This is a genomic window from Aureimonas jatrophae (genome assembly GCF_900104035.1).
In the GTDB taxonomy this organism is placed as follows: domain Bacteria; phylum Pseudomonadota; class Alphaproteobacteria; order Rhizobiales; family Rhizobiaceae; genus Aureimonas; species Aureimonas jatrophae.
In genome coordinates, this window is the sequence record NZ_FNIT01000001.1 from 166,075 (window position 1) to 221,575 (window position 55,501).

The 55,501-nt window shown below is 68.9% G+C and carries 56 protein-coding genes (2 of these 56 running past the window's edge); 29 read left to right on the forward strand and 27 right to left on the reverse strand.

The features are described 5' to 3' along the window. The 3 genes in view from BLQ76_RS00775 to BLQ76_RS00785 are tightly spaced (at most 19 nt apart) and all read left to right on the forward strand, a layout consistent with a single transcriptional unit that may run on beyond the window. Nucleotides 1–117, forward strand: the 3' portion of a protein-coding gene (locus tag BLQ76_RS00775; RefSeq protein ID WP_090667477.1) for a PAS domain-containing protein. Its footprint begins 444 nt before the window's first position; the window shows 117 of its 561 coding nt (coding positions 445–561); its start codon lies off the left edge, out of view; it ends in the stop codon at nt 115–117. Nucleotides 118–136: 19 nt separating this feature from the next. Beyond that, nucleotides 137–3,571 carry a CheR family methyltransferase gene (locus tag BLQ76_RS00780; RefSeq protein WP_244519427.1) on the forward strand — a complete coding sequence of 1,145 codons (3,435 nt, stop codon included), beginning with the start codon at nt 137–139 and terminating at the stop codon, nt 3,569–3,571. Then, nucleotides 3,564–3,923: a response regulator gene (locus BLQ76_RS00785; RefSeq protein ID WP_090667480.1), complete on the forward strand. Its 360-nt coding sequence runs from the start codon at nt 3,564–3,566 to the stop codon at nt 3,921–3,923. The genes BLQ76_RS00780 and BLQ76_RS00785 overlap by 8 nt, the downstream gene beginning before the upstream one ends. On the opposite strand, the gene phnN is transcribed toward BLQ76_RS00785, so the two are convergent. From phnN to phnG, 13 genes are all read right to left on the reverse strand, one after another. After that, entirely contained in the window at nt 3,920–4,531 is a 612-nt protein-coding gene (gene phnN, locus BLQ76_RS00790) for a phosphonate metabolism protein/1,5-bisphosphokinase (PRPP-forming) PhnN (protein WP_090667482.1), read from the reverse strand. The genes BLQ76_RS00785 and phnN overlap by 4 nt on opposite strands. Further along, nucleotides 4,521–5,657 (reverse strand): alpha-D-ribose 1-methylphosphonate 5-triphosphate diphosphatase, encoded by a 1,137-nt coding sequence (locus tag BLQ76_RS00795; RefSeq protein WP_090667485.1) that lies wholly within the window; start codon nt 5,655–5,657, stop codon nt 4,521–4,523. Before BLQ76_RS00795 ends, phnN begins: the two co-directional genes overlap by 11 nt. 11 nt (nt 5,658–5,668) lie before the next feature. Further along, the gene (locus BLQ76_RS00800; RefSeq protein ID WP_090667488.1) at nt 5,669–6,355 is read right to left on the reverse strand and encodes a DUF1045 domain-containing protein; all 687 of its coding nucleotides are present in this window, start codon (nt 6,353–6,355) and stop codon (nt 5,669–5,671) included. Beyond that, nucleotides 6,355–7,161: a phosphonate ABC transporter, permease protein PhnE gene (phnE, locus tag BLQ76_RS00805; protein WP_090667491.1), complete on the reverse strand. Its 807-nt coding sequence runs from the start codon at nt 7,159–7,161 to the stop codon at nt 6,355–6,357. The genes BLQ76_RS00800 and phnE overlap by 1 nt, the downstream gene beginning before the upstream one ends. A gap of 76 nt (nt 7,162–7,237) precedes the next feature. Further along, nucleotides 7,238–8,230 (reverse strand): phosphonate ABC transporter substrate-binding protein, encoded by a 993-nt coding sequence (gene phnD, locus BLQ76_RS00810; protein WP_090667494.1) that lies wholly within the window; start codon nt 8,228–8,230, stop codon nt 7,238–7,240. 24 nt (nt 8,231–8,254) lie between these two features. Next, a complete protein-coding gene (gene phnC, locus BLQ76_RS00815; protein WP_090667496.1) occupies nt 8,255–9,103 on the reverse strand; it encodes a phosphonate ABC transporter ATP-binding protein in 849 nt (282 codons plus the stop codon). Between the two features lie 31 nt (nt 9,104–9,134). Further along, nucleotides 9,135–9,800 (reverse strand): DapH/DapD/GlmU-related protein, encoded by a 666-nt coding sequence (locus BLQ76_RS00820; RefSeq protein WP_090667499.1) that lies wholly within the window; start codon nt 9,798–9,800, stop codon nt 9,135–9,137. Continuing rightward, nucleotides 9,797–10,531 carry a phosphonate C-P lyase system protein PhnL gene (phnL, locus tag BLQ76_RS00825; RefSeq protein ID WP_090667502.1) on the reverse strand — a complete coding sequence of 245 codons (735 nt, stop codon included), beginning with the start codon at nt 10,529–10,531 and terminating at the stop codon, nt 9,797–9,799. The genes BLQ76_RS00820 and phnL overlap by 4 nt, the downstream gene beginning before the upstream one ends. Nucleotides 10,532–10,533: 2 nt before the next feature. Then, the gene (phnK, locus tag BLQ76_RS00830; RefSeq protein ID WP_090667505.1) at nt 10,534–11,313 is read right to left on the reverse strand and encodes a phosphonate C-P lyase system protein PhnK; all 780 of its coding nucleotides are present in this window, start codon (nt 11,311–11,313) and stop codon (nt 10,534–10,536) included. Continuing rightward, nucleotides 11,310–12,176 carry an alpha-D-ribose 1-methylphosphonate 5-phosphate C-P-lyase PhnJ gene (locus BLQ76_RS00835; protein ID WP_090667508.1) on the reverse strand — a complete coding sequence of 289 codons (867 nt, stop codon included), beginning with the start codon at nt 12,174–12,176 and terminating at the stop codon, nt 11,310–11,312. The genes phnK and BLQ76_RS00835 overlap by 4 nt, the downstream gene beginning before the upstream one ends. Then, nucleotides 12,173–13,276, reverse strand: coding sequence for a carbon-phosphorus lyase complex subunit (locus tag BLQ76_RS00840; RefSeq protein ID WP_090667511.1), 1,104 nt, complete (start codon nt 13,274–13,276; stop codon nt 12,173–12,175). The genes BLQ76_RS00835 and BLQ76_RS00840 overlap by 4 nt, the downstream gene beginning before the upstream one ends. 3 nt (nt 13,277–13,279) lie before the next feature. Further along, nucleotides 13,280–13,885: a phosphonate C-P lyase system protein PhnH gene (gene phnH / locus BLQ76_RS00845; protein WP_090667526.1), complete on the reverse strand. Its 606-nt coding sequence runs from the start codon at nt 13,883–13,885 to the stop codon at nt 13,280–13,282. 2 nt (nt 13,886–13,887) lie between these two features. Beyond that, entirely contained in the window at nt 13,888–14,352 is a 465-nt protein-coding gene (gene phnG, locus BLQ76_RS00850; RefSeq protein ID WP_090669408.1) for a phosphonate C-P lyase system protein PhnG, read from the reverse strand. Nucleotides 14,353–14,467: 115 nt separating this feature from the next. Here phnG and phnF point away from each other — a divergent pair, with 115 nt between their 5' ends. Next, nucleotides 14,468–15,187, forward strand: coding sequence for a phosphonate metabolism transcriptional regulator PhnF (gene phnF, locus BLQ76_RS00855; RefSeq protein ID WP_090667528.1), 720 nt, complete (start codon nt 14,468–14,470; stop codon nt 15,185–15,187). A gap of 7 nt (nt 15,188–15,194) precedes the next feature. Here phnF and BLQ76_RS00860 read toward each other — a convergent pair whose 3' ends face one another. From BLQ76_RS00860 to efeU, 6 genes are all read right to left on the reverse strand, one after another. Then, nucleotides 15,195–15,533, reverse strand: a complete 339-nt coding sequence (locus tag BLQ76_RS00860; RefSeq protein ID WP_090667531.1) for a DUF779 domain-containing protein — start codon at nt 15,531–15,533, stop codon at nt 15,195–15,197. A gap of 62 nt (nt 15,534–15,595) precedes the next feature. Continuing rightward, nucleotides 15,596–17,116, reverse strand: coding sequence for an aldehyde dehydrogenase (adh, locus tag BLQ76_RS00865; protein ID WP_090667534.1), 1,521 nt, complete (start codon nt 17,114–17,116; stop codon nt 15,596–15,598). Nucleotides 17,117–17,284: 168 nt separating this feature from the next. Further along, nucleotides 17,285–18,100 (reverse strand): iron uptake system protein EfeO, encoded by an 816-nt coding sequence (efeO, locus tag BLQ76_RS00870; protein ID WP_090667537.1) that lies wholly within the window; start codon nt 18,098–18,100, stop codon nt 17,285–17,287. Between the two features lie 17 nt (nt 18,101–18,117). Next, nucleotides 18,118–19,413, reverse strand: a complete 1,296-nt coding sequence (gene efeB, locus BLQ76_RS00875; protein ID WP_090667540.1) for an iron uptake transporter deferrochelatase/peroxidase subunit — start codon at nt 19,411–19,413, stop codon at nt 18,118–18,120. Continuing rightward, nucleotides 19,410–20,603: an iron uptake system protein EfeO gene (gene efeO / locus BLQ76_RS00880; RefSeq protein WP_210184127.1), complete on the reverse strand. Its 1,194-nt coding sequence runs from the start codon at nt 20,601–20,603 to the stop codon at nt 19,410–19,412. The genes efeB and efeO (BLQ76_RS00880) overlap by 4 nt, the downstream gene beginning before the upstream one ends. Further along, nucleotides 20,600–21,442 carry an iron uptake transporter permease EfeU gene (gene efeU, locus BLQ76_RS00885; RefSeq protein ID WP_090667542.1) on the reverse strand — a complete coding sequence of 281 codons (843 nt, stop codon included), beginning with the start codon at nt 21,440–21,442 and terminating at the stop codon, nt 20,600–20,602. Before efeU ends, efeO (BLQ76_RS00880) begins: the two co-directional genes overlap by 4 nt. A 247-nt stretch (nt 21,443–21,689) precedes the next feature. On the opposite strand from efeU, the gene BLQ76_RS00890 reads away from it, so the two are divergent. Further along, a complete protein-coding gene (locus BLQ76_RS00890; RefSeq protein WP_090667545.1) occupies nt 21,690–23,012 on the forward strand; it encodes an ABC1 kinase family protein in 1,323 nt (440 codons plus the stop codon). Here the strand turns inward: BLQ76_RS00890 and BLQ76_RS00895 are convergent. Beyond that, nucleotides 23,003–28,237 (reverse strand): DUF4011 domain-containing protein, encoded by a 5,235-nt coding sequence (locus BLQ76_RS00895; protein WP_090669414.1) that lies wholly within the window; start codon nt 28,235–28,237, stop codon nt 23,003–23,005. The genes BLQ76_RS00890 and BLQ76_RS00895 overlap by 10 nt on opposite strands. Before the next feature lie 72 nt (nt 28,238–28,309). Next, on the reverse strand, nt 28,310–28,714 hold the full coding sequence (locus BLQ76_RS00900) for a (R)-mandelonitrile lyase (protein ID WP_090667547.1): 405 nt from the start codon (nt 28,712–28,714) through the stop codon (nt 28,310–28,312). 268 nt (nt 28,715–28,982) lie between these two features. Between BLQ76_RS00900 and BLQ76_RS00905 the strand changes: the two genes are divergently transcribed. The 5 genes from BLQ76_RS00905 to BLQ76_RS00925 all read left to right on the forward strand — a co-directional run bounded on the left by BLQ76_RS00905 (nt 28,983) and on the right by BLQ76_RS00925 (nt 34,356). Beyond that, nucleotides 28,983–30,143 (forward strand): Gfo/Idh/MocA family protein, encoded by a 1,161-nt coding sequence (locus BLQ76_RS00905; protein WP_090667550.1) that lies wholly within the window; start codon nt 28,983–28,985, stop codon nt 30,141–30,143. Between the two features lie 15 nt (nt 30,144–30,158). Further along, nucleotides 30,159–31,043 (forward strand): carbohydrate ABC transporter permease, encoded by an 885-nt coding sequence (locus BLQ76_RS00910; RefSeq protein WP_090667554.1) that lies wholly within the window; start codon nt 30,159–30,161, stop codon nt 31,041–31,043. Beyond that, on the forward strand, nt 31,040–31,900 hold the full coding sequence (locus BLQ76_RS00915; RefSeq protein WP_090667557.1) for a carbohydrate ABC transporter permease: 861 nt from the start codon (nt 31,040–31,042) through the stop codon (nt 31,898–31,900). The genes BLQ76_RS00910 and BLQ76_RS00915 overlap by 4 nt, the downstream gene beginning before the upstream one ends. Nucleotides 31,901–31,926: 26 nt before the next feature. Next, entirely contained in the window at nt 31,927–33,153 is a 1,227-nt protein-coding gene (locus tag BLQ76_RS00920) for an ABC transporter substrate-binding protein (protein WP_090667559.1), read from the forward strand. Between the two features lie 75 nt (nt 33,154–33,228). Continuing rightward, nucleotides 33,229–34,356 (forward strand): ABC transporter ATP-binding protein, encoded by a 1,128-nt coding sequence (locus BLQ76_RS00925; protein WP_090667562.1) that lies wholly within the window; start codon nt 33,229–33,231, stop codon nt 34,354–34,356. A 4-nt stretch (nt 34,357–34,360) separates the two neighbouring features. Here the strand turns inward: BLQ76_RS00925 and BLQ76_RS00930 are convergent, their stop codons facing one another. The 3 genes from BLQ76_RS00930 to BLQ76_RS00940 are packed head-to-tail and all read right to left on the reverse strand — an operon-like array spanning nt 34,361 to nt 37,455. Then, on the reverse strand, nt 34,361–35,464 hold the full coding sequence (locus tag BLQ76_RS00930; protein WP_090667565.1) for a D-TA family PLP-dependent enzyme: 1,104 nt from the start codon (nt 35,462–35,464) through the stop codon (nt 34,361–34,363). After that, a complete protein-coding gene (locus BLQ76_RS00935) occupies nt 35,461–36,939 on the reverse strand; it encodes a M81 family metallopeptidase (protein ID WP_090667568.1) in 1,479 nt (492 codons plus the stop codon). Before BLQ76_RS00935 ends, BLQ76_RS00930 begins: the two co-directional genes overlap by 4 nt. Nucleotides 36,940–36,963: 24 nt before the next feature. After that, complete coding sequence (locus tag BLQ76_RS00940) at nt 36,964–37,455, reverse strand: hypothetical protein (protein WP_090667571.1); 492 nt, start codon at nt 37,453–37,455, stop codon at nt 36,964–36,966. 109 nt (nt 37,456–37,564) lie between these two features. On the opposite strand from BLQ76_RS00940, the gene BLQ76_RS00945 reads away from it, so the two are divergent. Genes BLQ76_RS00945 through BLQ76_RS00965 form a run of 5 tightly spaced genes read left to right on the forward strand, consistent with a single transcriptional unit; the run spans nt 37,565 to nt 43,491 of the window. Then, nucleotides 37,565–37,948 carry a RidA family protein gene (locus tag BLQ76_RS00945; RefSeq protein WP_090667575.1) on the forward strand — a complete coding sequence of 128 codons (384 nt, stop codon included), beginning with the start codon at nt 37,565–37,567 and terminating at the stop codon, nt 37,946–37,948. Between the two features lie 10 nt (nt 37,949–37,958). After that, a complete protein-coding gene (locus BLQ76_RS00950; RefSeq protein WP_090667577.1) occupies nt 37,959–38,822 on the forward strand; it encodes a MurR/RpiR family transcriptional regulator in 864 nt (287 codons plus the stop codon). Nucleotides 38,823–38,856: 34 nt separating this feature from the next. Further along, nucleotides 38,857–40,770: a beta-N-acetylhexosaminidase gene (locus BLQ76_RS00955; RefSeq protein WP_090667580.1), complete on the forward strand. Its 1,914-nt coding sequence runs from the start codon at nt 38,857–38,859 to the stop codon at nt 40,768–40,770. Between the two features lie 5 nt (nt 40,771–40,775). Next, the gene (locus BLQ76_RS00960) at nt 40,776–42,215 is read left to right on the forward strand and encodes a M81 family metallopeptidase (RefSeq protein ID WP_090669418.1); all 1,440 of its coding nucleotides are present in this window, start codon (nt 40,776–40,778) and stop codon (nt 42,213–42,215) included. 13 nt (nt 42,216–42,228) lie between these two features. After that, complete coding sequence (locus BLQ76_RS00965) at nt 42,229–43,491, forward strand: MFS transporter (protein WP_090667583.1); 1,263 nt, start codon at nt 42,229–42,231, stop codon at nt 43,489–43,491. On the opposite strand, the gene BLQ76_RS00970 is transcribed toward BLQ76_RS00965, so the two are convergent. After that, nucleotides 43,488–43,835 (reverse strand): DUF427 domain-containing protein, encoded by a 348-nt coding sequence (locus BLQ76_RS00970; RefSeq protein WP_090667587.1) that lies wholly within the window; start codon nt 43,833–43,835, stop codon nt 43,488–43,490. The two genes, BLQ76_RS00965 and BLQ76_RS00970, sit on opposite strands and share 4 nt — an antisense overlap. A 169-nt stretch (nt 43,836–44,004) precedes the next feature. Between BLQ76_RS00970 and BLQ76_RS00975 the strand changes: the two genes are divergently transcribed. The 8 genes from BLQ76_RS00975 to yacG all read left to right on the forward strand — a co-directional run bounded on the left by BLQ76_RS00975 (nt 44,005) and on the right by yacG (nt 48,896). Next, on the forward strand, nt 44,005–44,565 hold the full coding sequence (locus BLQ76_RS00975) for a sigma-70 family RNA polymerase sigma factor (protein WP_090667590.1): 561 nt from the start codon (nt 44,005–44,007) through the stop codon (nt 44,563–44,565). Next, on the forward strand, nt 44,562–45,281 hold the full coding sequence (locus tag BLQ76_RS00980) for an anti-sigma factor (protein WP_170842415.1): 720 nt from the start codon (nt 44,562–44,564) through the stop codon (nt 45,279–45,281). Before BLQ76_RS00975 ends, BLQ76_RS00980 begins: the two co-directional genes overlap by 4 nt. A gap of 121 nt (nt 45,282–45,402) precedes the next feature. Then, nucleotides 45,403–45,963, forward strand: a complete 561-nt coding sequence (locus BLQ76_RS00985; RefSeq protein WP_090667596.1) for a fasciclin domain-containing protein — start codon at nt 45,403–45,405, stop codon at nt 45,961–45,963. 125 nt (nt 45,964–46,088) lie between these two features. Beyond that, nucleotides 46,089–46,247 (forward strand): hypothetical protein, encoded by a 159-nt coding sequence (locus tag BLQ76_RS21890; protein ID WP_090667599.1) that lies wholly within the window; start codon nt 46,089–46,091, stop codon nt 46,245–46,247. 108 nt (nt 46,248–46,355) lie between these two features. Further along, complete coding sequence (murA, locus tag BLQ76_RS00995; protein WP_090667602.1) at nt 46,356–47,648, forward strand: UDP-N-acetylglucosamine 1-carboxyvinyltransferase; 1,293 nt, start codon at nt 46,356–46,358, stop codon at nt 47,646–47,648. Nucleotides 47,649–47,816: 168 nt separating this feature from the next. Beyond that, nucleotides 47,817–48,035, forward strand: coding sequence for a translation initiation factor IF-1 (gene infA / locus BLQ76_RS01000; RefSeq protein WP_062011982.1), 219 nt, complete (start codon nt 47,817–47,819; stop codon nt 48,033–48,035). Between the two features lie 16 nt (nt 48,036–48,051). Further along, a complete protein-coding gene (locus tag BLQ76_RS01005; protein WP_090667606.1) occupies nt 48,052–48,693 on the forward strand; it encodes a Maf-like protein in 642 nt (213 codons plus the stop codon). Beyond that, nucleotides 48,690–48,896: a DNA gyrase inhibitor YacG gene (gene yacG, locus BLQ76_RS01010; RefSeq protein WP_090667609.1), complete on the forward strand. Its 207-nt coding sequence runs from the start codon at nt 48,690–48,692 to the stop codon at nt 48,894–48,896. The genes BLQ76_RS01005 and yacG overlap by 4 nt, the downstream gene beginning before the upstream one ends. Before the next feature lie 5 nt (nt 48,897–48,901). On the opposite strand, the gene BLQ76_RS01015 is transcribed toward yacG, so the two are convergent. Further along, entirely contained in the window at nt 48,902–49,507 is a 606-nt protein-coding gene (locus BLQ76_RS01015; RefSeq protein WP_090667613.1) for a transglutaminase-like cysteine peptidase, read from the reverse strand. Between the two features lie 234 nt (nt 49,508–49,741). Then, nucleotides 49,742–50,533, reverse strand: a complete 792-nt coding sequence (locus BLQ76_RS01020; protein ID WP_090667616.1) for an alpha/beta hydrolase — start codon at nt 50,531–50,533, stop codon at nt 49,742–49,744. Between the two features lie 223 nt (nt 50,534–50,756). Between BLQ76_RS01020 and infC the strand changes: the two genes are divergently transcribed. The 6 genes from infC to pheT all read left to right on the forward strand — a co-directional run. Next, the gene (gene infC, locus BLQ76_RS01025; RefSeq protein WP_090669422.1) at nt 50,757–51,296 is read left to right on the forward strand and encodes a translation initiation factor IF-3; all 540 of its coding nucleotides are present in this window, start codon (nt 50,757–50,759) and stop codon (nt 51,294–51,296) included. A 278-nt stretch (nt 51,297–51,574) separates the two neighbouring features. Beyond that, nucleotides 51,575–51,775, forward strand: a complete 201-nt coding sequence (rpmI, locus tag BLQ76_RS01030) for a 50S ribosomal protein L35 (RefSeq protein ID WP_090667618.1) — start codon at nt 51,575–51,577, stop codon at nt 51,773–51,775. Nucleotides 51,776–51,814: 39 nt separating this feature from the next. Beyond that, nucleotides 51,815–52,231: a 50S ribosomal protein L20 gene (gene rplT / locus BLQ76_RS01035; RefSeq protein WP_062011994.1), complete on the forward strand. Its 417-nt coding sequence runs from the start codon at nt 51,815–51,817 to the stop codon at nt 52,229–52,231. Nucleotides 52,232–52,429: 198 nt separating this feature from the next. Further along, entirely contained in the window at nt 52,430–53,515 is a 1,086-nt protein-coding gene (pheS, locus tag BLQ76_RS01040) for a phenylalanine--tRNA ligase subunit alpha (protein WP_244519429.1), read from the forward strand. 77 nt (nt 53,516–53,592) lie between these two features. Continuing rightward, nucleotides 53,593–53,997: a hypothetical protein gene (locus tag BLQ76_RS01045; RefSeq protein WP_090667623.1), complete on the forward strand. Its 405-nt coding sequence runs from the start codon at nt 53,593–53,595 to the stop codon at nt 53,995–53,997. A gap of 39 nt (nt 53,998–54,036) precedes the next feature. Then, nucleotides 54,037–55,501 carry the 5' portion of a phenylalanine--tRNA ligase subunit beta gene (pheT, locus tag BLQ76_RS01050; protein WP_090667626.1) on the forward strand. The gene runs 959 nt beyond the window's last position, so only the first 1,465 of its 2,424 coding nucleotides appear in the window; its start codon is at nt 54,037–54,039; the stop codon falls past the right edge of the window.

Here is a 55,501-nt window from a genome sequence, read left to right on the forward strand (position 1 = left end):
CTGTCCGAGAACGGCATCGTGATCGAGGGTACGCTGATGGCCATCGCCAACGCCGCGTCCCTGATCGCTCAGGCGAAGGTCACCCTGTCGGACCTCGACGGTCCGGACCTCTCCTAGAACCCCGAAAGACCGCCGAGTGGACACGTCGAACGCCATGCCCGACCCCGCCAAGGCGCCGGTCCACGATTTCGGACCCGTGGTGGGGATCGGTGCGTCGGCCGGCGGCCTTGAGGCGTTGCGGGAGATGCTGTCGGGCGCGCGGCTGCCGACGGGCCTCAGCTTCGTCGTCGTTCAGCACCTCGACCCGAACCACGAGAGCATGCTCGCCCAGCTCCTGGACCGGCACACGGACCTCGAGGTCCTGCAGTGCGAGGGCGGCGAGCGCATCGAGGCCGATAAGGTCTACATCATTCCGCCCGGGCGGGGCCTGGCCATCCGCGAGGGCGTCCTGGAGCTGCGGGACTTCGCCCAGCCTCGCGGCCTGCGCCGGCCGATCGACGACTTCTTCCAGTCGCTCGCCGTCGACCAGCAGGCCAACGCCGCCTGCGTGATCCTGTCGGGCACCGGCGCCGACGGCACGACGGGCCTGCGGGCGGTCAAGGAGCATGGCGGCGTCTGCGTGGTGCAGCAGCCCGAGAGCGCGCGCTACGACGGCATGCCGCTGTCGGCCGTCGGAACGGGGCTGGTCGACTTCGTGAAGGCGCCGGGCGAGATCGTCGCTTGTCTCGACGACTTCTTTCGCCGGCGCGGCACGGACCCGAGCGAGGCCGAAGCCGAGATCGTCGCCGATCACATGGACGAGCTGTGCCGCGTGGTGCGGCAGGCCGTCGGGCACGACTTCTCGGGCTACAAGCGCACGACGCTGGTGCGGCGCGTGGAGCGCCGCATGCATGTTCTGGGCATCGAGACAGGCCGGGGCTATCTCGCGCGCGTCCGGACCGATGCGGGCGAGTGCAGCGCCCTGTTCCGCGATCTTCTGATCAACGTGACGCGCTTCTTCCGCGACCCCGAACTCTTCGAGGTGCTGCGCCAGCGCGTGATCGAGCCGCTGGTGCGCGAGCGCGAGGTCGGCGAGGACGTGCGCGTCTGGATACCGGGCTGTTCGAGCGGCGAGGAAGCCTACTCGATCGCCATGCTCTTCGCCGAGGCCTGCCGCACCGTAGGCGTGACGCAGGGCATCCAGATCTTCGCCACCGACATCGACGAGCAGATGCTGCAGATCGCCCGCGAGGCGAGCTATCCGGCCAACGCCCTGGCCGACATCCCGCCCGCCTTCCGCGAGCGCTACGTCATTCCCCATGCCGAGCGGTTCTCGATCTCGCCCGAGATCCGCGACATGATCCGCTTCTCGAACCACAGCCTCGTCAAGGATCCGCCGTTCTCGCGCGTGGATCTCGTGTCCTGCCGCAACCTCCTGATCTACTTCGACGACCGGCTTCAGCAGTCGGTGCTGCCGCTGCTCCACTACGCGATCCGACCCGGCGGCTACCTGTTCCTCGGTCCCTCCGAGAGCATCGGGCGCTTTGAGCAGCTCTTCCATGTTCTCGACCATCAGGCGCGGTTGTTCGAGCGCCCGCCCGGCTCGCCGCGCTACCCGATCGACCTGCCGAGCGGATTGCAGCGCGGCCAGACGCGGCGTGCCGACGGCGATGGCCGCTCGGCCCGTCAGGCGGCCACCGACGAGGCGACCTCGCTTCGCCGCGTCGTGGAGCGCTACGCGCCGCCCTCGATGGTGCTCGACCAGGACGGGGCCATCATCGCCGCCTATGGCCGCCTCAGCCGCTACTTCGACTTCCCCGTGACGCGCACCGGCGGATCCAGCGCGATCAACCTCGCGCGGCCGGGGCTGCGCGACGTCATCGGTCCGCTCCTGCGGCAAAGCCGCGACGGCAAGAAGCGCCTCGTGGCGCGCGACGTCGAGGTGGCGTCCGAATACGGGGTCCAGCCGATCGACGTCGTCTGCGATCCGCTGCCGGACGGCACCACGCTCCTGGTGCTGCGCGATACCGATGCCTTCCGCGCCGCCAGCGATCCCGATCTCGTGGAGATGGATACCGAGGGCGATCACGTCGAACTTCTCGAGGAGGAACTGCGCCACACCCGCCACCGCCTGCGCTCGGCCGTGGAGGAGCTGGAAACGGCGAACGAGGAGCTGAAGAGCTCCAACGAAGAAATGATGTCGATGAACGAGGAGCTCCAATCGACCAACGAGGAGCTGTCCACCGTCAACGACGAGCTGAAGACCAAGGTCGATCAGCTGACGGTCGCCAATTCCGACCTGCGCAACTTCTTCGACTCCACCGACCTGGCGGTCGTGGTGCTGGATCGCGACCTGCGCATCCGCAGCTACACGGCGGCCGCGACCTCGATCTTTCCCCTCCAGCCGGCGGACCGGGGGCGGCCGCTCGCCGACGTGTCGAGCCGCTTGCCAGGGCACGAGCACATCGAGGACGCCGCCGCGGTCGCGGCGGGCGGCTCCGTCATTCAACGGCGCGTGGCCATGCGCGACGGGTCGCGCACCTTCTCGCTGCGCGTCCTGCCCTACCGCACGCAAAGCGACAGCACCGACGGCGCGACGCTGGTCTTCACCGACATCACCGACGCGCTGTCGCTGGAGCGTGAGCTCGCCGCCGAGCGCGACCGCCTGGACCTCGCCATCAAGGCCGGCGGCATCGGCATCTGGGAGCTCAAGCCCGACGAGGGCAGCGTGACCCTGGATGCGGTCGCCGCCTCGCTGATGGGCATGGGCCAGACCGAGAGCGGTCCGCTGGCGAACCTCCTGTCGCGCATCGCGGAAGGAGACCGGGGCGAGGTCGAGCTGGCGCTGCGCATGACCGCCGAGGGCAGCGAGGACTTCGATACGCGCTTTCGCGTCGAGGCCGGCGAGACGCGGTGGATTCGTTCCTTCGGCCGCATGGTGGCGGGCAGCCGACCGCGCCGGCTGGTCTGCGTGTCGATCGACGTGACGCGCGAATACGCGCTGGCCGAAACGCGCGAGCTGATGCTGCGCGAGATGAACCACCGCGTGAAGAACCTCTTCGCGATCATCGGCGGCATGATCTCGGCGGCCGCGCGCACCCATCGCGACGTGGACGTCCTGTCGGCCGATCTTCGCGACCGCATCGCGTCGCTCGGCCGCGCCCATTCGCTGGCCTCGCCGCTGGACGGGCAGGACTCGACCAATCTGCGCAACCTCGTCGAGACGACGCTCCAACCCTATCGCGAAAGTGCCTCCATCGCCGTCGAGGGCGAGACGCGTCTGGTGCGGTGGCGTTCGGTCTCGCCGCTCGCCCTGATCCTGCACGAGTGGGCGACGAACTCGGTGAAGTACGGTGCGCTGGGTTCGGGCGGCCGGCTGGCCGTGCGTTGGGACCCGCGCGGAGACGGATGCGAGTTGCAATGGGACGAGGAATTCCCGCATCGGGACCATTCTCCCGACGGTGGTGGCTTTGGAACCCTTCTCGTAGCCACCTCCGCGCGCCAGATAGGGGCCACGATCGAACGCATGGGGGAGCCCACGCGCTATCGCCTTGCCCTTCGTCTCCCCGGGACCGTGTTCGCAGATGACTAAAACCGTTCTGATCGTCGAGGACGAGCTCTTCGTCGCGCTCGACATCCAGGACATCGTGGAGGCCATCGGCTGCGACGTCGACGGTCCCTACCAGACCGTGACCGAGGCGCTCGGCGCCGTGGACCGGCATCAGCCCGACTGCGCCGTGCTCGATGTCCGCCTGCTCGACGGCGAGGTGTTTCCGGCCGCCGACCGCCTGCGCGACGACGGCGTGCCGCTCGTCTTCCACTCGGGCCACGTCGACGAGCGCGACCTCAAGGGGCGCTATCCCGACGCGCTGCTGTGCCCCAAACCCTCCGCGCCCGTCGAACTGCGTCGCGTCATCGAGCGGGCGCTCGCCGCGCGCCGCTAGACCCCGGCGGCCGGCTGTGTCTCCGGGAGCAGGTCCAGAAGCTCGCGCATGTGGCTGGCCAGACGCTCGGCTCCCGCCTGCGCGGAACCTGAATTATCGATCCGCACCGACCGGACCGTGCCGGGCGGCAGGACGAGCGGCGCCTGCCGCGACAGGCGACGGGCGATCTCCTCCGCGGTCTCGCGGCCGCGTTGCCGGATGCGTTCGACGAGCACGTGGTCGGGAGCGGTGATCTCGGCGACCGCCAGGCGGCCGAACCGCTCCGCCGCTTCGCGCAGCGAGCGGCGCGACAGGTTGGCGACCACCAGCGATCCCGCCTCCAGGTCACGTTCGATCTCGCACGGCAGACCGTAGGCGAGACCATGTGCGCGCCAGGTCAAACAGAACGCGCCCGTGCGCTCGCCCTGCTCGAATGCCGTTATGCTGCAGCTTGCATGGTCCTCGGTCGCCCCGTCGGGCGGTCGCGTGATGACGCGCTGCGCGAGACGAAGGCGCGGCTCCCGGCCGATCGTATCCAGCGCCATGCGCAGGAGCGTGTCCTTGCCCGCCCCGCTCGGGCCGACGACCGCAAGAAGGATGCCGGGCGAGGGGACCCGTTCAGGCGACACGGCGGCCCTCGCGCCACACGCCGCGCACCACCGGCGGCTCGCCGGTGCGCGCGGGAGCCCGCGCGTGGACGAGATCGGCGCGCAGGCCCAGCTCGATCGCGCCGCGATCCGTGAGGTTCGCGGCCCGGGCGGGCGTCTGCGTCACGGTGCGCGCCGCGCGCGGCAGGCCGATCCGGTCCGAGAGGAGGAAGATCGCCTGCATCAGGCTGAAGGGCACGTAGTCCGACGACAGGATGTCGAGGACGCCGTCCTCCACCAGCGTCGCCGCCGAGACGTTGCCGGAATGCGAGCCGCCGCGCACCACGTTGGGCGCGCCCATCAGGACGCTGAGGCCGGCCCCGTGCGCCGCGCGTGCGGCCTCGAGGCTCGTCGGGAACTCCGACACCGCGACGCCCTCGCTCACCGCCTCCTCGACATGGGCGAGCGTCGCGTCGTCGTGGCTGGCCAGCGTGATGCCGCGTGCGCGGCAGTGCTCGACGATCGCCTGCCGGTGGCGGGCGGAGTAGGTCGCGGACTGCTGAAGGCGCCGATCGATGAAGGCCTGGAAGGCGGCGTCCGACAGGCCGCGCTTCGTCTTGTAGTAGAGCGTGTACTGCTCCATCGACTGGAACTGCCGCTGACCAGGCGCGTGGTCCATCAGCGAGGCGAGCGACACGTTCGGGTCGTCGCGGAACTGGTCGAGCGCGTCGAGGACGTCGGGCGCGGAGACCTCGCAGCGCAGGTGGAGGCGATGCTCGGCCCGCAGGCGTCCGTCGCGATTGGCGTGCTCGATCGCATCCGCCAGCCGCCGCATCTCGGTCGGGTCGAAGCCGCCGTCCTCGTCGGATCCCATGCGCAGGCAGTCGAAGACGGTGGTGATGCCCGATGTCGCGATCTGCCCGTCATGCGCCTGCACGGCGCCGAGCATGTTCCAGTGGACGCCGGGGCGGGGCGAGTAGTGGCCTTCCAGGTGGTCGGTGTGCAGTTCGACGAGCCCGGGCAGGAGGATGTCGCCCTCGCAGTCGTGCCCGGTCGCGGTCGATCCCGCCGAGATGTCGGCGATGCGCCCGTCGCGCACCAGAAGGCTGCCGTGGACGATCTCGTCGGGAAGCACGATCGCGGCGTTGGTGAAGACCTGTTCGGACACGTTCTGGACTTTCAGGATGCGGAGGCGTTCGGAGGGCGGAAGGCGTGGCGCGAATGGACCGTGAAGGGCCCGCCGGCCTCGCGCTCGACGAAGAGGGCGAGAGCGTCGACGGTGAGCGGCCGGTCGATCGCCTTGTCGAAGCGCGCCGCGAGCATCGGTGCCAGCTCGGCCGCCTCGGCGTCGTCGGTGCGCCCGGTCAGGGTCATGTGGAAGCGGAATTCCTCGAAGACATGGGGATAGCCCCATTCGGCGAGATAGGCCCGCTGGCGCTCGGTGAGACGGTCGGGCCGGCGCCGCTCGAACTCGGCGGGCGTCAGCGGCGCGCGGAACGGCTCGAAATGGCGCACGGCCTCGGCGACCATGGCGTCGAGCGCGGGTTCGGGGTCGCCCGGCACGAGCGCGAAGAAGCCATCGCTGCGGCTGAGGGTGAGGCGTGCGATCACCGGCGCCTCGCGCGTCGCCGCAAAGCGCGCGAGTTCGGCATCCAGCGCGTCGAGACCGACGCCCTCCGCCAAGCGGAACGGCGCCTTGACGGTCGCGTGGAAGCCGTAGCGCGCGGGATCGGCGACGAGCGGGTCGAGGCCCTCGTCGGGCGCGCGCGTGGCCTCGCCGGTGAAGGCGTCGCGCCCGAGCCACTCGGCGGCCAGGCGCGTGAGCGGCGCGTCCTGCGCCGGTGCGTAGTAGAGGGCGGCGCGCATCAGATGACGCGCCGGCGCAGGGTCTGAGAGATCACGTCCATCACGCTCACCGATAGCACAACGACGATCAGGATTGCGGAGGCCTGCGGATAATAGAAGCCGCGGATCGTCTCGAACAGGACCTGCCCGATGCCGCCGGCACCGATGACGCCGAGAACCGTGGCGGCGCGCACGTTGGACTCCAGGCGATAGAGCGAGAAGGAGATCCAGAGCGGCAGGACCTGCGGGATCACGCCGAAGACGACCTGCTGCAGGCGCGAGGCGCCGGTCGTGCGGATCGCCTCCACGGGGCGCGGGTCGATCGCCTCGACCGCCTCCGAGAAGAGCTTGGCGAGAATGCCGGTCGTGTGAATGAAGAGCGCCATGACGCCCGCGAACGGCCCGAGGCCCACGGCCACGACGAAGAGCACGGCGAAGACGACCTCGTGGATCGCGCGGAAGAGGTCCATCAGGCGGCGCGCGGGCTGGTGGATCCACCAAGGCGCCATGTTGCCGGCCGACAGGATGCCGAACGGGATGGAAAGGAGCACCGAGAGGAACGTACCCCAGATGGCGATCTGGATCGTCACCATCATCTCGGAGAGGTAGTAGCGCCAGTCGGAGAAGTCGGGCCGGAGGAAACCGCTCGCGTATTCCGCCATGTTGCCGGCGTCGGTGAAGAGAAAGGGCCAGCGGCCCATCTCGGCCGGGCCCCAGCTCCAGGCGAGGGCGCCGACGAGAAGCGCAAGGCTTGCGAGAGTGCTCCAGCGGGGTGCGGGTGCGCGGCCGGCGTCGCGCGCGTCGGTGGCGGTGCTGGCTGCGGTCATGGTGGCCTCCGGTCTCATGAGCCGTGGGTGCCGACCGGGACGGCAGGCCCCGCCCCGATCGAATCGCGTGGATTTTTCAGCCCTGCGGAAGCTGGGCGAGGCGTGCCTCGTAGGTCGCCTTGCGGGCTTCGAGGTCCTTGACCTTCTCGGCCTTGGCCACGGCGGAGAGCTTGACGTCGCCCTTCGTCTGGGCGATCGACTTGGTGAGCTCCATCACGCGGATCGGCAGGAGCTGGTCGTCGCTGGAGGCGCGGAACGGACCCCACTCGAGGCCGGCCAGCGTCTTCATCTCTTCGGCCTTGTCGCCCTTGGTGCGATCGGTGCCGTAGTCGAGGACGAAGGTCCGGATCTTGTTCTTCGTCTCGGCAGACAGGTCCTGCGACCAGACCAGCGGGTCGGACGGGATCAGCGGCGAGCGCCAGATCACCTTGATCTTCTCGAACGCGGCGGGCTGGTTCTTCTCGATCAGCGCCATATTCTCGGTGTTGTTCGCGGCGGCGTCGAGCTGGCCGTTCGCCACGCCCATCGCGTTGGTCTCGTGATTGGCGTTGGTGACGTTCCGGAAGCAGGTCTTCGGGTCGACGTTACGCGCCGCGAAGATGAACGTCGTCGGCACGAGATAGCCCGAGGTCGAATTCGGGTCGCCAAGGCCGAAGTTGACGGACTTGTCGCATTTCATGAGGTCGTCGACGCTGGTAAGCGGCGAGTCCTTGGGGGCGAGGATCAGCGAGTAGTAGCCGGGCTCGCCGTCGGCCGGCACGGTCTGCGCAAAGACCTCGCCCTTGGCGCGGTCGACGGCTTCCATGGCCGACTTGTTGCCGAACCAGCCCATCTGGACTTTGCCGAAGCGCATGCCCTCGATGACGCCGGCATAGTCGGTGGCAAAGAAGGGCTCGATGTCGAGACCGGTCTCGCGCTTCATGTCGGCGAGGAACGGCTCCCACTTCGTGCGCAGGTTCTGCTGCGACTCGGTCGAGATGATGCCGAAGCTGACGGTCTCGGCCATGGCGGGCAGGGCCACCGCGGAGGCGAGCGCGAGCGCCGCCAGACCCTTGAGGATCGCGTTCATTGCAGTCTCCGATGTTGGGTTGGTTCAGACGGCTTCGAGAGCCGCTTTCCTGGGCTGGCGCGCCGGCTCGCGCCGGTCGGCTTCGTGTGCCGCCGGGGCATCCGGCAGGACGAGTTCCTCCGAGGCCGAACCGTAGAGCTCGGACAGGAAGTCGTTGGTGAGCGCCGTCGAGGGGCCGTCGAAGACGATCTGCCCGTCGCGCATGGCGATCGTGCGTGCGAAGTAGCGCCGGGCGTACTCGACCTGATGCAGCGAGACGAGAACCGTGATGCCGTCGGTCCGGTTGACCTCCGACAGGACGTCCATTACGCGGCGCGCCGAGGCCGGGTCGAGCGAGGCGATCGGCTCGTCGGCCAGAAGAATGCGCGCCCGCTGCACCAGGGTGCGCGCGATCGCGGCGCGCTGCTGCTGGCCGCCCGACAGCGTCGAGGCGCGCTGGGCGCCTGTCTGGCCGATGCCGACGCGGGCAAGCGCCGCGTGCGCCTCCTGCCGTTCGGGCCGACGGAAGAGACCGAGCGTGCCGCGCCAGCGCGGAATGCGGCCGAGCGTTCCGATCAGGACGTTGGTCAGGACCGACAGGCGCGAGACGAGGTTGAACTGCTGGAAGATCACCGACACGTCGCCGCGCACCTCGCGGGCACCCGGCGCCATGCGTCCCGCGCCTTGCGCCAGCGTGCCGAAGATCTCGACGCGCGAGGCCTCGCCCTCGCCGGTCTCGAGGCCGGCGAGGTGACGGATGAGCGTCGACTTGCCGGAGCCGGAGGCCCCGATCAGCGCCACCATCTCGCCCGCTCCGATCCGCAACGAGACGTCTGACAGGGCCTTCGTGGTGCCGAAGCGCTTGGATAGTCGGGATACGGAGATCGCGGTCATGCGGTTCGCTCCATGGATCCGTCAGACAATGTCATGCCGCCGTGGGCTGGCCGTGACGGTTCGGTGAAGCTTGCGTGACACCCTCGTATCGATCGAGGAACGCGGCCGCGTCGAGCTGCCGGAAATCCTCCAGCGCCGCGAACAGCCGGTCGTGCGGCCAGTCCCACCAGCGCAAGCGCTCCATCCGCGCGCCGAGCCCCTGCGCGAAGCGCTCGCGGATGAGACGCGCCGGCACGCCGCCGACCACCGTGTAGGGGGCGACGTCGCGCGTCACGACCGCGCCCGCGCCGACCACCGCCCCGTTGCCGACGGCGATGCCGGCGAGGATCGTCGCGCCATGGCCGATCCACGTGTCGTGGCCGATCGTGACGGCATTGGCACGGCGTGCGGCGAAGAAGTCGGCCTCGTCGGCCGCGCCGTCGAAGTAGTCAGCCGCGCGATAGGTGAAGTGATGGAGCGTCGCGCGGTCCATCGGGTGGTCGGTCGCGTTGATGCGCACGCTGGCCGCGATGTTCGAGAACTTGCCGATGCGGGTCGCCCAGATGCGGCAGTCCTGCATGACGTAGGAATAGTCGCCGAGCTCGGTCTCGGAGAGGACGGAGCCCGCCTCGACCTCCGTGTAGCGGCCGAGCGTCGAGCGCTCGACCTCCGCCGTCGGATGGATGCGGGGCGTGTGTTCGGAGAGCTTGGGGCTCATGCGGCAAGCCTTGCGGAGAAGCGGGAGACGTCGAGGATGCGGGTCGCGACGGCCTCGCGCACCGGCTCGTCGTGGAAGATGCCGAGGATCGCGACGCCCCGCACCAGCTTCTCGCGAATCATCGCCACCACGACGTCGCGGTTGGCGCTGTCGAGCGAGGCGGTCGGCTCGTCGAGCAGGAGGATCGGATGATCGGTCAGGAAGCCGCGCGCGATGTTGACGCGCTGCTTCTCGCCGCCTGAGAACGTGGCGGGCGGCAGGTCGAAGAGGGCTTCCGGCAGGTTCAGCCGCGCCAGCATCGCAGCGGCCCGCGCCCCCGCCTCGTCGCGCCCGACGCCGAGCCGCACCAGCGGGTCGGCCACGACCTCCAGCGCCGAGGCGCGCGGCACGGCGCGCAGGAACTGGCTGACATAGCCGATCGAGCGCTCGCGAAGGCGCAGGACCGTGCGCGGGTCGCCTGCGCCAAGGTCCTCCATCGCACCCGTCCCCGCATCCCGGACGAGGATCGCGCCCTCGTCCACGGCGTAGTTGCCGTAGACCATGCGCAGGATCGACGACTTACCGACGCCCGATGGTCCGCCGAGCACGACGCATTCGCCGGCTCGAAGCGAGAAGGCGACGTTCCGCACGACCGGCAGGCGCAAGCCCCCGCGCAGGTGCATGGTGAAGGATTTGGCGACGCCGTCGACGGAGAGGAGCGCTTCGCCGGCCGGGGAGGGTATCGTGGACATCGTCAGGATTCCGGGATCGAGGCGACGAGGAGCTGGGTGTAGGGGTGGTGCGGATCGTCGAGGACGCGGTCGCTCAAGCCCTCTTCCACGATCTCGCCGCCGCGCATCACGATCATGCGCTGCGACAGGAGCCGGGCAACCGCGAGGTCGTGCGTCACGATGACGACCGACAGGCCGAGATCGGCGACGAGGCCGCGCAGGAGGTCGAGCACGCGCGCCTGGACCGACACGTCGAGACCGCCGGTCGGCTCGTCCATGAAGACGAGGCGCGGGTGGGTGACGAGGTTGCGCGCGATCTGCAGTCGCTGGCGCATGCCGCCCGAGAACTCGCTCGGCCGGTCGTCGATGCGCTCCGCGTCGATCTCGACGCGGCCGAGCCAGTCGCCGGCCGTCTCTCGCAGGCGTCCGTAGTGCCGCTCGCCCACCGCCATCAGGCGTTCGCCGACATTGGCGCCGGCCGAAACGCGCATGCGAAGCCCGTCGGCCGGGTTCTGGTGCACGAAGCCCCAGTCCGTGCGCATCAGGAAGCGGCGCTCGGCCTCGCTCAACGAGGCGAGGTCGCGCGTCTCGCCGTCGCGCATTCGGTAGGAGACGCTGCCGGCGGAGGGCTCCAGACGCGCCGAAAGGCAATGGAGCAGCGTCGTCTTGCCGGAGCCGGACTCGCCGACGATGGCCAGGACCTCGCCCGGCCAGAGGTCGAAGGAGATGCCGGTGCAGCCGATCCGCGCGCCGTAGCGCTTCTCGAGGGATCGCACGGTGAGAAGCGGGGTTTCGGCGCTCATTCCGCGGCCTCCCCGAACGCTGCCGCACCGGCGCGCTGCGTCTCGCAATGATCGGTGTCGGAGCAGACGAACATGCGTCCACCCCGGTCGTCGGTGACGACCTCGTCGAGATAGACCCCGCGCGAGCCGCACAGCGCGCAGGGCTGCGAGAAGCGCTGGACCGCGAATGGATGGTCCTCGAAGTCGAGGCTGCGCACCCGCGTGTAAGGCGGTAAGGCGTAGATGCGCTTCTCGCGGCCCGCGCCGAAGAGCTGGAGCGCCGGCGACACGTCCATCTTCGGATTGTCGAACTTCGGGATGGGCGAGGGGTCCATCACGTAGCGGCCCTCGACCTTGACGGGATAGGCGTAGGTCGTCGCGATGTGGCCGTGGCGCGCGATATCCTCGTAGAGCTTCACATGCATCAGCCCGTATTCCTCCAGCGCGTGGAGCGTGCGCGTCTCGGTCTCGCGCGGCTCGAGGAAACGCAGCGGCTCGGGGATCGGCACCTGGTAGACGAGGGTCTGCCCGGCCCGCAGCGGCGCCTCCGGGATGCGGTGGCGGGTCTGGATGATCGTCGCCCCGCCGGTGCGCGTCGTGGTGGCGACGCCCGACACGGTCTCGAAGAAGGAGCGGATCGACACGGCGTTGGTGGTGTCGTCGGCGCCCTGGTCGATCACCTTCAGCGTGTCGTCGCGGCCGATGATGGCGGCGGTCACCTGCACGCCGCCCGTGCCCCAGCCGTAGGGCATGGGCATTTCGCGGCTGGAAAAGGGCACCTGATAGCCGGGAATCGCGATGCCCTTCAGGATCGCGCGCCGGATCATGCGCTTGGTCGCCTCGTCGAGATAGGCGAAGTTCACAGCGGGAAGGGCGGCGCTCATTCGGCGGCCTCCTTATGTGCCGCTTCGCGCTCACGAGACGCTTCGCGCTCGGCGTTGATCGTGCGCAGAAGGTCGAGCTCGGCCTGGAAGTCGACGTAGTGCGGTAGCTTCAGGTGCTCGACGAAGCCGGTGGCGGCGACGTTGTCGCAATGCTCCAGCACGAACTCCTCGTCCTGGGCGGGCGAGCGGCGCTCCTCGCCGAACTCGTCGGCGCGCAGCGCCCGGTCCACGAGGCTCATCGCCATGGCCTTGCGCTCCGACTGCCCGAAGACGAGGCCGTATCCGCGTGTGAAGCGGGCCGGCTCGTCGCCCGTGCCGACGAACTGCGCGACCATCTGGCATTCCGTAACGCGAACCCGGCCGATCGTGACGGGAAAGCCGAACTCGGGCAGGTCGACCTCGACATCGACGAGACCGATGCGGATCTCGCCGACGAAGGGATGGGTGCGGCCGTAGCCGCGCTGCGTGGAATAGCCGAGCGCGAGGAGGAAACCCTCGTCGCCGCGTGCCAGAGCTTGCAGGCGAAGGTCGCGGTTCGCGGGAAAGTCGAGCGGGTCGCGCGTGATGTCGCCCGGCTCTCCCAAGGGATCGCCGTCCGGTTCGATCAGCCCCTCGCTTCCGAGGATGTCGGTGACGCGGGGCGTGCGCGGCAGCGTCTCCGCCGCTCGACGCTCGGGCGCGGCGACCGGCGCGTCGCCGGTGAGCGAGGGATCGAGCAGGCGGTGCGTGTAGTCGAAGGTCGCGCCCAGAAGCTGGCCGCCCGGCAGATCCTTGTAGGTCGCCGAGACGCGGCGCTCGAGATGCATCGCGCCGGTATCCAGCGGCTCGGCCGCCCGGAAGCGCGGCAGCGTCGTGCGAAAGGCGCGGATCAGGAAGATCGCCTCGATCAGGTCGCCGCGCGATTGGCGCACGGCCAGCGCGGCGAGCTCCGGGTCGTAGAGCGAGCCCTCCGCCATCACGCGGTCGACGCCGAGCGCGAGTTGCGATGCGATCTGCTCAATCGTGAGAGCCGGCAGCGCACGATCGCCGCGCCGCCGGTCGGCAAGCAGGCGGTGCGCGTTGCGGATGGCGGCCTCGCCGCCCTTCACGGCCACATACATGGCTCAGGCCTCCGTGATGCGGGTCGTGCGCGGCAGCGCGAGAAGCCGCGTGCCCGCGACGAGCACGTGATCGTGGCCCCGCGGAAAGAGGGCGGCGTTGGCGCGGCGCGCGGCCAGGAAGCCCTCGGGAAGACCGAGCGGCGCGACCGCCCGGCTCGTCTGGATGCCGGGGCCCTCAAGGCGCAGTGGTGCGCCGCCTTCCAGCGCCGCAACCGTCACGATGAGTGTCGCGGAGCGGTCGGGATAGGTGTCGGTGCCGATGGGCAGCGCCGCCCGGACGGCCGGGTCGCTTCCGCGCGCGAGAAGCGCGAAGACGGCGTCAGCCGGATCGGAGACCACGGGCGCGTCGGTCTGAAAGGCGATCCAGGCCGCCGTCGCCTCGTCGCGCTCCTCGAGATACACCGCCGCGTCGGCGTCTGCGAGCGTCGCCAAAAGAGCCGCCGCCGCCGGCTCGATCCCCTCGGGCACGGTGACGACAGGCCCGAGGTCGGCGATGGTGCCGGGGCGGGCGAAGGCGTCCATGACGGCGCGGAAGACGCGCTGCGCATCGTGGACCGGATCCTCGAAGCCGCCCGTGACGGCGTCGGCGGCAAAGCTCGTCCGGCTCATGATCAGTCCTCGCCGCGCGCGAGCGTGAAGAAGTCGACACGCGTCGCCGCCGTCTCCTCGGCGCTATCCCGAAGCGCGTCGGCGTCGGCCGCAATGACGGGGGCCACCACGTCGCGCTCGATGCGCTCGCGCCAGTCCGGGTTCTGCCAGAGGGCGTCGAGATGGGCGGCCATACGGGCCTTTTCGCCATCGCGCCCGAGGATCATCGCGTGGCCGATCTCGCCGCTCACGAGGCGCACCGAGGCGCGCGAGACGCTGGCCTCGCCGAGGTTGAACGCCGCGCCGCCGCCGCCGGCCCGGCCGCGTAGCATGACGAGGCCGATGTCCGGACCGCGCACGGGCATGGCATCCGGCCGCTGATCCAGCGCCTCGTAGCGTTCCGCCAGAAGCGCGGCCGGCGCCAGCGCGAAGGCGGAGGCGGCGCGGCGTCGTCCGGTGTGCGCGGTTGCGTCTGTCGGCTCGGTCATCTTGCGCATCCCTATCGATTTGTCTATTTGTCTAGACATACGATCCGATGGGTTTGGTATAGCCGATCGCTCGTGACGAGACGATGACATTTTTCCCTAAGCGGGCAGACGCGACGTGAACTCGAACGACGATGGCGTGACGCGCTGGCGCCGCGTGGCGGACCGCATCCGGGCCGGTATCGCGAACGGGTCGATCGCCGAGCGCCTCGCACCCGAGATGGATCTGGCCGACGCCTACGGGGTCAACCGGCATACGGTGCGCCGGGCGATTCAGGCGCTCGCCGAGGAGGGGCTGGTGCGGGCCGAGCGGGGGCGCGGTACGTTCGTCAACGCGCCGGCCCCGCGCATCAGCTATCCCGTGGGCGCGCGAACGCGCTTCTCGGAAAACCTCGCGGCGACGGGACGTCGCCCGGTCGGGCACCTGATCCGGGCCAGCGCCGCGCGGGCCGATGCGGCGGTCGCTAAGCTTCTCGAATGCGAGACCGGCGCCGCGCTCCATCGCCTGGAGACGCTGCACGTGGCGAGCGGCCTGCCGCTCTCGGTCTCGACCTGCTTCTTTTCGGCGGCGCGCTTTCCCGGCATCGTGCAAGCCTATGCCGAGACGGGCTCGATCACCGAGGCGCTGAAGCTGGAAGGGCTCGAGGACTACCGGCGGCGCGAGACGCGCATCACGGCCGAGCGCGTCCATCCGGCGGACGCCGAACATCTTGCGGTGCCCGCCGACAGCCTCGTCCTCGTCTCGACGGCCGTTGACGTCGATCCCGCGGACCGTCCGGTTCAGGCCATGCGCACGCGCTTTCCCGCGGACCGGATGGAACTGGTCTTTCGCCCCTAGATCGGGGTCAGGCCGGAACGGCGCAGACGGTCGAGCGCGTCAGGAAGCGTCGCTCGCGCCCGTTGTCGAGCGAGAACATGCCGCCGCGCCCCGGCACCACATCGAGGATGAGGTCGGTGTGCTGCCAGACCTCGAATTGCGCGCCGCCGATATAGACGGGCGTCCCGTCGGGCAGCGTGCCGAGCAGCACGTCGCTCTCGCCGATGCGGAACTCGCCCTGCGGGTAGCACATGGGCGAGGACCCATCGCAGCAGCCGCCGGACTGATGGAACAGCACCGGGCCGTGGTCGGCCTTGATCTCGGCTAGGAACGCCATCGCCTCCGGGGTGGCCGTCACCTTGTCCATCGAAAGCCTCCGTCGCGGGGAAACGCCGGCGCGGGAAAGCCCCGCGCCGGCAGGTCGCTGGATCAGAAGAAGCCGAGAGCCTTCGGCGAGTAGCTCACCAGCATGTTCTTGGTCTGCTGGTAGTGGTCGAGCATCATCTTGTGCGTCTCGCGCCCGATGCCCGACTGCTTGTATCCGCCGAACGCCGCGTGGGCGGGATAGGCATGGTAGCAGTTGGTCCAGACGCGGCCCGCCTGCACCTCGCGGCCGAAGCGGTAGGCCCGCGTGCCGTCGCGCGTCCATACGCCCGCGCCGAGGCCGTAGAGAGTATCGTTGGCGATGGCGAGCGCGTCGGCGTCGTCCTTGAACTTCGTGACGGAGACGACCGGTCCGAAGATCTCCTCCTGGAAGACGCGCATCCGGTTGTGGCCGGCAAAGATTGTCGGCTCGACGTAGAAGCCGTCCGCCAGCTCGCCGTCCATCTTGGCGCGGCCGCCGCCGGTCAGCACCTCGGCGCCTTCCTGGCGGCCGATGTCGAAGTAGGAGAGGATCTTCTCCATCTGCTCGGTCGAGGCCTGCGCACCGATCATCGTGGTGGGATCAAGCGGATGGCCCTGCTTGATCGCCTTCACGCGGGCCACGGCCCTTTCCATGAAGCGGTCGTAGATCGACTCGTGCACGAGCGCGCGGCTCGGGCAGGTGCAGACCTCGCCCTGGTTGAGGGCGAACATCGCGAAGCCCTCCAGCGCCTTGTCGAAGAAGTCGTCGTCCTCGTTCATGACGTCGGCAAAGAAGATGTTGGGCGACTTGCCGCCGAGCTCCAGCGTCACCGGGATGAGGTTTTCGGAGGCGTACTGCATGATGAGGCGCCCGGTCGTCGTCTCGCCGGTGAAGGCGATCTTGGCGATGCGCTTGGACTGCGCGAGCGGCTTGCCGGCCTCGAGGCCGAAGCCGTTCACGATGTTGAGGACGCCCGGCGGCAGGATGTCGGCGATGAGCTCGGCGAAGACCAGGATCGAGAGCGGCGTCTGCTCGGCGGGCTTGAGCACCACGCAGTTGCCGGCGGCAAGGGCCGGCGCGAGCTTCCACACCGCCATCAGGAGCGGGAAGTTCCAGGGGATGATCTGCCCGACGACGCCGAGCGGCTCGTGGAAGTGGTAGGCGACCGTGTCGTGGTCGATCTCGCTGATCGATCCTTCCTGGGCCCGCAGCGCGCCGGCGAAGTAGCGGAAATGATCCACCGCCAGCGGCATGTCGGCATGCGTCGTCTCACGGATCGGCTTGCCGTTGTCGAGCGTCTCGACCATGGCGAGGAGATCGAGGTTCTCCTCCAGCTTATCGGCGATGCGCAGGAGCATCTTGGAGCGCTCGGCGGGCGCCGTGCGGCCCCAGCCGTCCTTCGCCTTGTGGGCGGCGTCGAGCGCCAGCTCGATATCGGCCGCCGACGAGCGGGCGACGTGGCAGAGGGTCTTGCCGGTTACCGGGCTCGGGTTGTCGAAAGTGCGCCCGTCCACAGGCGCGACCCACTTCCCGCCGATGAAGTTGTCGTAGCGGTCGCGGATCAGGACGCGCTGCGACACCTGGTCGATGGCTTGCTGATACATCGTCGTTCCTCCCTAGAGGCCGCGCGGCGTTTTCGTCGTCGCGGCATCGACGCCCGATGGAGCGCCGTGATTCCGGCCGGCTTGTGACTCGTCGCGCACCGCCGGCTGAGAGGCCGATCCTTTGCCTGCGCGCCGCCCCCGTCAAGAGGCGGCGCGTGCGGCGTTCGATCAGTCGAGGCCGAGCTTGCCGCGCAGCGTCGACAGGTCCTCGGCCAGCGTGTTGACGTTGGCGGCCAGCACGCGACGGTCCGCGTCGGTCAGCTCGGAATAGTGGGCGTAGCCCTCGCCCTTGCGGTACTTGTCGAGCGTTGTGTCGACGGTCGTGAAGCTGGCGTCGACCTTCTGGACGAAGGCGGAGTCCTCGGTCTCGATCAACGGGCGCACGAGGTCGAAGATCTTGCGCGAGCCGTCTGTGTTGGCCTTGAAGTCCCAGAGGTCGGTGCCGCTGTAGCGGTCCTCCTCGCCGGAGATCTTGGTGGCCGCGACCTCCTCCATCAGGACCGCCGCGCCGCCGACCACCTTCTCGGGCGGCAGCGCCATCTCCTCGATGCGGCCCCGGAGGTCCTCGACATCCGCCATCAGCTTGTCGGCGATGGGGGCGAGGCCATCCGTCGTGCCTTCCGCGAAGAGTCCGTGCTCGATCTTGTGGAAGCCGGTGAAGGCGGGGTCCTTCTCGGCGAGCTCGTGGTCGTCGGCGCGGGAGTCCACGGACACGTCGAGGTCGCTGAAGAGTTCGGCGATCGGCTCGATCGCTTCCCAGCTCATGCGCGTCGGCGCGAACAGCGACTTGGCGCGCTCGACGTCGCCGGCCTTCACCGCGTCCGTGAAGCTCTTGGTGTCCGCGACGAGCTTCTCGGTCTTCTCGGACACGTAGATCTTGTACTCGGCCACCGGCTGGACGATGTCGAGCGGCGAGACAGCGGCGAGCGCCGGGCCTGCCAGAAGCAGCGAGAGGGTCGTGGCGCGAAGGATCCGCGAGGTCATGTCATCTCCGATGTGGGTCAGGAAGGGATGTCGCGAGCCGCCGCGAGAAGCGTGCGACCGAGGAAGTCAGCTTCGTCGCGTACGCCCGGCAGGGCGAAGAAGTACCCGCCGCCAACGGGCTTGATGTATTCCTCCAGCGGCTCGCCATCGAGGCGCCGCTGGACCGCGATGAAGCTCTGCTCGAGGTCGGCCTGGTAGCTGATGAAGAGGAGGCCCTGGTCGAGCTGGCCGTTCTTCGTCACGCCGTTGGAGTAGTTGAAGGGGCGGCGCAGCATCAGGCTCCGCTCGGTGCCCGCCGTGCGCGCGTTGGCCAGCCGGATATGGGCGTCGAGCGGCGTGACCGCGCCGTCCGGGTCCTTGGCGTAGTCCGGCACGTCGCCTTCCGTCCGCCCGTCGAAGGGCGCGCCGGATGCCTTGCGGCGACCGATGATGCGCTCCTGCTCGCCGAGCGGGGTGCGGTCCCAGCGCTCCACGAAGTTACGGATGATGCGCACGGCCTGATAGCTGCCGCCGCGCGCCCAAGTGGGCTCGTCGGTACCGTTGCCGCCCACCCAGACGATGCGGTCCATCTCGGGCGCGACGCGGGAATCCGGGTTGGCCGAGCCGTCGCGGAAGCCCAGGAAGTTGCGCGCGCTCTCGGTCGAGCCGTCGGCTTTCGGCGGCAGGATCGGAACCGTGCCCTCCTGCTTCCAGCGGATCACGAGGAGGTCGGGCAGCGTCTTGATGATGTCGCGCAACGCATAGATCGTCGCATCCGCCGTGTTGGCGCAGATCTGGATCGACAGATCGCCGTGGCAGAGTTCGGCATTCAACGCGTCGTTGCGGAACTTCGCCATGCGTTGGAGCCGTGCCGGCATCAGCGGCTGCGCCCAGGGGCGATCGGCAAAGAAGCTGTGGCCGAGCGAGAGCGTCAGCGTCAGGTTGTCGGGCGAGACCACGGGGCCGAGGATGCCGCTGTCGGCCGGCGGAAGCCTGGGGTCGAGCTCCGGCACGGGGCCGCCCGCCATCAGGAAGCGGAAACGCTCCGTGAGCGTGCGGAACAAGCGCTCGACATCGTCCGGCGTCTGCGCCAGCGTGTCGAAGGCCACCATCATGCCCGCCGCCGGGCGAGGCGTGACGATGCCGGCCTGGTGCTCGCCGTGGAACGGGACGATCTCGTGCGCCTGATCGGTGCGCGGCGCATCCGCGACCTGACCCGGTCGCCCCTCGGCCGCGCGGGCGACACCGGCCAGCGTCGCGGCGGCGGCACCGCCGGCCGCGCCGAGCAGAAGGCGGCGGCGGTTGGTGACCGGGCCGTTCGCCGAGCGCGTCATGCGCCACCCTCCGAAAGGCCGAGCTTGGCGTTCAGCGTGTCGAGCGCGTCCGCGAGCGCGCGAACCTCGCCGGCCAGTTGCGCCCGTCGTGCGGCATCGACCGTTTCGAAGGACGGGTAGCCAGCCGCGCGCTTGAGCGAGGCGAGGTCGGCGTCGAGACGCGCCATGCGGCTTTCCACGTCGGGAAGCGCGGCGGGCGCGCTCGCCTCGGCCACCGGCCTCAGAAGCGTTGCAACCTTGCGAATGCCGGAAAGCTCCGCCTCGACCTCCGCAAGGTCGTCGCCGTTGTAGCTCGACGCCCTGTCCGCCAGGCGCGTATCGGCCATGGCGCGCAAGCTTCGCACCGCGCCCTGAGCCATCTCGTCGGGGGCCAGCCGTGCCGCGCGCAACCGGTTCTTCAGCGCGGCGGCATCCAACGCCAGCTTGGCGGAGACAGGCGCCAGACCCTCAACGCTCGCGTCGTGGAAGAGACCGTACTCGATGCGGTGGAAGCCGACGAAGGCGGGGTCGGCCTCGCGACCCGCCAGATAGGCGGCGGACGGGTCGAGCGCGTCGCGCAGATCGGCAAAGCGGGCAGCCACAGCCTCGGCGCGCAGGTAGGGGAGGCGGGCCGCGGCGTAGCGCGCGCGAGCCTCCTCGAGGCTGCCGGACTGAACCGCGCGATCGAGGTCCTGCGCGGCCGACTCCATCTTCGCGCCCTGCATCGCCAGAAACACCTGGTATTCGGCAAGCGGCCCGATGAACGCGGTCAGTTCGGGCTTTGCGGGACCGGCGCCGTCCGCTGCGGGCGTGACGGTGAGCACGCCCCGCGGGTTCGACAGGAGACCGCAGGTGATCGCGTAGCGGCCTTCGCGCAGGCGCGCCGACAGGGTCTGCGACAGGCCGGGAGCGATGTTCTCGCGCTCCTCGACCACCATCACGCCGTCGAGGATCTCCCATTCCACGACGCGGTCCGACCGGTTGACCACGCGAAAGGTCGAGCGGCCCGCCGGAACGCTGATCGCGTTCGGCTCGCACGCGCCGTCGCGCAGCGTCACGGTGATGGCATCGTCGGCCGAAGCGCCGGCGGATGCGCGCATCGAGGCGACGGTGAAGAGCCCGCCACCCGCCACCATCAGGAGCGCAGCGCCCGCGACGCCCCAACGCAAGAGATGGCGCGGCGGCGCGGCGGTGTCGGATGCGGCGGTCACGACAGCGCCTCCGCCGTCCGCCGCGCCGGTCGGGCGGGCGCCGCCGGTCGCAGGAACAGCCAAAGCGCTACCGCGAGGTACCCGACATAGAGAATCACCTCGCCGAGGGTCGGATCGGCCTGGTAGCCGAACAGGCCGGACAGAACCGAGCCCGCGACGCCATCGGTCGGAAGCACCGAGGTGAGGTCGACGACGACGCCCTGCAGGCTGTTCCAGACGCCGGCCTCGTGCAGGTGACGCAGCGAGCCCGCGAAGATGCCGGCCGCGACGAACAGGATGAAGACGCCGGTCCAGCGGAAGAACCGCGACAGGTCGAGACGGATGCCGCCGCGATACAGGATGTAGCCGACGACGCCCGACACGAGGATGCCGAGAAGCGCGCCGAGGGGGCCGGCCGCGCCGGGGCTCTGCTGGAAGATCGCGAGCAGGAAGAAGACTGACTCAAGTCCCTCGCGCGCCACGGCGAAGAAGACGAGGCCGATCAGCGCGAGGCTGGGCGTCGCCGATCGCATCAGCGCCGCGTCGATCGAGGTGCGCAACTCGTGGCCGATCGATCGCGCGGCCCGGCGCATCCAGAGAACCATGGAGGTCAGGATCGCGACCGCGACGAAGCCGACCAAGGCCTCGAAGAGCTCCTGCGTCGCCTGCGGAAATTCGGCGCTCGCCAGCTGCAGCGCCGCTCCGACGAAGAGTGACAACGCGGCGGCCAGGAAGATGCCGATCCAGACCGCCGGCATCCAGGCCGCGCGACCCGTGCGCGCGAGGTAGCTGGCGACGATGCCGACGACGAGGGCGGCCTCGAGGCCTTCGCGCAGCATGATCAGAAAGGGAACGAGCATGGGGCCGGTCATCCGAAAAGGGCTGGCGCCAGGCGGTCGCGGGCGGGCCGGACCGGGCGCGACCGCTATAAACCTTTCCCAAATACTCATCAATAAAAAGTGTTTTTGAATTGTTCTAAGTAACGATGCCTCCGATCGACGATCATCCGCGCTGAGACGATCGGTCCGCGATCGTTCGGTTGCCTGAAACCGGCCGCGGCTTACCTGCGGGCTGGAGTGTCTCTCGAGTGTTCCAAGGTCCGGTTCCATGTCGCGCCAGCCACCCTTTTCCGCCGGATCTCCCGTTCCCAGCCGCCGCCTGTCGCGCCTTGCGCGTCTCGGCGGCATGGCCGGCGGCCTGGCGGGCGGCGTGCTTCTCGACGGCGCGCGGCGCCTTGCGTCGGGCGAGCGCCCGCGCTGGGAGGACCTCGTGCTGACGCCTGGCAATGTCGCGCGTGTGACCGACCAGCTCGCGCAGCTGCGCGGCGCGGCGATGAAGATGGGCCAGCTCCTGTCGATGGATGCCGGCGACCTCCTGCCGTCCGAGCTGTCTTCGATCATGGCGCGCCTGCGCGCCGATGCCGAGCCGATGCCGCGCGCGCAGGTTCAAGGCGTCCTGGACGCCGCCTGGGGCCGGGGCTGGGAAGCGCAGTTCGAGGACTTCCCCTTCCGCCCGGTCGCAGCCGCCTCGATCGGTCAGGTGCACCGGGCGCTGACGCGCGACGGTCGGCTGCTGGCGGTCAAGATCCAGTATCCGGGCGTGCGCCGCTCGATCGACAGCGACGTCGACAACGTCGCGACGCTGCTGCGCGTGTCGCGCATCCTTCCCGCCCATCTCGACATCTCGCCGCTGCTGTCCGAGGCCAAGCGGCAGCTACACGAGGAGGCGGACTACGAGCGCGAGGCCGGATGCCTCGACCGGTTCCGCACGCTGCTCGGCGACGATCCGGCCTACCTTCTGCCGAGCGTCGAGCGCGACCTCACACGTCCGGACGTTTTGGCCATGACCTATCTCGACAGTGTGCCGATCGAGACGCTGGAGACGGCTCCGCAGGAGGAGCGCGACCGCACCGCCGAGCGACTGCTGGCGCTGGCGATGCGCGAGCTCTTCGAGTTCCAGCTGATGCAGACGGATCCGAACCTTGCCAACTATCGCTACGACCTGAAGAGCCAGCGGATCGTACTTCTCGACTTCGGAGCGACGCGGGCCTTTCCCGTGACGCTGGCGGAGGAATGCCGGGGGCTGGCGAGAGCGGCGCTGGCGGGAAGCCGCAACGACGCGCAGGACACGCTCCTGCGCCTCGGTCTTCTCGACGAGCGGCTGCCGGAGTCGCGACGCACCGAGATCCTCCGCCTCTTCGCCATGGCGACCGAGCCGCTCCGCCGTGACGGACCCTACGATTTCGGCGACCAGGCCTTGGCTCGAGCCCTTCGCGACGAGGGCATGGCGATGGCGACCGACCGGCGCGACTGGCGCCTGCCGCCGGTCGACGCCCTGTTCCTGCAGCGCAAGTTCGCCGGCACCTATCTTCTGGCCGCGCGCCTGCGGGCACGGGTGGACGTGCGGCGGTTGATCGAACGCTACGTCTGATCCGCGGTCGCGTCGGCGCTCCGTTGCGCGCGATCCGTGGCCAGCATCGCTTCGAGGCCGCCGTGCAGCCGCTTTGCCGCGCCCTCCGGATCGAACCACCAGTCGGTCGACCAGACGCGCAGGATCTGCCACCCGAGCCCACGCAGGACCTCCTCGCGCACCTTGTCGCGGTCGCGCGCCGTGGCCGAGCGATGGTAGGTCGCCCCGTCGCACTCGACGCCCGCGAGATAAGCGCCCGGACGGTCCGGGTGCGGGATGCCGATGTCGACGCGAAAGCCCGAGACGCCGACCTGCGGCACGCAGCGCCAGCCGAGATCGCGCAAGGCAGCCATCACGGCCTCCTCGAAGGGCGAGTCCGGCTCGCCCTGCGATCCCACGTCGGCCGACGGTAGCGCCGCCGCGCCCCGATCGGCGTAGTCGAGAAAGGTCTTGAGGTCGCGCACGCCCGCCGACTTGGTGCGCGACAGGTCGATCTGGTCCGCCTTGAGAGCGGAATACGCGAGGAGTTCGGTTCGGGCGCGCGTCACCGCGACGTTGAGCCGGCGCTCGCCGCCCTCGCGGTTCAGCGCACCGAAGTCCATGGCGAGCTTGCCGGCGGAATCGCGCCCGAAGGTGATCGAGAACAGGATGACGTCGCGCTCGTCGCCCTGCACGTTCTCCAGGTTCTTGACGAAGACGGGCTCCAAGCGCTCGTCGGCGAAGAACCATTCGATCTCCGGATCGGCCCGCCGCTCGTCGTCGAGGAGGTCCTGGATCAGCGCCTGCTGCTGCGCGTTGAACGTGATGACGCCGAAGGTCGGGCGCCTGGCGTCCGGCAGCGTGAGGGCTTCGCGCAGCCGCGAGGCCAGATCCGCCGCGATCGCGCGTGCCTCGTCGCGGTTGGTGCGGCTCTTCCCCCGATCGTAGACGGCGCCCGGCAGGTGACGCAGCGAAACGGCGCGGTCTTCGGTCACCGGCGAGGGGAAGGTGATCAGCCGGTTCTCGTAGTAGTGATGGTTCGAGAAGGCGATCAGCGACTCGTGGCGCGAGCGGTAGTGCCAGCGCAGGTGATGCACCGGCAGGCCCGAGGCGCGCGCTTCGTCGAGGATGCTCTCGAGGTCGCGCTCGTGATCGGCGGTCTCGTCATCCTCGGCCTCGTTGCGTCCGAAGAAGTTTGTGGGCGGCAGCTGCTTCGGATCGCCGACGATCACGGTCTGGCGCGCGCGGGCGATGGCTCCCACCGCGTCCCAGGTCGTGATCTGCGACGCCTCGTCGAAGATCACGACGTCGAACGGCGCCTGGGTCGGCGGCAGGTACTGCGCGATCGAGAGCGGCGACATCAGGAGACAGGGGGCGAGCTGCGGAAAGCTGTCGGGCATGCCGGCGATCATCTCGCGGATCGACCGGCTGGGTCGCTTCAGCTCCATCTGGTGGCGCAGGAGCCCCAGCTCGGACTTGCGCGGCACGGCCGCCGTGTCGGGCAGGTCATGGCGGATCGCGGCATGGACATGGGCGCCCGCCGCCGCGCGAGCGAGATCGTCGAGCGCGCGGAAGTCCTCGATCGCATGCTCGTGGCTGAAGCGGCGGAAGTCGCGCAGCGTGGCATCGGCGTCGATCGCGAGCGGCAACCACCAGCGCGCATAGGCGAGCCGAAACGCGCTCGCCGCCTCATCCGGGGCAACCGAGCCCTCCTCGATCGCCTCGACCAGCGGCTGAAGTCCGTTTGACAGCGCACGGCGGCGAACGGCTGACCAGGTGGACCAGTCGCGCAGCCGACCGCGGCCCTCCTCGATGGCGCGCACCGTATCTTCCACCGACGTTGGGGTCGCGCCCGGCTCGGCGGAAGGGGCCGAGCCGTGCGACCAGGCCGTGAACTGGCGCTCGGCCTCCGCGAAACGAACGACGGCGACGGCCAGGGCGGCCGCCGCCCGGCGCAACGGCGTTCCGTCCGCGAGCTCGAGCCGCAGCCGTGCTCCGGATCCGCCATCTGGAGCGATACGCGCGACGGCGTCCTGAAGCCGCTGCGCCGCGTCGAGCCGGGCCCGCAGGGCATCCGGATCCGTGTCGAGGCCCGCGAAGACCGGTGCTAGGGTGGAGAGCGGACTGCGTTCGATCTGGGCGCGACTGGCCTGGAGCCGTCGCAGGAGCGGCAGGTCGACCTCGGGGTCGGGTGTGCCGGAGGCGGCATAGGTCGCAAGAAGCCGCGCGGCCCCCCGTTTGCTGAGGATCGAGATCGGCCAGATGCTGCTCTTCGCTTCGCGCCAGCGGCGGTCGAGATCGTCCACCGGCACGCGCGCGAGTTCGTCCCGGTCGTAGCGCGCCGAGAGCCGCACCTCGTCCGCATGGAAACTGCGCATCTCGGCCGCCAGCGGCTCCACCGCCTCGCGCCACCTCGTCAGGTTCCGATCGACGGCGAGCGCGGCGTCGCCGGGCGATATGCCGGCGACGGCGTCGGCCAGCGATCGCAGTTGATCGATGCGTTCGAAATCGAGCCCGTCCTCCGTCCATGCATCCAGCGCACGGGCCAGCGCGCCGGCCGCATCGGCCAGCGTGACCGTCGTCTCGCGCAGGGTCCTGGCTGCGGCCAGCAGCGCCTCCTGCCAAGCGGAGCTCCAGTCGTCCCGCTCCACCCAACGCAGCTCCGGGCGGCTCCCGACCGCCGCGAAGGTGCGGCCAAGTACGGTTGCGAGCTCCTCGAGTTCCGTGAGCCCCGCGGCGTCGTGCGCATCGGGCGACCCCCAGCGCAGGGCGGGCGCGTGGCGGGCGCTCCCGCGCAGCGTCAGGCCCATGGCGCGATAGGCCGTCAGGCCGTTTGCGGCCGGCGCGTGCAGGGCATTGGCATAACGGTTCAGCTCGTCGCGCTTGACGCGAAGTCGCCCGTTGATCGCGATCCAGTCCTCGCCGCCCCGTTCGCCGCCATTCTCCCAGGCGTTGCGCAACTGCCGGAGGAAATGCCGGCGGTCCGCCTTGGACGAGTGCAGCTCCAGGCAGTGGTCCCCGAGACCCACCTGGCAGAGACGACGGTAGACGACCTCGAGCGCGGCGGTCTTCTCGGCCACGAACAGCACGGTGCGCCGGTTCGCCAAGCAGTGGGCGATCATGTTGGCGATGGTCTGGCTCTTGCCGGTGCCCGGCGGGCCGACGATCACGAAGTCCTTGCCCTCGGCGGCCGCCAGGCTCGCGACGATCTGCGAGGAGTCGGCCGGCAGGGGCGTCACGATCGACGCCGGCTCGAAGGCGCGATCCACCTCGCGCGGCGCGCGGAAGGCGACCGTGTCCGGGAAGGGCTGCTCGGGCGTATCGAGGAGGTGGCGCACGACGCGGTTCTGCCGCAGCGCGTCGGTGCGCTCGGTCAGGTCCTTCCACATAAGGTACTTGGCGAAGGAGAAGGTGCCGAGCGCCGCCTCGTCCACGACCTCGAAGCCCGGTGCCTCGCGCACCGCCTGCCGCATCCGCTCCAGCACGGCCGCGACGTCGATGCCCTTCTCGTCGGTCGGCAGTTCGCCCGACAGGCCCGGAACGGCGAGGCGAAAATCGCGCTCCAGGAACTGGAGAAGCGTCGCGTTGAACCGCACCTCGTCCTCGTGATGAACGAGGCGGAAGGGCGCGCTCGCGCTGCGGCGCTCGAGCCGTGCCGGCAGAAGGAGAAGCGGCGCGCGATAGGTCCGCTCGTCCTCGGGCTGCTTGCGCCAGCGAAGGAAGCCCACCGCCACAAAGAGCGTGTTGGTGCCACCCTCGGCGAGATCGTTGCGCGCCTGCCGGTAGAGGGCGGTCAACCGCGCGTCCAGGGCCGTGCCGTCGAGCGGCGAGGCCAGTTCGTCCCGTGCGAGAGCCTCGCGGGCGAAGAGCACGGACCTGTCCTCGCCGCGCGTCTGGCGAAACAGGGTCTCGTCGCGCTGCCCGACCGGGTTCTCGGCGGGAATCGAGACGATCCGCATTCCGTGTCCGCCGGCAAGCCGGTCCTCCAGGAAGGCCGCGTCGGGGCAGAGGAAGGGAACGGTCGAGGCCGAGAGCGTGAAGTTCAGGAGACGGTTTCGCAGCGACAGGTCGAGCAGGCGACTCTGCCAGCGGTCGATCCGGCCCGCGGGCGTCGTCGGTTTCGCCTCCGCGGCCTGTGCGGCCGGCAGCTGCGAGGCGTCGGGCAGCGGGGGCAGGGGAAGAGCGCCAAGAGCGGGTTCCGCATCCGCCGCATCCCCGTCGGGCCGGCTTTCGTGCGAGGCCAGCGGCATGATGCCGGCGCTCCGCGCCCGAGCGATGTCCACGGCGGCTGTGAAGGAACGGGCCGCGCCCTCGTCGAGCTGCCGCGCGGCCTCCTGCCGAGCCGCTTCGACACCGAGCGGCGGCCGATGCGTCAGTCCAGTGGTTTCGAAGAGCATCAGCTCGCGTGCGGCAAGCGCCTTGCGCACCTCGCTGCGATCGGTCTCCACCAGGCGTGGCAGAGTCTGGGGACGCAGCCAGGCGCCGGCCAGCGCATGACCGTCCGTCAGCACCAGAACGGCGTTGAGGCCCACCGCCTCCAGCGCAGCCGCCAGCAACAGCGCCGTGTCGAGACAGGTCGCTAGCCCCTCGGTTGTGATCGTGCTCGGACGGCGCACCTTCTGCCCGCTGGTTTCGAAGCTCTTGGGCGGCTCGGCATAATGGAGACCGAGATCGGCGATGGCGGCATAGATCGCGGCTGCCAGCATGTAGCTGCGGGCGGGATCGCCGCTCTGGTAGCCATCCAGAGCGGTGGCATGGCCATGCTCGCCGAGGCGCTCGGCCGCCGCTCGCAGCAGCCGCGCGACCGCGGGATCGTTCGGCATCGCGAAGGCGGGCAGGAGCTGCGCCATATCGCTGGCGCCGCCCCATTCGTCGCGCGCCAGGAGGCGCACGGGGTGGCGCAGGGTCGCCAGCACGGTTTCGCCCGTCCGCAGTTCGAGTTGCGCCTCGCCGCGCTCCGCCTCGTCGAGACGGGCAAGATACGCCGGGTCCAGCTCGACGCGGCGGTCCGCGAGCTCGAGCCCATCCGGGCCGAGCCTGTCGATCCGCCAGATCTTCTCGCGCAGGAAGGGCGGTTCGGATCGAAGGTGCAGTTGGAGCGACGAGCGCGTCTCTCCGTCCTCGACCGACAGCCGAACGCGGCGAAGAACCGGCACCGCGTTCTGGAACGACGCATAGGTGAGGCTCGGCTCGATCTCGGCTTCGATCCGGACCGTCGGCAGGGCCTCGACCGTTTCGTTCGTGTCGGCCGTTACGCCATCCGCCATCGCATCCATCCTTCCGTCGCTGCGCAGGATTGGCGAGGTTCGGGGGGCTCCGTCAACCGTCGGCGCGAGCCGCTAGGACCGTGCCGCGGCATACGCGGCGTCGCTCACCTTTTCCATCCAGTCCACGACCTTGCCGTCCAGGCTTTCCTGAATGGCGATATGCGTCATCGCGACCGTCGGCGACGCACCGTGCCAGTGGCGCTCGCCCGGCTCGAACCAGACGACGTCGCCGGGACCGACGGTCTCCACGGGACCGTCCTCGCGCTGAACGAGCCCGACGCCCGACGTCACGATCAGGGTTTGGCCGAGCGGATGCGTATGCCACGCGGTTCGCGCTCCGGGCTCGAAGGTGACCGTGGCGGCGGCGGCGCGCCGGGCCTCGTTCGGCTGAAACAAGGGATCGACGCGCACGCTGCCCGTAAACCAGTCGGTTGGTCCCGGCCCGGATGGGCGCGTTCCGTTGCGGATGATGTCCATGACGATCTGTTTCCCGATTTCATTCCGGGATAAGGCTAGGCCGCGGGCGGCGAATGACACCCCTGCCAGAACCCGTCGGCCGTTGCCGCCCATCGCCTCACGCTGCGCTGCACAAATATGAGGCAGCCCCAGTCTTTGGCGAAACCGCAAGCGTTATGAAAATGAATTTCATCGCCTGACTGACGAAGCGTGGCCGTATTGACGTTTTTGCGTCGCTGCACCAACGTGCGAAAATAAATTACGGCAGCAGGCGGAATCGGACAACGGAATGCGCGTCGGCATCGTAGGGTTGGGATTTCGTCTCGGCTACCTTGGACACGTCTTCACCGCGATCGACGGCGACGTGGATATCGTGGGCTACGTCGATCCGGCGCCGGCAGGACTGCCGGGTCTGGAGGCCAAGAGCATCTCGGCCGGCACCCGCTACGAGACGCTCGCCGAACTGATCGCCGCCGGTCCGCTCGACCTCCTGATGATCGGGTCGCCCAACCATCTGCATCTCGACCATATTCGCGAAGGGCTCGAGGCCGGCCTCAAGGTCTTCTGCGAGAAGCCGGTCGTGATCTCCGTGGACGAGAGCTACGAGCTGGCCCGGCTGATGGCGCGCTTCGGCGAGGATCGGCTGATGATCGGCCTCGTTCTGCGCTATTCGCCGCTCTACCGCGACCTGCGCGCCGCGCAGGCCGAGGGCGCGATCGGCGACGTGGTGTCGATCGAGGCCTCCGAGCATATCGAGCCCTATCACGGCGCCTTCTTCATGCGCGACTGGCGGCGCTACGAGCGCTACAGCGGCTCGTTCATGCTGGAGAAATGCTGCCACGACCTCGATCTCTACAACGGCGTGGTCGGTGCGCGGCCCGAGCGCGTGGCGAGCTTCGGTGGCCGCAAGAGCTTCGTGCCCGCCAACGATCCGGCCCAGCGCGGCGTCAACGACCTCGAGCTCTTTCACCGCAAGCCCAGCGGCTGGCTCGGCTCCGACAAGGTGTTCGACAGCGACGGCGACATCATCGACTATCAGGTCGCCATCATCGAATACGCCAACGGGGTCGGCATGAACTTCCATACCAACCTGAACGTGCCCGACCAGTTTCGCCGCTTCTGCGTGATGGGCTCGCGCGGCATGGCGGAAGGGGACTTCGTACGCGGTTTCCTTCACGTCCATGAGGGCATGGGCAACCGGCGCATCATCGATCGCACCTATGCCAACGAGACGGCGCTCTCGCAGCATTACGGCGCCGACGAGCAGATGGCGGCCGACATCATCGCGCATGTCCGGCACGGCCGTCCGCTTCCGGTCTCGACGCGCGACGCGCTAGAGGCCGGCATCCTGGCGCTGGCGATGGACGAGGCGCGCACCCAGCGCAGCGTGGTCGATCTGCGCCCGGTCTGGGATCGCTTCGACGAGGCGCGCATGGCCCGCGCGGCGTAAAGGGAAGGGATCCGCTTGACCGCACAGCGCACCGCTGTCCTGTTCGCCTGGGCCCTGCTTCTGCCGGCTCTCCTGTATGTCACCGCGATCGTCGCCTACCCGTTGGTCGAGACGGTGATCCTTTCCTTCACGGACGCCTCGCTGCGCCGCACCTCGGACTGGGTGGGCTGGGCGAACTACGAGCGCATCTTCAATCCGACCTTTGCCGAGGTGATCGGGCGCACGTTTATCTGGACCTTCTTCTCGGTGTCCCTGAAGATGGTGATCGGCATCTTCGGTGCGACGCTGCTGAATGCCGCGGTGCCCGGCCGCGCGCTGTTCCGCGTCCTCACCATGCCGCCCTGGATCGTGCCCATGGCGATCGGCATCTTCATGTGGGGCTGGATGTACAACGGCCAGTTCGGGATGATCTCGGGCCTGCTGCAGCGCTTCGGCTTCGTGGACGGTCCGGTCGCCTTCCTCGCCAATGGCGGCACCGCCTTCTGGGCGACGGTGATCACCGACGTCTGGATCGGCGTGCCTCTCGTCACCCTTTACATGCTCGCCGCCATGCAGGCGATCCCGCAGGATCTCTACGAGGCGGCCTGGACCGACGGGGCGGGGCGCTTCTACCGCTTCCGGCGCATCACGCTGCCGCTGATCGTTCCGGCGATCATCACCATGTCGATGCTGTCGCTGATCGCGACCTTCAACTCCTTCGACATCATCTGGATCCTGACGCGCGGCGGCCCGAGCGGGCAGACCACGACCATGATCATCGATACCTACAACACGGCGATCGGCTCGAAGCGCTACGGCGAGGGCGCCGCGCGCGCGGTCCTGATCTGCCTGTTCCTGTCGGTCTTCTCGCTTCTCTACTTCCGCGTCACGAGCCGCTTGTCGAAGGGGATGGTGCGATGACGACGCGCTCGGCGATGATCTCGCGCTACCGCTGGTGGGAGGTGGTGCTGATCTATTGCGGCATCGCCGTCTTCCTGAGCTTCGTGCTCGCGCCGTTCGTGGAAGGCTTCCTGGTTTCCCTGAAGCCTCTCTCCCTCCTGTTCTCGACGCCCTATTCCTTCTGGCCGGAGAACGGATCGCTCGACGCCTATCGCACCATGTGGACCAGCGTGCCGGGCTTCGGCTGGTACATCTTCAACTCCTTCCTGATCTCGTTCAGCGTGACGGCGGTGGTGCTGGTTCTGGTCGTGCCGGCCGCCTACGCCTTTGCGCGCTTCGAGTTCCGGGGGGCGGGCATCACGCTCGCCGCCTTCCTGGCGGTGAACATGTTCTCGGGCGCGGTGCTGATCATTCCGTTGTTCCGGCTGATGCGCTCGATGGGCGTCCTCAACACCTATCTCGCCATGATCGTGCCGGGGGTCGCGTTTCTGATCCCCTCCGCGATCTGGCTGCTGCGCACCTACATGCTGCGCATTCCGCGCGAGCTGCACGAGGCGGCCTACATGGACGGGGCGGGCTACCTCTACACGCTGCGCCGCGTCGTGCTGCCGATCGCCATGCCCGGCATCACGGTGGTCGCCATCACGACCTTCATCGGCGCCTATGCCCAGCAGTTCATCTACGCGCTGACCTTCAACTCGCGCACCGAATACATGCCGCTCCCGGTTGGCCTCTTCGCCTATTTCGGCAAGCAGGAGGTCATCTGGAACGAGCTCATGGCCGCCAGCTTCGTGGGCATCGCCCCGGCCATGGTCCTGATCTTCTTCATGCAGCGCTACCTCGTGGCGGGCCTGACCGCCGGCGCGGTGAAGTCGTGACGCCAACTCCAACAACGGGAGCCCCGATGAGAACGCCCCTTTCCCTTCTGGCCGCCGGCGCGTTCGCGCTTCTCGGCTCGACCGCCCTGCCCACTCTGGCCAGCGCCGAGGACATCAGCTTCATCTATTGCGGCGACAAGGTCGGCCCGGTCCACCAGCGCGTGATCGGCGAGTGGAACGCGGCCAACCCGGACGACCAGGTGAAGACCGAGGTCGTGGGCTGGGAGCAGTGCCAGGACAAGGCGACGACGCTGGCCGCCGCCGGTACGCCGGTGGGCCTGGCCTATGTCGGCTCGCGCACGCTCAAGGAGTTCGCGCAGAACGACCTCATCGTCCCGATCCCGATGACGGATGCCGAGAAGGCGAGCTACTTCCCCAACATCGTCGACACGATCACCTTCGAGGACAAGCAGTGGGGCGTTCCCATCGCCTTCTCGACCAAGGCTCTGTTCTGGAACAAGGACCTCTTCAAGCAGGCCGGCCTCGACCCGGAGAAGCCGCCCACGACCTGGGCCGAAGAGATCGAGATGGCCAAGACCATCAAGGAGAAGACCGGCAAGGCCGGCTTCGGTCTCGTCGCCAAGACCTTCGACAACACGATGCACCAGTTCCTGCACTGGGTGTACACCAACAACGGGCGCATCACCGACGCCGAGGGCAACGTCACGCTCGACAGCCCCGAGGTTCTGGCGGCCCTCAAGGCCGTGAAGGATATCACGCCCTATTCCGAGGAAGGCCCGACCGCGTACGAGCAGAACGAGGTTCGCGCGATCTTCCTCGACGGGCAGATCGGCATGATCCACAACTCGACCGGCGCCATTCCCCGCCTGAAGGGCACGAAGATCGACTGGGGCGTCGCCAATCTCCCGCTCGGCCCCGAGGCCAAGGGCCCCGGCACGCTGCTGATCACCGACAGTCTGGCGGTTTTCAACGGATCGGGCGTCGAGGAGAAGGCGATCGAGTTCGCAAAGTACATCACCGCGCCCGCGGTGCAGGAGGAATACGAGCTGACCGGTGACGACGGCCTCGTGCCGCTGCGCCCCTCGGCCAACGTCGACAAGTTCGTCGCCGAGAACCCGGACTGGAAGCCCTTCATCGACGGCATCAAGTCGGGCGGTCCCGAGCCCCTGTTCACGGACTACAAGGGCTTTCAGAACGCCATGATCACGATGGTCCAGTCGGTGGTCACCGGCCAGGCGACGCCGGAGGACGCGATCAAGACCGCGTCCGCCGAGATCGAGCGCTTCAAGTAAGGTCACCCCTGCTGGTCCGGGACCGCGTCGAGCGGCCCCGGACCTCGTTCCTTTCACGGTCGGAGTTCTAAGCCCTTGGGTCAGCTCAACCTCGTCGACGTTCGCAAGCGCTTCGAGACCTTCGAGGTCATCAAGGGCGTGCGCCTCGAAGTGCGCGACGGCGAGTTCGTTGTGTTCGTGGGACCGTCCGGCTGCGGAAAGTCGACGCTCCTGCGCATGATCGCGGGCCTCGAGGAGATCACGAGCGGCGACCTCCTGATCGACGGCAAGCGCGTCAACGACCTGCCGCCCGTGCGGCGCGGCATCGCGATGGTGTTCCAGTCCTACGCGCTCTACCCGCACATGACGGTGTTCGAGAACATCGCCTTTCCCCTGCGCGTCGAGGGCATGGCGGAGGAGACGATCGCCGAGCGCGTCAACCATGCCGCGCGCATCCTCCATCTCGACCAGCGCCTTCAGCAGCGCCCCGGCGCCTTGTCGGGCGGCCAGCGCCAGCGCGTCGCGATCGGTCGCGCCATCGTGCGCCAGCCCAAGATCTTCCTGTTCGATGAGCCGCTGTCGAACCTTGATGCGGCGTTGCGCGGCGACATGCGCATCGAGCTTGCCAAGCTCCACCGCCAGCTGCGCGCCACCATGATCTACGTCACCCACGATCAGATCGAGGCCATGACCATGGCGGACCGGATCGTGGTGCTGAACGCCGGCGAGATCTCGCAGATCGGCGCGCCGCTCGAACTCTATCACAAGCCCGCCAACCTCTTTGTCGCCGGCTTCATCGGCAACCCGCGCATGAACACGATCCCCGTCACGTGCCGGGGCGTGTCGGAGGGCGGCGTCGAGGTCGAGTACCGCGGCCAGCGACTTCTCGTGCCCGTGCGGCCCCATGCCGCCGTCGAGGGTCAGGCGATGACGCTGGGCGTGCGACCGGAGGATGTGGGGACCGGCGAGGGAGATCTGCGCCTCGACCTCGTGCCGACGGTCATCGAACGCCTGGGCGCGCAGACGGTCGCCTACGCCTCGATCGGCGGGGGAGAAGAGAACTTCTGCGCGATGCTGCCCGGCGCTGCGGCGGTCAAGGTCGGCGAGCCGATGCGGGCCACCATCCGCGCGGCGGACTGCCATCTCTTCGATAGCGCGGGGCAGGCGTTCGAGCGGCGTGTCGAGCTGACGGCGATCGATCCGAAGCTCTTCACGGCCGCCTGAGGCGCTACCAGACCAGACCTCGCGCGGCGACCGGAACGACCTGCGTGACGCGTCCGTCGCGGTGGAAGACGACGTGATCGAAGAGGTTCGACACCACACAGGTGTGGTTCGGCACGATACGCAGGACGTCGCCGATCGCCGGCCCTTCGCCCGTCACGGCCGACAGGTCGAGGACGCCGTGCTCCTCGGAGAGCGATGCGATCCGCGCCTCCGGCCAATCCTCGACATGGCCATAGTCCCGGAAGCCGAGCAGATCCGAGGTCAGCGCCTTGGAGCCGGCGTCGATCACCGCGCGCTCGCGCGTCGGCCGCGAGACGACGGTCGCCAGCACGTGCATGGCGCAGTCGTCCCAGCCGCAGGCGCCGGCCCGCACCATCGAGCGGTCGTTATAGATGTAGGTGCCGGCGCGGTGCTCCGTCGCGCTGGGCACGAGATGCGCCTGGAAGACGCCGGGCGTGCCGCCGTTGCTGACGACCGGACAGGGGAGGCCAGCCGTCTCCAGCATCGCTCTTGCGTCCGACAGGAAGCGCTCGACGCTCCCGTGCGCATCGCCAGGCGGAAAGGTCATGATGCCGCCGAGCCGCAGTCCCGGTTCCGCCGCGATGCGTCGGGCGAGGTCGAGAGCGTCCGCAGGCGCCTGGACGCCGCAGCGCCCGCCGCCCGTGTCGCATTCCACCAGAACCGTGAGCGGCTTGACCGCGTCGCGGAAGGCTGCGCCCAGCGCCTCCACCGTGGCGCGGCTGTCCGCCACGACCGTGAGGCGGGCCACGCGCTCGTTGAGGCGTCGGAGCGGCTCGTGTTTCCCGGGACCCAGAATGTTGAACGTGATGAGGATGTCCTCGACACCCTCGCTGGCGAAGGCTTCGGCCTCGCTGACCTTCTGGCAGGTGATGCCGACCGCGCCGGCCTCCAACTGCTGGTGGGCGAGGGCCGGGATCTTGTGCGTCTTGATGTGGGGTCGAAAGCGCAGCCCGTGCGCGTCCATGTAGTCCTGGACGCGCTGGACGTTGCGCTCCACCCGTGCCTCGTCGATCACGGCGCGCGGCGTCGAGACCGCGTCGAGCGGTGTCCCGACGGCGGGCAGGAAGTCGGTCTCGATGGTGCTCATGCGCTATACTCCGATCCGGCGTGAGGATCGTCCGTGATGGGCCAGATGTCACGAGGCGCGCGACGGTAGGGCGTGCGGGCGGGATCGTTGGGATAGGGCGTTCCCGCCGAGCAGTAGAGGATCTCGCTGGCGATCGGTGCGAAGGCCGCATGGAAGTGGTTGGTGGACTTGATCAGGAGGATTCGCCTCGCCGCGGGATCGATCCCCAGCGCGGTGAAAAGACTCGGATCGAAGCTCTGCGCGCGGACCGTGTTGAGGATGACGTCGGTCCCGTCCGGCAAGCGGATATGAGCGGCATCGCCAAACGGCGCGAGACTCTCTCCGAACCGCATCTGCGCATCGCGCGCAAGCCGCACCACCTCGACCCGTGCGTCGATCGGGTTCCCCGTACCGGGCGCCGACTTCGCGCCGAAGCGCAGCGGTATGGTGGCGCCTTCGCCGGCCGCCATGCAGATGGATACGGCGACGGGGTCCCAGATCGTTCCGACCGCGACGCCTTCGGCGCCCTGCCGCATCAGCTCAGTGAGGATCACCGTCGCATCGCCAGCCGTTCCGCCGCCCGGATTGTCCCAGACGTCGGCGATCACGACGGGGCCGCGCGCCGCAGCGGTCGCGCGCCGCGTGGCGTCCTCGGGCCCCATCTGGGGCACCATGAACGTGCCGCGATGACGGAAGAGCTCGAGCCCGATCCGCCGCGCCAGCGCGTCGCCATGGGCCTGCGCACCGTCGGTCACGACGAGGACCTTGGTACCCATCTCCGGGACGTCGCCCGCCATGAAACCATGGATCACGGAGATCGACAGGACCAGGGGATCGTCCCGTTCGGTGCGCCGCATGTCGTCGACGATGCCGCGCATCGGGGCGCGAGAGGTCGGAAAGACGTCGATCATGCGGCAGTCGAAGACGCTGATGGCGGGGCGCACGCGCTTCTCCAGCGCATCACCCGCCAGGCGCCAGAGATCGCGGGCGGCGTCGACGAAATCGGTATGAGGGAATTCCTTGAAGGCGACGAGAAGGTCGCTCGCCGCAACGCGTCGACGCGTCAGGTGGCTGTGCGGATCGAGCGTCGCTCCGATCAGGGCGCCGGGTCCCGCGATCGCGCGCACGCGTTCCAGAAGGTCGCCTTCCGCATCCTCGTAGCCGTCCGCGACCATCGCCCCGTGCAGCCCGAGAAGCACGGCATCCACCGGCAGGGCGGCGCGCAACTGCCCGAGGATCTCGTCGCGCAGGGACTCGTAGGCCTCTCGGTTCAGAAGCCCGGCCGGGTCCGCCCAGGCCGCCGTGCCCTCGATCAAGGTCCAGCCGCGGCGTCGCGCTTCCGCTCGCCCCACCGTGACGACCGCGGTGCAGAGCGTCGGCGTCTCCGGGTGACGGCCGGGCGGCGCATAGAGCGAGGCCTCGAAGGCGCGGCGATCGATGCAGATCGGCGAGAACGTGTTGGTTTCCGTGGCGAGCGCGGCGGTGAAGATTCGCAAGGCGCAGGCCCTCCGTCGAGGGCGTCAGCCCTTGGGCATCGGGTAGGGCAGGTAGCCCACGAAGCCGGTGATGCGCCAACCGTCGCCGGTCCGGCGGCACTGGTAGAGCGTCTGCCAGTTCATCGCGTCGAACGACCCGTCCGCCAGCCGGATGCCGCCGTCGAAGCACTTGCGGGCGAGCGCGCGGTCACCGTCGATCTGGACGGCCTCGAGCCGGGTGGTTCGGAAGATTGCGTCGCGCGGGTCTTCCGCGAAGCGAAGGCGCGAGAAGCCTTGGGCCTGCCGCAGCCATTCGCGACGATAGGCATCGAGCGTCGGGAAGGCGAGGCGCCAGTCCGCGGGATCGGGCAGCCGGCGCGCATCGATCGCCGAAAACTCGGCGTCCACGAAATCGCCCGACACGGCAGCCCAGTCGCCTGCCAGAAAGGCGTCGATGTCGCGCTCGACCAGCATCTGCCAGATGGCGTGCCGATCCGCGTCGGCGGAGGAAAACGGGTTAGCGAACGGGTCTCGCATCGACGGGCGCACTTAAAAAATTTTCAGAACGGCGGTTTCCACTGGCAAAAATCCGTCGATCATGGTCGGCTGTCAACGAGACGCGAAAATAATTTGCATGGGGGCGGCCATGGCGCTCAAGCGGTACGGAACTGGCGAAACGGGTGCGGGCGGCAAGCCGCTGCCGTTCGCCCGCGCGGTCGAGGCCGACGGGTGGCTCTACGTGTCGGGTCAGGTGCCGATGGAGAACGGCGAGATCGTGCCGGGCGGCATCGTCCAGCAGACGCACACCACCATGCGGAACCTCGTCGCCATCCTCACCGAGGCTGGCTACGGGCTGGAGGATGTCGTGCGCGTCGGCGTCTGGCTCGACGACCCCCGCGACTTCTGGAGCTTCAACGGCGTCTATGCCGAGTATTTCGGCGCCCATCCGCCCGCGCGGGCCTGCGTTCAGTCGTCCATGATGGTGGACTGCAAGGTCGAGATCGACTGCGTGGCCTACAAGGCTCGGTAGGGTCGGGGCGGTGGACATCTTCTCGGCGCTGCAGGACGAGCGGGTACGTCTGTCGCCCGCTGAAACACGCATCGCCGACCTGCTTCTGGGTGACTTCGAGTTCGCGGTGAACGCGTCGATCATCGAGTTGGCCAGCCGCGCCGACGTCTCGCCGCCCACCGTCACGCGCTTCTGCCGCCGGCTCGGCTGCGAGAGCTTCTCGGACTTCAAGGTCCAACTCGCCCGGACCGCCTATGTCGGTCTGCGATATCTCCGCTCCGAGCCGCAGAGCCGCGCGACCGCAGACGTCGCCAAGGAGATCGTGGAGAAGGCGCAGGACGCCCTGTTCCTTCTGCATCGCTCGCTGGATCTGTCGGCCGTCGAGGCCGCGGCCGACCGGCTCGCGGGGGCGGAGATGATCTACGCCTTCGGCTCGGGCGGCAACTCGTCGCTGATCGCGCTCGAGATTCAGAACCGACTGTTTCGCCTCGGTCTTCGCGTGACGGCGAGCGCCGACCACGCCATGCAGGCGATGATGGCCGCGGCCGTCGCACCCGGCGACGTCGTGATCGCCTCCTCCTTCTCGGGCCGCAACACCGAGGTCAAGCGCGCCCTTGAGCTCGCGCGCGACAACCGCGCCGGCACGATCGCCCTGACGCAGGGCGACAGCCCCGTGGCGGCGGCGGCCGAGATCGCCGTGCCGGTCAGCCTGCCGGAAGGCGACAACATCTACCGGCCGACCTCGACACGTCTCGCCTATCTCGCGCTCGTCGACATCTTGGCGAGCCTCGTCGCCTACCGGCGCCAGCCGCAGGCGACCGCGACGCTCCGGCGCATCAAGCGGCACCTCGTGGCGACGCGCGACGGCGACGATCGCCAGCTGCTTGGCGACTGACGAACCCGAACATGCTCTACGGAAAGGACACGCGATGACCCCGAGCTTCCGGCTGGAATCGACCTGGGACGCCTCGGAAGCGCCCAACGGTCGCTTCGACTTCGCGCTGGTGAACCTTGGCGTCGAGACGCTGGAGCGTTTCCAGGTCGCCTATACGGCTCTGACGCGGGTCATCGACCGCGCCGCCTGCCGCAACGCGCGCTTCGTCGAGCGCGACGCGAACTACCATGCCTATGCGCCGCCAGAGGGCTTCCGCCTCGCGCCCGGCGAGACGTGGCGCTTCTCGGTCGGCGGATTGCACCGTCCCGCGCGCCATCGCACCGACGGACCGAAGTCGGCCTACCTGACGGATGCGGCCGGACGGCACCACGCCGTCGCCGTCGCCGACTGCATGCTGGCGGGCGCCCCCAGCGAGTTGCCGCCTCCGCGCCTGCCGCAGGGCCACCTCGATCAACCCTTCGCCCTTCTGCCCTGGCCGCGCCGCGTGGCGCTGCAGCCGGGCGAAGCGGTCCCCGTCGCGCTTCACCCGGAAGAGGGGAGCGCTGCGCAGGACGTTCTGGCCGTCGATGCCGCGCTCGCGCTCTTCCAGCGCCTCTTCCCGGTCGATCATGTGCCGTTCCGCCTGGTGCCCGCGCCGGGAACCCGTGCGATCCGCTTCCAGACGGAGGCTTCGATGGGCGCGGAAGCCTACGCGGTCGAGTTCGGCGACGCGATCGTGGTGCGCTCCGGAGGGTCCGCCGGTCGGCAGCACGCGCTGGTGAGCCTTGCGCAGATGCTGCGCGCGGCCCGTGCCGACCGCGAGCGCTTCCGCTTTCCCGCATCCGGCGTGATCGAGGACGCGCCGCGCTACGGCTGGCGCGGCTGCCATCTCGACGTGTCACGTCAATTCTACCCGGTCGCCGACGTCCTGCGCCTCGTCGACATCATGGCCTGGGCAAAGCTCGACGTCCTGCACTGGCACCTGACCGACGACGAGGCGTGGCGTCTGGAGATCCGCGCCTATCCCGAGCTCACCACGACCGGCGTCCTGCGCGGGCCCGACGAGCCGTTGAAGCCGCAGCTCGGCAACGGCGCCGAGCCGGTCGGCGGCTTCTACTCCCAGGACGACGTTCGCCGCGTCGTGGCTCATGCGGCCGCGCTCCACGTCGAGGTGGTTCCCGAGATCGACATCCCCGGCCACAACGCGGCGACGCTGGTCGCGCTGCCCGATCTCACCGACGGCCAGGAGGCGCCGGAGAGCTACCACTCCGTGCAGGGCTACCCGAACAACGCGTTGAACCCCGGCATCGAGGCGACCTACCCGTTCCTGGAAACGGTTCTGGACGAGATGGCCGAGCTCTTCCCCAGCCGCTACGTCCACGTCGGCGGCGACGAGGTGGCGGACGGCGCCTGGCTGGCCTCGCCCAAGGCCAAGGAGGTCATGGCACGCGCGGGGTTGTCCGGCACGTTCGAGCTGCAGAGCTGGTTCCTCGCCCGCGTCCAGGCGATGCTCCAGGCGCGCGGCAAGCAACTGGCCGGCTGGAACGAGGTGGCCCATGGCGGCGGCGTCGATCCGGCGGGAACGCTCCTCATGGCCTGGGAGAAGCCCGAGGTCGGCATCGAGCTGGCACGCGCGGGCTACGACGTCGTGATGACGCCGGGCCAGGCCTACTATCTCGACATGGTGCAGGACGAGGCCTGGCAGGAGCCGGGCGCGAGTTGGGCCGGCACCGTGCCGCCGGCGCATACCTACGGCTACGAAGCCGAGGGCGACCTGCCGGAAGAGCTGCGCGACCGGCTCAAGGGCATCCAGGCCTGCATCTGGAGTGAGCATTTCCTGAACCGCGACTACTTCAACCACCTCGTCTTCCCGCGTCTCTACGCCATCGCCGAGTCCGCCTGGTCGCCGCGCGAGAACAAGAGCTGGGATCGCTTCTGCACCTTGGCGCCGCTGGGACCGAAGCTGTGACAGCCATCTTCCGCATCGCCGTCGGCGGCATCCACACGGAATGCTCGACCTACTCTCCGGCCACCATCGCGGCCGAGGACTTCCGCGTGTTTCGCGGGGAGGCCCTGCCGCAGGCCGAGGCCTTCTCCTTTCTGGCGCAGGCGGAGGATGTCGACCTTCGTCCGCTCCTCCACGCCCGGGCCGTGCCCGGCGGGCCGGTGGAACGCGAGGCCTATGAGGGATTCAAGCGCGAGTTCCTGAACGGCCTCCGGGCGGCGCTGCCGCTCAACGGGCTCTACCTCGCGCTGCACGGCGCGATGAATGTCGTCGGCATGGACGATGCCGAGGGCGATTGGGTGAGCGCGGCACGTGCGGTGGTCGGTGAGCGCTGCGTGGTGGCGGCGAGCTACGACCTCCACGGCAACGTCAGCGAGCGCGTGGTGGATGGCCTCGACATCTTCGCCGCCTACCGCACCGCCCCTCATATCGACACGCGCGAGACCATGGTCCGCGCCTGGGACATGCTCCTGCGCACGCTGCGCTCGGGCGAGCGGCCGGGCGTCGCCTGGGCGAAGGTGCCGGTGCTCCTGCCGGGCGAGTGCACCTCGACCGAGGACGAACCGGCGCGCTCGCTCTACGCGGCGCTGCCCAGCTTCGACCGACGCGACGGCGTGTGGGACGCGAACCTGATGATCGGCTACGTCTGGGCCGACGAGCCGCGTGCGACCGCTTGCGCGGTGGTCACCGGAACGGATCGCGAGGCCGCGCGCGGGGCGGCGACGGAGATCGCACGAAGCTACTGGAACGCCCGCGAGGGCTTCGGCTTCGGACCGGTCACGGGACCGCTCGACGAGATGCTGCGCATTGCCGAAGCCGCTACGACCCGTCCGGTGATCTTCGCCGATTCCGGCGACAACCCGACCGGCGGCGGCGTCGGCGATCGGACGGATGTTCTCAACGCCTTGCTCGCGCGCGACTGGCAGGGTGCTCTTCTCGCCGGCATCGCGGACCAGCCGGCTGTGGAGGCGTGCTTTGCGGCGGGCGAGGGGGCTATGGTCGCGCTGTCGATCGGCGCGACGCTCGACAAATCCAGCCGTCCGGCCAAGGTCGATGCCAAGGTTCTGCGGCTCGACGATCCCGGTCTTGGCTCCGAACGGCAGGCGGTCGTGGAAACGGGAGGCGTACGCGTCGTGCTGGCCGCGCGGCGCCGCCCCTACCACAACATCGAGGACTTCCGACGCCTCGGTCTCGACCCGCAAGCCGAGCGGCTTCTGGTGGTGAAGTCCGGCTACCTGTCGCCGGAACTCGCGCCGATCGCCAATCCCAACCTCATGGCGCTGACCGACGGCGTCGTGAACCAGGATATTCCGCGCTTGGCCAATGATCGGCGTGTCGGACCCCACTTCCCATTCCAGCGTGATTTCGCGTACGAGCCGGAGCCGCGCCTTTCCGCGCGCTGGGTCTAGACCAGAGCCGATCATGAACAGCCGGGCCATCGAAGACGAACGCGTGGCGGCGCAGGCCGCCGCGCGGGGCAAACCGCTGGCGCTCGCCTTCCGCGAGCCGAGCGTGCGCGCGGCGATGATCGCGATCTTCTTCTTCGGCTTTTCGGGCGCGGCCACTGCGCCCTACCAGTCGGTGGTCGGCATTCGGGAACTGGGGTTGGCCAACGGCGTCTACGCCGCGCTGATCCTCCTGTCGGCGGCGGTGAACGTCGTCGTCAGCGTCGCGGTCGGCATGCTGGCCGACAGGCTTGGGCGCACGCGCTCGCTGATGATCGCGACCAGCGCCTTCGGCGTCGTGGGCGCGGCGCTCATCTACCTCGTGCCGAGCCAGGCGAGCTTCGTCGTGTCAGGCCTCGTCTTTTCACCGGTCTACGGTGCCGTGAACGGGCTCCTGTTTGCCACTGTGCGCGTGGCGACCGACCGGCTCGACGGCGACGCGGCCGGTGCCGTGAACTCCACGGTGCGCGCGGCGCTCTCGCTCTCCTGGGTTCTCGTGCCGGGACTGACGGCGCTCGCGCTGACGGGCCGCGCCAGCATGCTGCCGGCCTACCTCATCTCGGCTCTGGCCGCGCTCGTGCTGCTTCTGGTGATCGTCGTGATGCTGCCGCGCGAGGCGCGGGGCGCCGCGCGCGAGATCGGGGCCGCAGTGCCCGATCGCTCCGCGCTCTCCTCGATCCTGTCGGCAGGCGTCGCCCTGCGCATGATCGCGCTTGCGCTCGTCTGCTCGGCGCTGCACGTCAACGGCGCCGTCCTGCCCTTGATCGTGACCGGGGCGGCCGAGGGCACGGTCGCCGATATCGGCATCGTGGTCGGCATCGTGGCGGCGCTGGAAGTCGTGTTCATCTTCGTCTGGACGCGCATCCAGCGGCGGATCAACTCGGTGCGCGCGCTGGTCGCCGGCACCGTACTCTATGCAATCTATCTCGCACTTCTCGGCCTTTCCACAGCACCCTGGCACGTCTATGCGCTGACGCTATTGAGTGGCTTTGCGGCTGCCGCGCTGATCAGCATTCCCATCACCTACCTGCAAGACCTGATGCGCGGGCGACCGGGTCTCGGTTCGTCGCTGATCTCCGTGAACTTCTTCATGAGCGGCGGCATCTGTGCGGCGATTTTCGCCTTTGGCACGCATGTCACGACCTATGGCGGGACATCCGTCATCGGCGGCGCCGCCGCGCTTCTGGGCGGCGCCATGCTGTTCGCGCTCGACGGCCGGCGAGGCGCGCCGGACGTCTAGACGGCCTGGCCGATCGCGATGCGGATCTTGTCGGGATAGAAGGCGATATGCCCGGCGATGTCCTCGGCCCCGCTCTTGGGCGTCTCGTAGCTCCAGGCCGCATCCGTCTCGCCGTAGCCCTCGGCCGAGATGTTCCAGTAGCGCGCCTCGCCCTTGTGCGGACAGGTCGTGCGACGGTCGCTCTCGTGCAGGAACGCCATCTCGACATCGTCGCGCGGTATGTAGACAACCGGGTCGCGCCCGTTCTCGTGCAAGAGGACCGCCCGCTTGGTCGAGGCGATCACGGCGTCGTGGAAGAGGACGTTGATCGGGCGTGTGTCGTGTTCGGTCCGGATCGCGGACATGGATCTCTCCTGTGGCGGTGCGCGAAAGGCGCGTCAGAGGCGAAATCACGCGGCGCGCCCGCCGGTTCCCGCAAGCGCCCACTTGCGTTGTGGCACGCTCCGAACGACAAGCGGAGCCGGGAGCCGGTTCGTAGCCGGGACCCGGTTCGGGAGGTTACGAGCGATCCGCATGACCGCACCGCCATCGGCCCGCGAGCATCTGGCCCGGCGTCTCGTCGCCGTGGGCGAGGGCGAACGCACAGCGCTGCGCGACGTCTATGATCTGACGTCCGCGAAACTTCTGGGCATCTGCCTTCGTATCTTGGGAGACAGGGACGAGGCCGAGGACGTGCTGCAGGACGTATACATCGCGGTTTGGAACAAGGCGGACCGGTTCGATCCAGCGCGCGCGAGCCCGATCACGTGGCTGGCGACCATCGCCCGCAATCGCGCGATCGACCGTCTGCGCCAGCGCGGTAGCCGCGGTGACTCAGCACCCGTCGAAGCGGCCGAGGCGTTGCCCGACGAGGCACCGGACGCCCTGTCGCTGCTGGAAGGGCGGCAGGAGGCGGTGCGCCTTCGCGGTTGCCTGGGCGAGCTTGACGTCCGTTCGCGCGACCTGATCGCCTCGGCTTTTTTTGGCGGACGCACCTATGATGACCTGGCGCGCGCCGGCGCCATGCCGCTCGGCACGGTCAAGAGCATCGTGCGGCGTGGCCTGCAACGACTGAAGGGATGCCTCGAGGCATGAGCGATCCGCTTGGGCCCGCAGAGATGGGCGAGGACGAGATGCTGGCCGCCGAACACGCGCTGGGTGCGCTGTCGGGCGCCGAGCGTCGCGATGCCGAGCGCCGCCTTCGGTCGGACCCGGCCTTCGCCCGCGCGGTGGAGCAGTGGAACGAGCGCCTGTCGCCGCTTCTCGACGGTGTCGGGCCGGTTGCGCCCTCGGGCACGGTATGGAGTGCCGTCGAGGCGAGCCTGCCGCGCATGGGCACGCGACAGGCCGCCAACGACCCGAGGCTGGGCGTTTCGCCCTGGTGGCGTCGCGCTGCGATCGGCACCGGCGGCCTTCTGGCCGCGAGTCTTGCGGCGATCGCGGTTCTCGTTTCCGCGCCGTCCGCGCCGACTCAGACACTCGCCGCCCGCGTCAGCAACGCCGACGGCGTCGCGCTGTTGGCGGCCGTGCTCGATCCCGCGACCGGGCAGGCGACGCTGGTTCCCCTCGCCATGCACAGCGAACCCGGACACGTGCCGGAACTCTGGTTCGTGCCGCCGGGCGGCGTGCCGATCTCGCTTGGCGTTCTGGACGGCGACGAGCCGCTGCGGATCGATCTGGTGTCGCGGCGGGTCGGCTCGATGAACGCGCCCGGCGGCGCTCTGGCGGTGTCCATGGAGCCGGCAGGCGGATCCCCGACCGGCGCTCCGACGGGTCCCGTGATCGGGCAAGGGGCGCTCGGCGCCATCTGACGGATCGCTGTTGCGAAAAAATTTCGCGTGGCATGCATCCGCCTTGCAAGCCCGCTTCGTAGCTTCCCCCGCAACGGGCCGCCGGGACGGCAGGCTCGACCAAGGGAAGGACGAGACGATCATGCTGAAGCTGCGCCCAGTTCTCGCTGCCACCATTCTCAGCGTCGGCCTTGCCGGTGCGGCGCTTGCGCAAAGCCCCGTCATGGTGGGCGGCGCGCCGATGTACGCCAACAAGACCATCGCGCAGAACGCGCCCGAGGCGCCGAACCTGACGACGCTGGTCGCCGCCGTGAAGGCCGCCGGCCTCGTCGACACGCTCGGCTCGAAGGGTCCCTTCACGGTCTTCGCGCCCACCAATCGCGCCTTCGAGAAGCTGCCCAAGGGCACGGTCGAGACGCTGGTGAAGCCCGAGAACAAGAAGACGCTCACCAACATCCTGACCTACCACGTGGTTGCGGGCGACTACACGGCCGCGCGCCTGATGCGCGAGGCCCGCCGCAACGGCGGCGAGGTGCACCTCAAGACCGTCGAGGGCGCCCCGCTCACGGTGAAGATGCAGGGCAAGCGCCTCGTGGTGATCGACCAGTCCGGCAAGGGCGCGACGATCCAGACCCCGGACGTCAAGCAGGCCAACGGCGTCGTCCACGTCATCGGCTCGGTTCTGATGCCCAAGATGGGCTGACGGCCCGTCACCCCGGCGGGGCCGCGATTGTCCCTTGCGTTCGGCCCCGCACGAGGCCCGGCTTCTCCCCCGAGCCGGGCCTCCCGCTTGTGAGCAGGCCCGTCGCGCCGCTAAGGGTGGGCGGCATGAACAAGCTCTTCTCGGTTCTCCTGATCGCCCTGATGGCGTTTCACCTGTGGCGGCCGCTTGGTTGGCCGGGCCTCAGGCGGCGCGGCGACTTCTGGCGGATCGCGATCGTGGGCTTGGTTCTCTTCGGATTGGATGCCGTTCTGCGCCCGCATTGATGCCGGCCGCGTCGGGTCGTCTATTTGCCGCACTGTCATGGCTCGTGTAGGACGCAAACTTTCGCGAGCTTACGAAGCGCGCGACCGGGGCGGGGTACAGGGGACTTCATGGACCGCATTCGTATTCGCGGCGGCAACGCCCTCAACGGGACGATCCCGATCTCGGGCGCCAAGAACGCGGCCCTGCCGCTGATGATCGCCTCGCTTCTGACCGACGACACGCTGACGCTCGAGAACGTGCCGCATCTGGCCGACGTCGAGCAGCTGATTCGCATTCTCGGCAATCATGGCGTCGACTACACGGTCTCGGGCAAGCGCCTGGCGACTTCGAGCGCCGGCTCGGGCCGCACGATCCACTTCACCGCCCGCACGATCGTCGACACCACGGCGCCCTACGAGCTGGTCTCGAAGATGCGCGCGAGCTTCTGGGTGATCGGACCGCTCCTGGCGCGTTGCCACAAGGCCCGCGTCTCGCTGCCGGGCGGCTGCGCGATCGGAACGCGGCCGGTCGATCTCTTCATCGATGGCCTTCGTGCGTTGGGCGCCGAGATCGACATCGACGCCGGCTATATCGTGGCCGAGGCGCCGGGCGGCCTCAAGGGCAACCGCTACACCTTCCCGAAGGTTTCGGTCGGTGCGACCCACGTCATGCTGATGGCGGCCTCGCTCGCCAAGGGCGAGACCGTGATCGAGAACGCGGCGCGCGAGCCCGAGATCGTCGATCTCGCCCAGTGCCTCAACGCGATGGGCGCGCGGATCGAGGGCGCCGGCACCTCCACCATCACGATCCAGGGGGTCGAGGCGCTGTCGGGCGCGCGGCACCGCGTCCTGCCCGACCGCATCGAGACCGGCACCTACGCGATGGCGGTCGCGATGACGGGCGGCGACGTGACGCTCGAGGGCACCCGCACCGATCTTCTGCAGACCGCGTTGACCGCGCTCGGCGACGCCGGCGCCGAGATCACCGACACGCCGAACGGCATGCGCGTCTACCGCAACGGCAACGGCATTCGCCCCGTGGATGTCGTGACCGATCCGTTCCCGGGCTTTCCCACCGATCTCCAGGCGCAGTTCATGGCGCTGATGACGCGCGCCGACGGTGTCGCGCATATCACCGAGACCATCTTCGAGAACCGGTTCATGCACGTGCAGGAGTTGGCTCGCCTCGGCGCCAAGATCTCGCTGTCCGGTCAGATGGCCCGCGTCGAGGGCGTGCCGCGCCTCGTCGGCGCGCCGGTCATGGCGACCGACCTTCGGGCTTCCGTCAGTCTGGTGATCGCCGGTCTCGTCGCGGACGGCGAGACGGTGGTGAACCGTGTGTACCATCTCGACCGGGGCTTCGAGCGGCTCGAGGAGAAGCTCGGCGCCTGCGGCGCGGAGATCGAGCGCATCAGCGGCTGAGCGGCGTCGTCCCCATCCGATTTCGTGCGCGGCGCTTGCTTTTTGCGCCGCGAACAACGATCTAGGGCCGACATTCCCGATATGTTGACCGCTTCGCTGAGCGAGCGGCCGCTCTGGATCGCGCCGACCTTCGGGCCAGCCGACCCGCCCTGAAGGTTTAAAGCACGCATGGCGAAAGAAGAAGTTCTCGAGTTTCCGGGGGTCGTCACCGAACTCCTGCCCAACGCGACCTTCCGCATCAAGCTCGAGAACGAACACGAGATCATCGCCCACACGGCCGGCCGCATGCGCAAGAACCGCATCCGCGTGCTGACGGGCGACAAGGTCCTGGTGGAGATGACGCCCTACGACCTGACCAAGGGCCGCATCACCTACCGCTTCAAGTAGCCCGAAGGGTCTCCAGATGGGCGGCAGTGCACTGGTTCTGGCTTCCGGCTCGCCGCGGCGCCTGGAACTGCTTCAGCAGATCGGCATCGAGCCCGAGCGCCTCCTGCCCGCCGATCTCGACGAGACGCCCGAGCGATCCGAGCATCCCCGCCAACTCGCCAAGCGCCTCGCGCGCGATAAGGCTCGCGCCGCGTTCGAGACGCTCAAGGCGCGCGGCGAGACGGGACGCTACGTGCTGGGCGCCGATACCGTGGTCGCGGTCGGGCGCCAGGTCGTGCCTAAGGCCGAGATCGAGGACGAGGCGGTCGACAATCTCCGCCTTCTGTCAGGCCGAACGCACCGGGTCTTCACCGGCGTCTGCCTCGTCACGCCGCGCGGCCGCGAGCGCATCCGCCTCGTCGAGACGCGCCTGCGCTTCAAGCGCCTGTCGCGCGAGGACATCGAACTCTACGTCGCCTCCGACGAATGGCGCGGCAAGGCGGGCGGCTACGCCGTCCAGGGCCGGGCCGGCGCCTTCGTGGTGCGCATGGTCGGCTCCTACACGAATGTCGTGGGTCTGCCGCTTTATGAGACCCTGTCCCTTCTGGAGGGCGAGGGCTTCAAGGTCGCGGCAGCCGGCGTCGGCACCGTTGCCCCGGCGGACCGCGTCGACGCGTGAGCGAGAAGGTGACGCCGCTGCGGCCGCGCCGCAAATGTCCGGAATGCGGGCATCCCTCGGAGCGTGAAACGTTTCCGTTCTGCTCCCCGCGATGCAAGGCGGTGGACCTCAATCGCTGGCTGTCGGGCGCCTACGTCATTCCGGGTCCCTCGGTCGGCGCGGACACGATGCCCGACGACGACGAGGACCGCTCGCGCAACTGAACGCGTCAGGGCGTGACGGCGCTGACCACGGGATCAGACGAGGACTCGATCTCGACCCAGAGACCTGGATCCTCGCTCGACTGCCGCTTCAGGAATTCGTAGGGCGCATCCCGCCACGACAGGACGCGCCAGTCCAGATTGTCGAGGACGAAGTCGCCCTGGCGCGTGCGCAGCGTCAGGATCGCATGACCGGTGCCGTCGCGCTTGCGCACCACGGTCACGAGAAGATCCGAGAGCGGTATGCCGGCCGCGTGGAGGCGGGCGCGCTTCAGGAGGGCGAAGTCCTCGCAGTCGCCGGACTTGTCGGGCAGGGTCCAATATTCCTCGCGGCCGTACAGCGCCTGGTCGGAGGCCGGCTTGATCTGCGTGTTCACGGCGCTGTTCACGTCGGCGACGAGTCGCACCAGCTGCGACGTCAGGTTGATGGGGCCTGCAATGTCGTCGCGCGCAAGGGGAGCGCAGTCGCGCGGCTGTTCCTGACAATAGGCGAAATGACCGAACGGCTGTTTCGTCGGATGGCCGATGGGCATGACGGCCGGTGCTGCCTGCGAGGCCGAGCCGGAAAAAAGGCAAAGCAGGAGCGCTGCGCCGAACACGCGCCGAAAAATCATCGCGATCTCCGTCGATCGAGCGGCCCGTTTCCCGCTCGAAGCCCATCGTGAGTGCGACGCAAAAAGCTGTCAATCGGCAGATCGCCGTGAAGCTGGCGCGAAAGCGGCGTTGCGGCGCGCAAAATGGAAGCCATGTGCCGAAGGGCAAGGCATTTGCGCCGATTTTTCAATGGGACGCTTCGATACGGGACGACCGCTCTGTTGCCGATCCGTCACGAATCCGTCGCGCCGCCGTCACGCGAGCGCGGCGACCTCCTTCAGAAGATCGAGAACCGCCTGTTCCATGCGCTGCAGATCTTCGGGCTCGGACAGACGATGGTCGCCCCCTGGAACCAGTGTCATCGTGACGTTCTCGCTCGGCAGCAAGGCGGCCAGGTCGAGCGCATGACTGGGAGGAACCTCGCGGTCCTCCATTCCCTGTATGATGCGGACCGGCACGCCGCCGAGATCGATCGGACCGGTCATCACCGCAGCGGCGCGCCCGTCCTCGATCAGCTCACGGGTGTAGACCATGCCCTCGCCGTAGGGGGACGGCTCGACGAAACGTCCGGTTTCCTCGAGTTCGCGACGCTGCGTGTCGGTGAGGTTCGGCTCCACGAGCCGCGTCGTGAAGTCGGGCGCGGGCGCCAGGAGGAGCAGCGCCACCGCCGGGTTGCGCCCCTCGGTTCGCAGCGGTCCCACAAGCCCCAACGCGATCCACGCCCCCATGCTGGATCCCGCGAGGATCACCGGCCCCTCGGGTGCCAGTGCCGCGATCGCCTCTCGCGCATCCTCGGTCCAGAGCGTGATCGTGCCGTCCTCGAACCGGCCCTCCGACGTGCCATGCCCGCGATAATCGAATCGCAGGAAGCCGAAGCCTTCCCGGCTCGCCAGGGCGTCCAGCGCCTCGGCCTTGGTTCCCGTCATGTCCGAGCGCAGGCCGCCCAGCCAGACAAGGGTCGGACCGCGACCGGTCCAGCGCGCATAGGCGAGCGCCGGTTGGCTATCGCGGCGCAGCAAGCCTGCGGATCGGGACGCATCGGGCATGGGTGGGCGAGCTCCGCTGGTCGTCGGCGCGGCGCGTCCGTTCGCACGCCTTGGCATTTTTTGCCGCAGCGACACGTGAAAAGCGCGCCGGGACGTGCTATATCGAGATGGAAATCCGACCGAGCCGCGCTCGGCGGGCGGCGCCCCCGGCGATCCGACCCGCGCCCTGCGGCGGCCGAGATGTCGCAAACGCCAGTATCGTCGTCAACCGGAGTCAACGACCATTCGCAGACCCTTTCGCGCCCCGCCCACTCAAAAGGAAGGCCCTCGTTCCAACCGCGACATCCGCGTCCCGCAGATTCAGCTGATCGATGCCGACGGCCAGAATCGCGGTGTGACAGCGACCGCGGACGCGTTGGCCATGGCTGAGGAAGCGGGTCTCGACCTCGTCGAGATCGTGCCCAATGCAACGCCCCCGGTCTGCAAGATCGTCGATCTGGGCCGTTTGAAATACGAGAGCCAGAAGAAGGCCGCCGAAGCGCGCAAGCGCCAGAAGATCATCGAGGTCAAAGAGATCAAGATGCGGCCCAATATCGACGACCACGACTACGACACCAAGATGAAGGCGGTGCGCCGCTTCTTCGAGGAAGGCGACAAGGTCAAGGTCACGTTGCGCTTCCGGGGCCGCGAGATGGCGCACCAGGAGCTGGGCATGCAGCTCCTCAGCCGCGTGCGCGAGGAGACCGCCGAGATCTCAAAGGTCGAGGCCGAGCCCAAGCTCGAGGGTCGCCAGATGATGATGGTGCTCGCGCCCAAGGGCTGAGCACGGGCAGGGCGCCTTTGCGCCTCGCCAGACATGGGCGGGCCCTTCGCGGCCCGCCTCTTTCGTTTCGAGACAGCTGATTGCGTTTCCTGTGACGCATCGCTATAAGCCGCCCGTTCAACGACGAGCCGTCTGGCAGGGCATGCCATGTCGGCTCCGAAAGCTGTCGCGACCTTCGACTGATGTTCGATCGGTGCCGGCCGGACCCACTCCTGCCCTAGGGCTTCAGGTGGGCGCCGCTTGCGCCGCGTTCGCGATCCTGACCCTAGGAGAGCCAAATGCCCAAGATGAAGACGAAGGCGAGCGCCAAAAAGCGCTTCCGCATGACCGCCACCGGCAAGGTGAAGGCCGGCCCCGCCGGCAAGCGCCATGGCATGATCAAGCGCTCCAACGACTTTATTCGCAATAGCCGCGGATCGATGATCCTGCATGAGGCCGATGCGAAGATCGTCAAGATCTACATGCCCTACAACCGCTGAGCGCGGCCGGGCACCTAAAGATTTCAAGGAGATAAGATCATGGCACGCGTCAAGCGGGGCGTTACGTCCCACGCCAAGCACAAGAAGGTCCTGAAGGCCGCCAAGGGCTTCTACGGCCGTCGCAAGAATACGATCCGCGCCGCCAAGGCCGCCGTCGATCGCTCGAAGCAGTACGCCACGCGCGACCGCCGCGCCAAGAAGCGCAACTTCCGCGCTCTCTGGATCCAGCGCATCAATGCCGGCGTGCGCGAGCACGGCCTGACCTACGCCCGCTTCATCGACGGCCTGAACAAGGCCGGCATCGAGGTCGATCGCAAGGTCCTGTCCGACATCGCGATCCACGAGCCCGAGGCGTTTGCCGCGCTGGTCGAGCAGTCGCGTTCGGCCCTCGGCTACATCGGCGAGACCAGCCAGACCGAGCACGCCCGCGCGGTCGGCGAGAAGCGCGCCGCCTGATAAGGCATGGCGCTCCCGAGGAGCGCTTCGTTTGACTTTTGAAAAGGGGCTGCGATCCGATGGGAGCGCGGCCCCTTTCGCGTTCCAGCCCGCCCGATGAGCCGAAGGCTTGCTCTTGCGCGGCACAAACCTCTAGGAAGACCCCTGCCGCGAGAGCTGGTTTGCGCTCGCCCGGATGCCCGTACGCAAGGACTGCCCGTGACCGACCTTTCCGCGCTTGAGACCCGCTACCTCGCAGCCGTGGCCGAGGCCGGCGACGAGGCGGCTCTGGAGGCGGTGCGCCTCGAGGCGCTGGGGAAGAAGGGCGAGGTGTCCGAGCTGCTGAAGGGCTTGGGGCGCATGAGCCCGGAGGAGCGACGCGAGGCGGGTCCCGCGATCAACGGTCTGCGCGACCGGTTGCAGGCAGCGCTTGGCGAGCGCCGCGAGACGCTGGCCGGCGCCGCGATCGAGGCCCGCCTTGCCGCCGAGCGCCTCGACGTGACGCTGCCGGTGCGCTCGTCGCCGCTTTCGCGCGGCCGTCTCCACCCGATCAGCCAGGTGATCGACGAGATCACCGCGATCTTCTCCGACCTCGGCTTCTCGGTGGCGGAGGGGCCGGACATCGAGACCGACTACTACAACTTCACCGCGCTGAACTTTCCCGTCGGCCATCCCGCGCGCGAGATGCACGACACGTTCTTCCTGCCCGCCGGTGCGGACGGGGAGCGCAAGGTGCTGCGCACGCACACGTCGCCTGTTCAGATCCGCACGATGGAGGCACAGAAGCCGCCGATCCGCATCGTCATCCCCGGCAAGACCTACCGTCAGGATTCCGACGCGACCCACTCGCCGATGTTCCATCAGGTCGAGGGACTGGTGATCGACCGCACCGCCAACGTCGCCAACATGAAGTGGGTGCTGCAGACCTTCTGCGAGGCCTTCTTCGAGGTGCCGAAGGTCAACATGCGCTTTCGCCCGTCCTTCTTCCCGTTCACCGAACCCTCGATGGAGGTCGACATCCAGTGCGACCGCTCGCGTCCCGGCGAGGTGCGCTTCGGCGAGGGCAGCGACTGGATGGAGATCCTGGGTTGCGGCATGGTCCATCCCAACGTCCTGCGGGCGGGCGGGCTGGATCCCGACGAGTACCAGGGTTTTGCCTGGGGCATGGGCATCGACCGCATCGCGATGCTGAAATACGGCATGCCGGACCTGCGCGCCTTCTTCGACGCGGACGCGCGCTGGATCGAGCATTACGGCTTCCGTCCGCTCGACATGCCGACGCTCTTCGGCGGCCTGTCGGCCTGATCCCTCCGCCGGTTTGACCCGCTTCCGAAAGGCGGGCATGACCGGACACCGTCCACGCCTTCCCGAGGAAGAATCCCATGGCCCCTGGCGCCGCCGGCATCGCGCGTTTCACCGTGGTGGAGTTCATCGCGGTCGTGGCGGGCTCGATCATCGGACTGCTGGCGACCGCTCTGGTCGGATGGCTGTTCCAGGACATCCCGTTCGGAACGGTCGCGGCCTCGGCCGGATACTATGTGCTCGCCCTGGTGACGGTCGCGCTCTTCTCCGCGCTCTACGCCTATCTGCCGGGCACGCCGGCGACGCTTGCCTCGCTCGCCGTCGGCATCCTCCTGCCGACCGTGATCGTGCGCTTCTCGTTCGATGCGCCGCAGCCGCTCGGCACGCTTCTCCTGCTCCACGTCGTCTTCGCGCTGGTCGCCCTGTCCGTCTACCGCTTCGTCCACGCCGGCGGGCTGCCGGGCACGCAGCCGACCCGCCCCTGATTCCGCGACACGTCGCGACCATTCGAGTTTAGGCATCCCATGAAGTTCACGCTGTCCTGGCTGAAGGATCACCTCGAGACCGAGGCCTCGCTCGACGAGATCGCCGAGCGGCTGACCTCGCTGGGGCTCGAGGTCGAGGCGATCGATCGGCAGGCGCAGCTCGCGCCCTTCGTGATCGCGCGCGTCCTCGACGCCAAGCGCCATCCCGACGCCGAACGCCTGCAGGTGCTGACCGTCGATGCGGGTCCGGCGGTCAACGAGGGCAAGCCGCTTCAGATCGTCTGCGGCGCGCCCAACGCGCGTGCCGGGCTCGTCGGCGTCCTCGGCCTGCCGGGAACCTACGTCCCCGGCATCGACACGACGCTGGGCGTCGGCAAGATCCGGGGCGTCGAGAGCTTCGGCATGATGTGCTCGGAGCGCGAGCTGCAGCTCTCGGATGAACACAACGGCATCATCGACCTGCAGGCCGACGCGCCGGTCGGCGCGAGCTTCGCGGCGTGGCGCGGGCTCGTCGATCCGGTGATCGAGATCGGCCTGACCCCGAACCGCCCCGACGCGACCAGCATCCGCGGCATCGCGCGTGATCTCGCTGCATCGGGTCTCGGCACGCTCAAGGCCGACACGGTCGAGCCAGTCACGGGTGAGGGCGACTGCCCGGTGCGCGTCGCGATCGAGAGCCCGGTCTGCCGTCGCTTCGCGCTGCGCCTCGTGCGCGGCGTGCGGAACGGCCCGTCGCCCGACTGGATGCAGCAGCGGCTGCGCGCCATCGGCCTGCGCCCGATCAACGCGCTGGTGGACATCACCAACTACCTGACCTTCGACCGGGGACGGCCGCTCCACGTCTTCGACGCCGCGAAGGTGGCGGGCGACACGCTGCACGTTCGCGGCGCCGCGGCAGGCGAGGAAATCCTGGCGCTCGACGGGCGCACCTACGCGCTGCCCGAGGGCGCCTGCGTGATCGCCGACGCGAACGGCGTCGAATCGATCGCCGGCATCATGGGCGGCGAGCATTCCGGCTGCGACGAGGCGACCACCGACGTCCTGATCGAGTCGGCGCTGTGGGAACCGCTCGCCATCGCCCGCACGGGGCGCACGCTCGGCATCTCGACGGATGCGCGCTATCGCTTCGAGCGCGGCGTCGATCCCGCCTTCAACGAGCCGGGCCTGGAACTGGCGACCCGCATGGTGGTGGAGCTCTGCGGAGGCCAGCCCACGCATGCCGTCGTGGAAGGGAGCGAGGCGCCGGTGCGCGAGCCGATCCAGCTGCCGGCAACCGAGGTCGAGCGGCTGACCGGCCTGGCGGTGCCCTTCGAGCAGCAGCGCGATATCCTCACGCGCCTCGGCTTCGAGGTGCGTGTCGGTGCGGATGCGGCGTCCGCCGAGGTCGTGCCGCCGAGCTGGCGCCCGGACATCGACGGCAAGGCCGATCTCGTTGAGGAGGTCATGCGCCTCGTCGGCGTCGACCGGATCGAGCCGCAGCCGCTGCCGCGCCTGTCGGGCGTCA

Excerpts from the sequence above, each read along its gene's own strand:
- BLQ76_RS00785 (WP_090667480.1), top strand. The coding sequence starts at position 3,564 with ATGACTAAAACCGTTCTGATCGTCGAGGACGAGCTCTTCGTCGCGCTC.
- BLQ76_RS00800 (WP_090667488.1), bottom strand. The coding sequence starts at position 6,355 with ATGCGCGCCGCCCTCTACTACGCACCGGCGCAGGACGCGCCGCTCACG.
- phnE (WP_090667491.1), bottom strand. The coding sequence starts at position 7,161 with ATGACCGCAGCCAGCACCGCCACCGACGCGCGCGACGCCGGCCGCGCA.
- phnD (WP_090667494.1), bottom strand. The coding sequence starts at position 8,230 with ATGAACGCGATCCTCAAGGGTCTGGCGGCGCTCGCGCTCGCCTCCGCG.
- phnC (WP_090667496.1), bottom strand. The coding sequence starts at position 9,103 with ATGACCGCGATCTCCGTATCCCGACTATCCAAGCGCTTCGGCACCACG.
- BLQ76_RS00820 (WP_090667499.1), bottom strand. The coding sequence starts at position 9,800 with ATGAGCCCCAAGCTCTCCGAACACACGCCCCGCATCCATCCGACGGCG.
- phnL (WP_090667502.1), bottom strand. The coding sequence starts at position 10,531 with ATGTCCACGATACCCTCCCCGGCCGGCGAAGCGCTCCTCTCCGTCGAC.
- phnK (WP_090667505.1), bottom strand. The coding sequence starts at position 11,313 with ATGAGCGCCGAAACCCCGCTTCTCACCGTGCGATCCCTCGAGAAGCGC.
- BLQ76_RS00835 (WP_090667508.1), bottom strand. The coding sequence starts at position 12,176 with ATGAGCGCCGCCCTTCCCGCTGTGAACTTCGCCTATCTCGACGAGGCG.
- BLQ76_RS00840 (WP_090667511.1), bottom strand. The coding sequence starts at position 13,276 with ATGTATGTGGCCGTGAAGGGCGGCGAGGCCGCCATCCGCAACGCGCAC.
- phnH (WP_090667526.1), bottom strand. The coding sequence starts at position 13,885 with ATGAGCCGGACGAGCTTTGCCGCCGACGCCGTCACGGGCGGCTTCGAG.
- phnG (WP_090669408.1), bottom strand. The coding sequence starts at position 14,352 with ATGACCGAGCCGACAGACGCAACCGCGCACACCGGACGACGCCGCGCC.
- BLQ76_RS00860 (WP_090667531.1), bottom strand. The coding sequence starts at position 15,533 with ATGGACAAGGTGACGGCCACCCCGGAGGCGATGGCGTTCCTAGCCGAG.
- adh (WP_090667534.1), bottom strand. The coding sequence starts at position 17,116 with ATGTATCAGCAAGCCATCGACCAGGTGTCGCAGCGCGTCCTGATCCGC.
- efeO (WP_090667537.1), bottom strand. The coding sequence starts at position 18,100 with ATGACCTCGCGGATCCTTCGCGCCACGACCCTCTCGCTGCTTCTGGCA.
- efeB (WP_090667540.1), bottom strand. The coding sequence starts at position 19,413 with ATGACGCGCTCGGCGAACGGCCCGGTCACCAACCGCCGCCGCCTTCTG.
- efeU (WP_090667542.1), bottom strand. The coding sequence starts at position 21,442 with ATGCTCGTTCCCTTTCTGATCATGCTGCGCGAAGGCCTCGAGGCCGCC.
- BLQ76_RS00890 (WP_090667545.1), top strand. The coding sequence starts at position 21,690 with ATGTCGCGCCAGCCACCCTTTTCCGCCGGATCTCCCGTTCCCAGCCGC.
- BLQ76_RS00895 (WP_090669414.1), bottom strand. The coding sequence starts at position 28,237 with ATGGCGGATGGCGTAACGGCCGACACGAACGAAACGGTCGAGGCCCTG.
- BLQ76_RS00900 (WP_090667547.1), bottom strand. The coding sequence starts at position 28,714 with ATGGACATCATCCGCAACGGAACGCGCCCATCCGGGCCGGGACCAACC.
- BLQ76_RS00905 (WP_090667550.1), top strand. The coding sequence starts at position 28,983 with ATGCGCGTCGGCATCGTAGGGTTGGGATTTCGTCTCGGCTACCTTGGA.
- BLQ76_RS00915 (WP_090667557.1), top strand. The coding sequence starts at position 31,040 with ATGACGACGCGCTCGGCGATGATCTCGCGCTACCGCTGGTGGGAGGTG.
- BLQ76_RS00920 (WP_090667559.1), top strand. The coding sequence starts at position 31,927 with ATGAGAACGCCCCTTTCCCTTCTGGCCGCCGGCGCGTTCGCGCTTCTC.
- BLQ76_RS00930 (WP_090667565.1), bottom strand. The coding sequence starts at position 35,464 with ATGAGCACCATCGAGACCGACTTCCTGCCCGCCGTCGGGACACCGCTC.
- BLQ76_RS00940 (WP_090667571.1), bottom strand. The coding sequence starts at position 37,455 with ATGCGAGACCCGTTCGCTAACCCGTTTTCCTCCGCCGACGCGGATCGG.
- BLQ76_RS00945 (WP_090667575.1), top strand. The coding sequence starts at position 37,565 with ATGGCGCTCAAGCGGTACGGAACTGGCGAAACGGGTGCGGGCGGCAAG.
- BLQ76_RS00955 (WP_090667580.1), top strand. The coding sequence starts at position 38,857 with ATGACCCCGAGCTTCCGGCTGGAATCGACCTGGGACGCCTCGGAAGCG.
- BLQ76_RS00965 (WP_090667583.1), top strand. The coding sequence starts at position 42,229 with ATGAACAGCCGGGCCATCGAAGACGAACGCGTGGCGGCGCAGGCCGCC.
- BLQ76_RS00970 (WP_090667587.1), bottom strand. The coding sequence starts at position 43,835 with ATGTCCGCGATCCGGACCGAACACGACACACGCCCGATCAACGTCCTC.
- BLQ76_RS00975 (WP_090667590.1), top strand. The coding sequence starts at position 44,005 with ATGACCGCACCGCCATCGGCCCGCGAGCATCTGGCCCGGCGTCTCGTC.
- BLQ76_RS00980 (WP_170842415.1), top strand. The coding sequence starts at position 44,562 with ATGAGCGATCCGCTTGGGCCCGCAGAGATGGGCGAGGACGAGATGCTG.
- BLQ76_RS00985 (WP_090667596.1), top strand. The coding sequence starts at position 45,403 with ATGCTGAAGCTGCGCCCAGTTCTCGCTGCCACCATTCTCAGCGTCGGC.
- BLQ76_RS21890 (WP_090667599.1), top strand. The coding sequence starts at position 46,089 with ATGAACAAGCTCTTCTCGGTTCTCCTGATCGCCCTGATGGCGTTTCAC.
- murA (WP_090667602.1), top strand. The coding sequence starts at position 46,356 with ATGGACCGCATTCGTATTCGCGGCGGCAACGCCCTCAACGGGACGATC.
- infA (WP_062011982.1), top strand. The coding sequence starts at position 47,817 with ATGGCGAAAGAAGAAGTTCTCGAGTTTCCGGGGGTCGTCACCGAACTC.
- BLQ76_RS01005 (WP_090667606.1), top strand. The coding sequence starts at position 48,052 with ATGGGCGGCAGTGCACTGGTTCTGGCTTCCGGCTCGCCGCGGCGCCTG.
- BLQ76_RS01015 (WP_090667613.1), bottom strand. The coding sequence starts at position 49,507 with ATGATTTTTCGGCGCGTGTTCGGCGCAGCGCTCCTGCTTTGCCTTTTT.
- BLQ76_RS01020 (WP_090667616.1), bottom strand. The coding sequence starts at position 50,533 with ATGCCCGATGCGTCCCGATCCGCAGGCTTGCTGCGCCGCGATAGCCAA.
- rpmI (WP_090667618.1), top strand. The coding sequence starts at position 51,575 with ATGCCCAAGATGAAGACGAAGGCGAGCGCCAAAAAGCGCTTCCGCATG.
- rplT (WP_062011994.1), top strand. The coding sequence starts at position 51,815 with ATGGCACGCGTCAAGCGGGGCGTTACGTCCCACGCCAAGCACAAGAAG.
- BLQ76_RS01045 (WP_090667623.1), top strand. The coding sequence starts at position 53,593 with ATGGCCCCTGGCGCCGCCGGCATCGCGCGTTTCACCGTGGTGGAGTTC.